This is a genomic window from Shewanella sp. N2AIL, from assembly GCF_022690845.1.
Lineage (GTDB): Bacteria > Pseudomonadota > Gammaproteobacteria > Enterobacterales > Shewanellaceae > Shewanella > Shewanella baltica.
Genome location: NZ_JALBYT010000036.1, coordinates 1 through 53,247, shown reverse-complemented (window position 1 = coordinate 53,247; position 53,247 = coordinate 1). Strand labels below are relative to the sequence as shown.

Sequence of the window (53,247 nt, the reverse complement as noted above, 5' to 3'; positions counted from 1 at the left end):
CGAGTACCAGTTGGGAGAGGCGCCACCTCAAGTCACAGGACTCACAGTGGACCAGCAGATCATTCTCGACGTGTTAGGCGAACGGTATCGGCAAATTTATTCCTAAATCAGGTGCGGAAAGTCGGATAACGATTATAAATTCCGTGAGTGGAATTTACGTGTTCATTTAATTACAGACTTTTTATCTGGTATGACTGATGATTTTGTTATGAAAATGTATAGGACTTTATCAGGTATGACACTGTGACTTATCTAATCCCAAGAGATCATCCATATTGGCATCTTAGGGATGTTGTGAACTTTTTTAGACATGATATACATACTTTGCAATTTAGTTATTATAATTACATCCCTCAATCAGTAATTGATGATAGATATACTTTTCGTGTCAGTATTGAATGCTTTTTAGAACCGGATTTTATAGCGAAACTTTTTTATGATACACCCATAAATAAGGAGTTGGCATTTCATTCAAATATTATAACCACATCTGGAGAGGTTATGCATATACCCATGGTTGATATGTCTACAGGTTCTGCTGCACAGTTAAATAAATTAAAGTCATTCCTTGATGACAGTATTTTTCAACGATTCAAGTGGTATAAGAGCGGACGTTCATACCATGGTTACTGTGGCATATTAATAAATGAAAGAGAATGGCTGATATTGATGGGAAGATTATTGCTAGCCAATCAAATCGGTTTTCCTCCAACTGTTGATCCTCGATGGGTTGGCCATCGATTAATCGCTGGATATGCCACCTTACGCTGGACAAAAAATACTCCTCATTATATTGGATATCCTAGGGAAATTTAGTTAATTTAAATCGCTTTAATAAATATATTGCCAAATTAATCCATTTTAAAATTATCGTCTTTAGAGTTAATGGATACGCAGAAATTAGCGGAATTAAGTGCTGGTATGGAAGTGACCGTTGGCGGCATGGATTCCGCCGTCGAGCCTATAGGGATATATTTACGGCGAGTCACTGAAGTAGCAGTGCTTAATGTTTGGATACATTAATCGAACAGAAAGATGGGACAGGCATAACTCTTTTGGGATTAACAGCCGACGCTGAGATCACAGTAGTTCACCTTCCCCTTGGAGTTGCCGCAGGGCATTTGCTTTCGTTGCGTGATCGAGGCATGGTCGTTCACCTGCATCCATGCACTTCACGACATTCAGGCATCCTGCCTATCAGATGCAGAGATAGCGTCAGTCGAATCAGGGACGAGCGTCTGACGCGATAGCATAAGGACGCTTAATGCCCAAGGGGCTTTCAACTCCGTTAGGGGCGTCTTGGCTGCTTGTGAAAACAATAGCAAGGAGGATAGGACGAGCAGTCCTCCTTGGTCGGGTGTGGGGTGAAGCCCCACGACTTTAATTCGAAATAGCGCCAGCTAACCTAATGCACTAGTTGTACTTTATATTCATGGCGATCAGCGGTTCGCGGGAGGCTTTTTCGGCGCGTAGGCGGGCGAGGTATTTTTCCCATAGATCCACTTGGTGGGTGGCGAGATCGTAGAGTACTTTCCACGAGAATAGGCCTGTGTCGTGGCCGTCATCGAAGACGATTTTCACTGCGTAGTTGCCGACGGGTTCAATGGCGCTGATGTTGACGTTTTTCTTGTGGGTGACCAGCTTTGGATTACCGTGACCATGCACTTCGGCTGAGGGCGAGTAGACTCTGAGCATCTCGCAGCTGAGCTGATATTGCTCACCATTGTCGAAACTGACTTCTAGAATGCGTGATTTACGTTTCAGTTTAAGGTCGGTGACATTCGGCGTTGTTGTGGTCATAGGTTGGCTACCAAGAAAATGCTAAGGATAGGATAACGACTCATTAAAATAACACCTGACTAATGTAACCGCTGGCGGCCAAGGATACAAAGGGTAAGCTAGGGTCGCCTAGCGTTTGGAGCCGACTTTTCGGTTGAGTCACATTTTTGCATTTGAGTCGCCGTTCACCGCCAAGTCGTTTGGGCTTGGCGGTGAACGGGTTTTCACTAGAGGATAAAGCGGCTGAGATCTTCGTCTTGGACTAAGTTATCTAAGTGGGCGCTGACATAGTCGGCGTCGATAACAAAGGCGGAGCCCGATTTTTCCGATGCCTCGTAGGAGATATCTTCCATCAGCTTTTCCATCACAGTGTGTAAACGACGGGCGCCGATGTTTTCGGTGCGCTCGTTCACTTGCCATGCGGCTTTTGCAATGCTGTCGATACCCGATTCGCTGAATTCAACTTTCACGCCTTCTGTGTTCATCAGCGCGATATATTGCTCGGTAAGCGAGGCGTGTGGCTCGGTCAGAATGCGTTTAAAATCATTGGCTGACAGCGCATCTAACTCAACACGAATCGGCAAACGACCCTGTAGCTCAGGAATTAAATCCGATGGTTTCGACATCTGGAATGCGCCCGAAGCGATAAACAGAATGTGGTCGGTTTTAACCATGCCGTGTTTTGTGGTGACTGTGCAGCCTTCGATCAGCGGCAGTAAGTCACGTTGCACGCCTTCACGGGAAACGTCTGGGCCTGAGGTTTCGCCACGCTTACAGATTTTGTCGATTTCGTCGAGGAACACTATGCCGTGTTGCTCAACCATTTCAATGGCTTGCTCTTTTAAATCTTCTTGATTGACCAGTTTGGCGGCTTCTTCTTCGATCAACAGCTTAAAGGCTTCTTTGAGCTTCATCTTGCGACGTTTTGCCGGTGCTTGGCCCATGTTTTTAAACAGGCTTTGCAGCTGATTGGTCATTTCTTCCATGCCAGGAGGCGACATAATTTCGACGCCGACCTGTGGTTGTGCCACATCGATATCGATTTCTTTATCGTCTAATTGGCCTTCGCGCAGCTTCTTGCGGAACACTTGGCGGGTGTTTGAGCTGGAATCGGTTTCTGTGCTTTCCCAGTCGTTTTTCGGTTTAGGCAACAGCGCATCGAGAATGCGCTCTTCGGCATTTTCTTCGGCGCGTTGGCGGCACTTACCCATTTGCTGTTCACGGGTCAGCTTGATGGCGATATCGGTCAAATCGCGAATGATTTGCTCGACTTCTTTACCGACATAACCCACTTCTGTGTATTTAGTGGCTTCGACCTTGATAAAAGGCGCGTTGGCTAGCTTGGCTAAACGGCGAGCAATTTCAGTTTTACCTACGCCGGTTGGGCCAATCATCAGGATGTTTTTTGGGGTGACTTCTTGACGGAAATCCACATCCAGTTGCATCCGACGCCAGCGATTACGCAGGGCGACAGCAACAGAACGTTTGGCCTTTTGTTGGCCAATAATGTGTGCATCCAGCTCGTGGACAATCTCACGGGGGGTCATTTCAGACATAATATTCCTCACGGGCTGTTTAGTAATTGAGTTCTTCAATCGTCTTGAATTGATTGGTGAATACGCAGATATCTGCGGCAATGGTCAGGGATTTTTCAGCGATGTCTAGGGCCGACAGCTCGGTATTTTGCAATAGCGCAAGGGCTGCCGCTTGGGCATAGTTGCCGCCAGAACCTATGGCGACTAAGTCGTGTTCTGGCTGAACGACATCACCGTTACCTGTGATGATCAGCGAGGTTTCGGCATCGGCCACGACGAGTAGGGCTTCGAGTTTGCGCAGCATACGGTCGGTACGCCAATCTTTGGCGAGTTCAACGGCCGAGCGCAATAAATGGCCTTGGTGCATTTCGAGTTTGGCCTCAAAACGCTCGAATAGGGTGAAAGCATCGGCGGTGCCGCCTGCAAAACCTGCCAGTACCTTGTTGTGATATAAGCGACGCACTTTTTTGGCGTTACCTTTCATCACGGTATTACCTAGGGAGACTTGGCCATCGCCGGCGATGACAACTTGATTATTACGGCGTACTGATACGATAGTGGTCACAATGAATCCTCTTCTCTGGCCCGCAATGACAAATCATGCGGTGGATGATGGACTAGATATGGGGATAGATGACAATAATTCAAGTTATAGCGAGAAAAGCCAAAGGAGTTTGCGAACTTTCGCGCTCCTTTAGCAATAAAAATAAGCGCTTATTGGGAAAGTGTGGATCGACCTACAATAGTGCGGCCATCGAAGGGATAGTATTTAAGATCCCAGTTTTCACTGCCGAAGCTGCGATCGTCCGAGACATAATTGAAAATGCAGTAAGCATTGGGATCGGTAATGTCGACGGCACCATACCAGTAAACAATGTCGACATTGGGAACTGTGCGCCAAGAGTATTGATCGGCAATGACAAATTCATTATTAGCCAAAAGACCTTGCCATAACTGACCACAATAATCGCCCTGCAATTTAGCACTGGCATCAGCGGTTGCAGTCTCTATTCCCAGTGGAAATCCTGTGGTGGTCGAGTCGAGTTTTCCGTCACCATAACAGGCGAGATCTTGGGTATAACCAGAGTGACCGCCCGCAAGCCAGCAACTGTGATAAAGCTTAACACCAGAGGCAAAGGCCGCAAATGCGGTTTTGGCTCTGGCATCGTGAGCATCTTGGCCTAGGTTTAAAAACCGTGGTGCTGCGACGACGGCCAAGATCCCAAGGATGATAATGACCACAACCAGCTCAATTAATGTAAAACCCTTCGATGACTGCAAACGACTCATATTGCTCACCTATTTGTTAGAGGACAATATTCTAACGGAACTTTGATTTGCAATCAGTAAGCCATTGATAATATTTAGTTGTTTAACATTGCTGTTACATGGTTATGCAGAAAAATGGCAAGCCATCACTTCATCTTTCAATGCCATCTGCCGAATGTAAACGACTTATAAAGCGGTTTCGTCTATGACGCGGTAGCGGGTTTGTACATAGCCATTGTCGTATTGCTGTGTGTGGATGGGCATTAATTGTATGGCTTGGGGGACGTCACTAAAGAGGGGAATGCCTTTACCCAGTAAAGTGGGGATACGAGTGAGCGTGAGCTCCTGAATTAGCCCCGCCGCTAAAAAACCTTGGATCGTTTGTCCACCATCGATATAGAGATGCTTAAAGCCACGGGTTTTGAGTTGTTCGCTAATGCTTGCTGCATCGCCATTAAGCACTTGTACGTGCTCACTTAACGCCGACGGCACAGTTACACCGCTGCGGCTTAATACAAACACTGGGATATTTACATAAGGCCAATCACAATCGAAGGAGAGGACTTTTTCAAAGCTTTTACGTCCCATCACTATCGCATCGACAGTGTCGATAAAAGCATGGTAACCAAAATCTTCATCGGGATTAGTACTAGGATGCTGGTTTAAAAAGTCGATATCCCCATCGGGAGTGGCGATATAGCCGTCGAGGGTCGCGGCAATAAAAACGGAGGCTTTCATTCATCTTCCTTAATGCTATTTTCGAGCGTGTTTTTCTAATGATTCTTTTAGTGCCTGTTGCTGAGCGAAGCAGTCTTGTTTTGCTTTGTCCGACATATCGTTACACGTTTGACCTTTATCTGGGCCTTCTAATATGGCGGCTGCAACATAAACAGCGGCGTCGGCTGCATTGCATTCTTGTTTGCTGTAGGGGGAATTTGTATCACATTTTGAATTAAGCGGCCCAACGCAGCCACTCATGCAGCTTAAGGCTAAGGTGCTAAAGCTGAGTAATATTAAAGGTTTGAACATTCGCTCTTCCATGATTCTTATTATTTGAGACGGTTGGAAAGTATATAACTGCTTTGCAGACGGAGCTAGAACTGGATCGTTCCATTTCCACTTTGGTTGTTATCTCGGAGTAAGGCATTCGCGGATGGAAGCAAAAAAATCCCCGAGGGCATAGTTACCCTCGGGTGGAGGTTCAAAAAGCAGTGGATTTCTTGAGCGCCTGCGGGGCACAAAGGAAGGAACCTATGGCGTGATTGTGCGGGCTGATACGATATTTAACAAAGCCAAATGCACAAACTGCGACAGCTTGTCGCAGGTAGGATGAAAACTGTGTAGTTACGGTATCTTGAATGGTCTGGGTAAAAAGGGTTTAACGGTTAAATCCTTATGCGTGGCGAGAAGGCGTCGCGATTGTTTAGCGACTATGGGTCGCTGACTTATAAGACGGAATTCAGATTGCCTAAGTGCTGCACTAACTCTGCCATATTATTCACTTCGAGTTTCTTCATGATTTTTGCGCGGTGTACTTCAATCGTGCGCAGGGATAAAAACATCGCCTCCGAGATTTGCTTATTGGTCATGCCTTGGATCACATGGGCTAACACTTGCTGTTCGCGCTCGGTCAGTTGGTCAAACTTATGTTGCAGACTTTGCTGCTCGAAGGTCGCCTGACTTTCACGCTGTGCCTTTTCAATCGCTTGTACTAATGCCTTGCCGGACACAGGTTTTTGAAAAAAGTCGCAGGCTCCCTTACGAAAGGCGCTCAGCGCCATAGGTAAGTCGCCGTGGCCAGTGAGAAAGATGACGCCAAGCGGACTGTGGGTTTCGAGCAGTTTTTGCTGCACTTCTTGGCCGGTGATCTCCGGCATTCGGCTATCTAAAATCACGCAGCCTGCCTGCGATAATACACAGTGCGTAAGGAAGTCGCGGCCGCTGTTGAAGGTTTGCACTTGGTAGCCAAATTGTCCGAGCATAAAACCCAGCGAATCCAGAATCGCTTCATCGTCATCAACTAAATATAGTGGCAATTTTGTAGACATGGATTTCCTTGTGGGCATGTGTGGATCGCTATATCAGCTTAAGCCGCGTCTGTGTCAGGCTCAATTTTAAGCCTAGGTCTTGGGAGGTTCATCACTAAATTAGCCGATTATCTTAGGGCAGAAACCAGAGTTTGGCGGCATTTCACAGCTTGATTTTTATCTGCGAGTTAAAGTCGTTTAATAGCATACAAGACAGGGTAATAGCTGTGATGACGACGGGCTCTTGGTGTAAAGCGGTAGTGATGGGATTATGCCTAAGTGTCATTGGGCTCAATCAGTCCTATGCCGATGACGTGCCGCAGGTGAATCACTTTAAAGTCGGAGTGTTGGCCAACCACGGCGTATTACAAGCCAAGCAGCGTTGGCAACCTATGATGGATTATCTGACTGAACAAGTGCCCAATAGCCATTTTGAAGTGGTGCCCGTCGACTTTAATGGCATGCGTAGCCAGTTACTCGGCCATGATTTGCAGTTTATCGTCACCAACCCCGGGCAATATCTACATCTAAGCAATAACTTCCCGCTGTCTTGGCTCGCGACGATGAAAAGCCGCAAGCATCAGGGCAGTACTTTTACCATAGGCGCGACTATTATTGTCCGCGCCGATAGCCCTATCCGCACCCTGCAGGATTTGCGCGGGCGCAATGTGGTCGCCAGTGATCCGCAGGCATTAGGCGGGTATCAGGCGGCCATGGGGTTGCTTCATAAAATGGGCTTTTTACCCGAACAGTTTTTTGGGCAAGTGCGCTTCCTTGGTTTTCCATTGGAGCCGCTTGTTTATCAAGTCCGTGACGGCAGCGCCGATGCTGCCATCGCGCCTTTTTGCACCTTAGAGGAAATGATCGCAACTGGCCTAGTTAATCAGGCCGATTATCGCGTGATCCATCCGACTAAACCGGCAGGATATGATTGTGAGGTGAGCACTCAGTTATACCCCAATTGGTCATTCGCAGCTGCGGATACGGTTGCTCCTAAGCTGACGATGGCGATCACCCGCGCCTTATTTGATTTACCCGCCGACCATGTCGCTGCCATTACCGCCGATACCTTGGGCTGGACTGCACCCGTGAGTCAGTTGAAAGTGATTGAGTTATTTAAGGAGTTGCAACTGCAAGGTGCATCGCCGCCACTCTATCAAACCGTATATAAATGGATGGCAAAAAATAAAGAGTGGGGCGGCGCACTGTTGTTAATTTTCATTATTTCCACCATTTATCACCTGTGGCTTGAATATAAGTTTCGCCAGAAAAGTGAGTTTTTAGTCAGCACTGAGCGCCAATTAAAGGACAAGGCATTGCAGCTTGAGCGGCTGCAAAGTGCGGCAATTCTGGGGGAAATTGGCGCAGGTCTTGCGCACGAACTCAATCAACCCATAGCGGCGATTACCCAATACAGCGAAGGCGCCATGCTGCAACTGGAAAGGCTTGGGCAAGATAATCCCGAACTCTATGATGTACTGGGTAAAATTAATGCGCAGTCGATTCGCGCGGGTGCGGTTGTGCACCGTATTCGCGGTTTACTCAAACGGCGTCAGGCCAAGACAGAGCCGTTAGATATCGTACTGGTGGTGAAGGAGGCGCTAGCTTTACTGCGGCGTGAGTTAGATCGGGCTAATGTGCAAGTGAATGTGCGAGTGCAGGGTGAGCCTTTTGAACTGGTGGGCGATAGCGTTGGCTTAAGTCAAATGTGGGTCAATCTCGTGAAAAATAGCTTAGATGCGTTAGAGACCTGCGGCGATAACCGCGCGCGACAATTATGGATCGATATCTATTTTCAACCGCATGAAATCAAAGTATTAGTGATTGATAATGGCGAAGGGTTACAGGGGCAGGCTAGTGAGTTAATGGCATCATTCGCCTCAACCAAAGATGCGGGATTAGGGCTTGGCTTAGCCATCTGTAAGGATGTAGTCAGTCGCCACCATGGCAGCATTCAAATCGAAAACTGCCAGCAATCCACGCAAGCTTTACTACCGTGGCAACAGGGCTGTGTGGTGACAGTCGTACTTCCCAAGGGATAAATTACCATTAGGGCAGTGGATAGTTTTGGGAAAACTGGCTGAGCTTTTCTACTAAAAACTCTATGGTGCGACGTATCTTATGGCTGGGATAATCGGTTTGTAGGTATACCAATTGCAGTGGGATCGGTGGGGCTATTTTATCGGCTAGCACTAAGTGGAGTCTGCCTTCGGTGACATCTTGCGCCACATCGAGCCAACTCTTATAGGCAATTCCACGGCCTTCGATTGCCCAATCGCGGATCACTGCGCCATCGTTACAGAAACGTTGGCCCCTGACTTCGATTTCAATAGGCGCGCCGTTATGACTTAACTTCCATTTCTGCCATGGTTCACCGCCGCGATTTAAGATCAGTACTGCGTGTTGGCTAAGTTCATTTAGCGTGCTTGGTGTGCCGTGTTGTGCCAGATAAGCGGGTGAGGCGACCAGTACCCTTGGGGTCATGGCGAGCTGACGCCTTTTAAGGTTTGAGTCGTCAAGTTGACCATAGCGCAAAGCCAAATGGATATTTTGGTCGATTAAGTCTGTCATATGATCGCCAAAATACAGCTGCACTGTCAGTTCTGGGGCGCTGTCCATCAATTCATCGAGCCAAGCACGGATCTGGCTGCGACCAATATCCGAAGGTAACGCGAGACGCACTTCGCCCTTAAGTTCACCCCTGTGTTCGGCTAAATTGGCGCTGGCGGTTTCGAGAATCGCCAGTGCGGGTTTCGCAGAATCGAGAAAAATCCGCCCTTCTTCTGTGAGCTGTAAGCGCCGCGTTGAGCGAGCAAATAGCTGACATCCTAGTTTTTTCTCTAATCTTTGCAGCGCGGCACTTGCCGCTGCCGGAGTCATGCCGATTTCTTTACTGGCTGCCGAGAGACTCTCTAAGGCAGCGATACGCAGCGCTAATTGCAGATCGTTTAAATGATACATATCAAATTATTTTTGAAAATGATTTTAATAATAGCCTGATTATCAATATAGATTAACTAATGCACAATTGCACCACTGATGTTTCATCTTAATTTCTGGTTCGGAGTGTGTATGAGTTTATTCATGTCTTACAAATTAGCGTCACTGGCGCTAAACAATCGTATTGTGATGGCCCCAATGACTCGGGCGCGTACCATGCAGCCAGGCAATATTCCTAATGACTTGATGGCGCAATATTATGCCCAGCGCGCCTCGGCGGGGTTAATCATTACAGAAGCGACACAAATCTCCGATGACAGCCAAGGCTATTCATTTACGCCGGGTGTCTATACCTTTGAGCAAATTGAGGGTTGGAAAAAAGTCACAGCGGCAGTGCATCAGTCTGGCGGTAAAATCTTCAATCAAATCTGGCATGTTGGCCGGGTATCGCACCCGATTTTTCAGCAGGGTAATGCCCCGATTGCGCCATCGGCCATTGCGCCCGTTGGCACAAAAGTATGGATTGTGGATGAAGCCCATCCTGAAGGACAAATGGTGGATTGCCCAGAACCTAGGGCTATGGTGCAAGCGGATATCGACCGTGTTGTGGCCGATTTTGCACAGGCGGGAGTGAATGCGGTTGCGGCGGGTTTTGATGGCATCGAAATTCACGGCGGCAATGGTTATCTGATTGACCAGTTTTTACGCACTAATTCAAACCACAGAACCGATGCCTACGGCGGTTCTCAGGAAAATCGCATTCGTTTTTTACTCGAAATTGTCCAAGCCGTGAGTGCGAAAATTGGTGCCAATAAAGTCGGGGTTCGCCTCGCCCCTTACGTGACGTTTAAAGATATGGCGTGTCCTGAAATTGTAGACACTATTCTGTTAGCGGCTAAGCATTTATCGGCATTGGGCGTGGCATATTTACATCTTTCAGAGGCGGATTGGGATGATGCGCCCAAGGTGCCAGAATCCTTTAGAGTCGAGCTGCGCAGAGTCTTTAAGGACAGCATTATTGTTGCGGGTCGCTATGATGTGGCGCGTGCCAATGAAGTGATTGATAACGGTTATGCGGACTTAGTTGCCTTCGGTCGACCTTTTATTGCGAATCCTGATTTGCCTTACCGTTTAATGCATCAATTGCCTTTATCTGCATTCGACAAAGGGCCCTTGTTTGGCGGCAGTGCGGCGGGTTATACCGATTATCCTACACACAACGAAGCATTGAGAGCCGTCATCCGTTCGGATGACGATGAGGTGGCATAATGGATAGGGTTAACCGTTTATCTGTGCAGCGATATCCCGCATGGCTCAGTCTAAGCTTATGGTTTTCAGGCGTTATTGGTATCGTAATTATGGGTTTTAGCTTAGCAAGTCTGAGCATGGATGCGTTAGCCGCTCAAGGGGCAACAACACAGGATAGTGCTAAAGTGCGAGCGGCGTTAGTGCCAAAAGTGGCGGCAATGGAAACAATTTCTGATGAATCACCGCAGGTACAAGCTATCGCCCGCGCCGCTTTGTTATATGCCAGTTTTTGGCACACGGGCGATGCAAGTTTTGCCCACGGCGCATTGGCGACTGGGTTTATCGACCGTACTCTGCCCGCTGGCCGCGCACAGGGAATCACGGGGCCACTCGAAGCCTCAAAGGCATTTAGGGCAGCGGTCCCCGATCTCTCTGTTTCAGTTGAGCATTTGCTAATAGTTGGCGATCGTGCAGTGGTGCGGCTGCGTTTTAATGGCCGTTTTACTGGTGTCTTTGGTGAGCAACAAGGCCAGGGGCAGAAAATCGATTTTCGTGCTGTTGACATGTATAGAGTACGGGATGGTTTCATCACAGATAACTGGCACCTCGAAGATTATCAAACGCTATTTTCTCAATTAGCTGCAGGGACTCAATCATGAATCAACGTCGACGATTTTTAATGGCAGGTGGCGCCATCGCTGCTGGGTTCGGCCTAAGCCAAACGGCGCTTGCTATTGGTTTACCCTCATTCGATACCTTAGAAAATGACTCCAAAAGTTCAGGTGGCAGTGGTATGAACAAAATATTTTGGCCAAGTGGTGAGCAGTTAGTGATTTCAATCTCAATGCAGTTTGAAGCAGGTGCTCAAGATAAAAATGCCGAAGGGCCGTTTCCGCCGATGGAAAAGGGCTATCCAGATACCATCACCCCGACTTGGTACGACTACGGTATGAACGAAGGCATTCCAAGGCTGCTGCGTCTGTGGCGTAAGCACAATATCAAGGTGACTTCTCACATGGTTGGGCGCGCCGCTGAGCTACATCCTCAACTTGCCAAACAAGTTGCAGATGAGGGGCATGAGATTTCGGGCCACGGACAAACATGGACGCCACAATACAGCATGTCGCCAGCAGAGGAACGCGCCTCCTATGTGGCGAGTATTGAGACGCTGCAAAGGATCACAGGTCAGCGCCCCTTAGGTTTTAATGCCTTTTGGATGCGCCACAGCACTCAAACCCTCAATATTTTGCAGGACTTAGGTTTTATTTATCACATCGATGACCTATCGCGGGACGAGCCTTCAATTATCCCTGTAGGAAATAAGCCCTTTGCAGTTGTGCCTTACACTTTACGTAACAATGATATCGGCCGTTTTGGTGGCAATACTGCTATGACTGCCGCGGCCTTTTTGCAGGAACTAAAGGATGAGTTCGATATGCTCTATCAAGAAGGTTCGACGCAGCGACGGATGATGTCGATCAGTGTGCATGACCGTATTGGTGGCGCTCCTGGATTGGTGACCGCTTTAGATAAGTTTATTCAGTACGCTAAAGGTCACACTAACGTAGGCTTTATGCGTAAAGATGCCATTGCTAAATGGGCGCTGGCGCAAAAGGACACACCGACCAATCCTGCAAGAACCTTTTAGCCTGCTATAACTCTTGCTCTCGTTGATGGCAGTTGGAAGAGGTTTGAATGGTTAACAAAAAGCGCGTTGTTTAACGCGCTGTTTGATTTTGGGAACCTTATTACTGCGGGTCGGAAGCGATTAACGCGTGGCGAACATGGCCCAAGTGCGGCGACCTTGCTCCAGAATGATCCCCACGGCAAGTCCCGCAGCGGCGTTGATGGCAAGGCAAGTGACGGCTGTGGATAAAATCACAAAGATACAGAAGGGCTTGCCATCGATTAAGCGTTTCGACCACGCCAGTTGCAGCCCAGCAGTGGTCAGTAAACTGCCGAGGATTGCCATAGGAATAAGGCTTAGTAGCCAAGCGATATGACTGCCCCAGCACAGCGCGATCACTAAACAGGTACTACCAAAAATTAACGGCGCCAGATAAGTGCGGGCGCCAAAATGGTATTGCACCGCAAGCCCACCCGCACCGTGGCACATGGCCGAGGCGCCAAAGGGCGCGAGCAGTAAGTTGGCAAGACCTGAGCTAATAGCGAAGTTTTTGGGTGTGAGTTTGGCGGCATCTTCAGGGAATTTCTCCTGCGCCATTACAGAAGTGGCAATGACCGCATTGGTTAAGGTTAATGCCAGTTGTGGCAAAACCAACAAAAGGGCGGCAGAGGTCCACTCAACAGATGTCGGCCAAGTCAATTGAAACGGCGCTGTCATGGTTTGGATATCAAGATTAGTGGCTAAATCCGTTTGAGTACTTGCCTGCCAAATCATCCCAGCCGCTATGACTAAGGGCATGGCAAGGTAGCGCAGCGGCAAAAATTTACTGATAAAAAGCAATACAAAAGCCCCGACGCCAATTAACCAAAACTCACTCATCATCTTAGTGCCCATCCACATCAGTTGCAGACCGATAGCGAGTTGAATGCCCACACTTACAGCTTGGGATAACTGTTTGGCCAGCCAAGTGATGGCGCCGCTAAAGGCCAGAATTAACAGGATAATGCCCATCAACATGGCGCTTGCCTGCAACATACCTGGCGTCAAGCCTTGGGCGATTATCAGTGCGGCGATGACTTTCATCGGTTGTACGGGAATAGGGCGACGGTAAAACAGCGCGCTTAAGATAGCGAATAGCCCAAAGCCTAGGAAAATTCCTTGGGGTGAAAATTGATTGAGGGCAATTAGCCCCAACACCAAAGGCAAAAAAGTGCCTAAGTCGGCAAAGGCACCACTGGTTTCACCGAGTAAACGGTTGAATGAAAGATGGGATACTGTTTGGGATATTTTGCCCGAGGTCATACTGATTGCCGTAATTGAACACGCTATGACTACGCAAAATAAATGCCATAAAAATCAGATGATTTGGCGGATAGACAGAGTCAAACTACCGTGAAGCGTCACCCAGTGAGACAAACTGGGGCAAGGCTGAGAAATGGATGAGTCTAAATGTCTGCGTTTGTGCCAGAGTGGCAACATCATAAAAAAGAGATCTTAGTGAAGCACTAAGATCTCAATGGGTATTGCAGGGAATGGCTTAATTAAGGCTGTTTATGTTTTGGTCCTTGTTTATTCTTCATTGGGTCACCTTGATAACCTAGGGCTTGCCAATCGAGTCTTGAGCCTTTGTTATGGCAGTCGTTGCAATTTAAGGCCTGTGCTTTAGGTGACACCATATGGTTGATACGCCACCACATTTCTGTTTCAGCAAAGCCATATTCGCCACTGTATTTCAGGCCTTTTTCTACCATAGTCGGGTTGGCTTCCATTCCGAGCTTGGCAGCTAAGCTCCAATCGAAATCGCTCCAGTAACCGCCTTTGCCATAGACTTTAGCGGTCACAAAGATATTGAGTTTTTTGTCGTAAATTTGCTTACCTGTGTGAACTTTAAAAGGATAAATTTTCGCTTTTGCATCATTGATATCGCCTATGGGGTAGGTGAGTTTTGTGATGGCATTCGGGTCCATTTTGTCGCCAGTCATGTACGCATTGGCTGTACCGTTATACCAAGCGTATTGGGGTTTAACCATTTTCTCCCAGACAAAATTGCCTTTTTTCTTCTGGTAGGTGTGTTTGCCGTATTGGTCAACGGCTTCTGGTTTATCCTCGCCTGCGGTTGACCAATCCCAACGCATTTTGGTGGGTTCATTCTTAGCAAAGTAAGGGATATGGCAGGTTTGACAGGCAACCGTTGCCGTATGAGTGTTGAGCTTCTTATTGCTGTGCGGTGCGCTGTCATGGCAGTTTTCACAACCAATATGGTCTATACCACCGGGAGATACGCCCATCGCATTGCCCGATATCTGATGTTTTTCAGTGGTGTGGCAGTTCTGACATTGAAAGTCATTACCGTCGCTATCCATGTGTACATCGGTTGCTTTGTCTGGGTAAGACATGGAAGAGTCAAGATCGCCATGTTTCACCGCATCGCCACCACCGCCATAGAAGTGGCAACTGCCGCAGTTGTCGCGAACTGGCTTACCGACATTTTGGGCGATTTTAGCTAAGTCGAGTTTTGCCATTGGCTCGCCCGCGCCTGCAGGATCTTTTACATAAGTTCCAGTCGTATCGTGGCAGACAAGGCAATCAACTTTAGTTTTATCTTTAAAATCAAAGTCATTATCTTTCCAACCGTAGCCTGCGTGGCAGCTAGTACAGCGAGGTTCGTTACCTGAAATTGAGGTGCAGAAGTTATTGATACTGTTCTTTTTGCCCCTAAGTACGGTTCTGTCGGGCAGTTTTTGTTCTAACTCCCAAGTCCAGTGGGAGGTTTTCATAACGTCTGTGGCTTGGTCTTCATGGCACACTAAACATTGTGCCGTGACTTGCGTACCCGTCGCAAAGGGGCCCTCGAGCACCTCTTTATGGGGATTAGCGGCATAGGTATTTAATGTCATACCCGCCAAGGCAATGAGTAAGAGTCTTTTCATTTTGTACTCCCGCCCTCGGCTTGACCGAGGGCTAATGGCTGTTATCTATGACGGATTAGAAGTTAATTGTGAGTGAGGCGTTCACGTCGAAGGCGGTATCAACCACAGGCAACATGGAATAAGCCGTACCGGCTAACACATCATCAATTTTTTGCGGAGCACCCACAGGTGTGCCGCTACCTGTGTATTCATAGTCGTAGTAAAGCCCGGCCAGTTTGATAAACATTTTTGGATTGATATCAAAGATGTAATAGGCTTCGGCCACATGACCACGGGTGGCAAGTTTGCTACCGATAGGGTCGTCTTGGGCTTGGGTGAAGGGTGTCCAATATTTAGAACCATAGTTATATTCCAGACCAAACTTACCGTAGGGTGCAGGAATTTGTACGCCGACATAGATGCCGTAACCGTCTTTGGTATCACTATCGTCACTGGTTTTAGGCACCATAATGATCTCAGTACCAGTGCTATTTAACTCAGCCTCGAAGATAGCATCGGATAACATGCCACCAAACATACCTGCGTTGCCATTGGGCTCGGCGCGAGTCCAGCCGAGTGAGGCAAACCATTTAATATCGTTTGCTTCTTCCCGTGCAAAGCCAATCCCGCCTAAGTACATGTCACCAATCACACCGCTGGGTTGTACTCGGGTAACAAAGTTAAAGTTGTCGAACTTTTGCATATCTTGGTACATGGTCGGAGCAAAAATTCCCGCTAATTGGGTTGGAAAGGCCATAGTGCCTTTAAAGCCGTCATTCACGTTTTTCGCGCCAAACAGGGTGAATTGCAGGAAGTTAGTTCCATCGTTGATGGCATCGATATTAAAACCGCCGAGGTGAGTATCTTTAGTGACTATGTCACCGAACATTTCGCCATTGCCCCATTGTGATTCAAAGCCTTGGCCGTAACAGAAGCGGACGACTTGGCCTTCTATCCCGGTGATTTCCCCTAGGTTATAACCTAAGGTCGCGCCATCGAAGTTGAAGTTAACTAAATGGCCTGAAGGCGTGCCGCCGCGTAGCTCGTTTTCACGGTAGTGGCTTGGTGGGCCATAGGTTGAAGGGCGACGGCCAATGGAGAGATAAAACTCGGAGCCGTTGATTTTTTTCCAGTCAAAATAGGCGCGTTCGACCCGCAACCAGTCGCCACTAGTATTGCCGCTGCTGGTACCATCCATAGTGAAAGATCGCCAAGAGTCAAACACTTGCACTCCTGTGGAGTCGCCCCAGTTTTTGAACATACTGAGACGGCCAGCAAAGCTGACGTTATCCCATACTTTTGCCTTAAGGTTGAGGCGCAGTCGAGTGGTGTAGTAGATGTCGTTATCTATGTCCTGCACGCTTTTGGGGGCGAGCACATAGGGCATCACGCCCTGCAACATGCCATTTTGGAAGGCGGCGGCAAGGTCTGGATTGGCTTGCATCATTTTGCCAAGTGGCGAATTTAGATCGTTGGGCATGCCGAAGGCGCCTGACATAGCTTTGGCGCCAAAGTCGTTGAAGTTCACCTTCATCGCTGGGCTCCAGACCACATCTTGGTAATGCAATGAATGGGCTTTAGTGCGGAAATCACCTGTAATTTCAAGACGATCTAATGATGTGTGCCGCTCTGTTTTATCTACGCGATTATTAAGGTCATCCAATTGCTCGGTAATATCGGCAAGCTGTTGTTTAAGTTCGGTAATTTTTTGCGTTTCATTTTGCACATCGTTCGGTGCAGCAAGGGCTTGGCCCGACATAAACAAGGCATTAGCAACGAGTATGGAAATAAGGGTACGCATAAGGTTTCTCCCTGAGTTTTTCTGTTGGCGCTATCTCGCTAAAAAGCATTTCGCCAAATTTACCCAATAGGAGTCCCTGAGGTGTTTCCCCATTTTTTCTCGCATTGGGTTTTAAATTTTTAAGTCAATGATTTAGGTCGCAGTTGCAGGGCTGCTTTCTAGCATTGCCTTAGGTCGTTAAATGGGCAGAGATCAGCCGCAGGTTTGTGGTTGGTCTGAGTCAGCGGCGTGGTCATACAAAAATTGCTGTATGTCCTTGAGGTCTTGTTCTGTGAAGCCGTTGAATACCTCTGGTTTGAGTTTGTGCTTATCTTTATCAAAGAAGCGATCCCATTGGCTCATGGTCTTGGTCATAGGGGTAAGTTCACCGCCTTCGCCACCTTGGCTATGGCAGGCTTTACATTCTTTTTTGTATAAATGTTTACCTTTCTTTGGGTTACCACCGTCTGCTGCGTAGGCATTGATACCTAAGCTGCCTATTACGGCCATTGCTATTGCTATCTTGGTTAATGTTTTCATCATCTCATTCCTTACTTTTGTGGCCATTTGTATGACTTTGTTGGCGAAGTGTTTTTATTGATTCCGCCTTGTGAACAAATTTATCAAAAACCACAGTGAGTAAATTTGAGGTGCATCACTTCCATTAAAAAAATCTAATTGATAAAAACTTCATTGATAAAAATCTAATTGACTGTATTTGTCGCGGTTTACGCCATTTTTATTTCAGTAAAACCAATAGGTTGATTTTTTAGCTAAATTAGCCATGACGATTTTACCTGTCGTGTTTGGTACTTAACACGCCAAAAGCGACTGTGATTTAGCTAACACTTTGTAAAATATGCATTAACTAAAGTAGCTATTTTAAAATTAGCGAGATGGGGAGGGATGTGGCACTAAGCTATAAATGCTAGAGCATGATCTGACATTTTTTGTTTTTTGGCTTGGGTTGATGAGTGTTTCTGAGCCGTATTCGCCTAAACAGTCTAGGCGAATACGGACTCGGGACGGATTAAGGTTGTTGGCGTGTTGGCGCTAAAACGATTTCGCGTACGCACACATTTTGCGGTTGTTGCCATGCAAACAGTGCGGCAGCGGCGACGTTTTCAGGCGCGATAACGCCGCCCATTTCTTCTTTCCAGTCATGGTAACCGGCTTTAATGTCATCGCTGGTGGTATGACTTAGCAACTCAGTTTCTACTGCGCCTGGGGCGATAGTGATAAGGCGTACGTCATCCATGGCGACTTCTTCACGAATGTTTTCTGTTAAGGCGTGCACGGCAAATTTAGTGGCGCAGTAAGCGGCGTGGTTTGGAAAGGTTTTACGCCCCGCCACTGAGCTGACATTAATGATAGTGCCAGTTTTGCGAGCTTTCATGTCGGCTAATACCGCATGAATGCCATTAAGCACGCCCATCACATTGATATTGAGCATGCGGCTCCATTCGTTAGGATCTTGCACATCGATCTGACCCAGCAACATCACACCCGCGTTATTGATAAGACAGCCGACAGGGCCAAATTGTGCTTCTGCTTGAGTTATGGCGGTTTTAATGGCTGCAGTGTCGGTGACATCGACGCTGATAGAGAGGCTGTTAGGTAATTCAAGTGCTTGCATTGCTTCAACCCGGCGTGCCAGTAATAACAGTGGGTGGCCTGCGGCGCTAAAACTTTTGGCCATAGCGGCGCCAATACCCGATGAAGCGCCCGTGATGACAACCAGTGATTTAGTAACTTGATTCATTAGTATTTCCTATTAATTGAAGCCAATCTGAGCCGTAAACAAACTGTTGTTCGGCGTCTTTAAGTTGGCAATCAGTATAGGCTGGGGATTTTTAGCCGAAAAATACTTATTCCAGCTGGATATGATAGTCTCAGCCTATGACACTATTATCGAGCTTTGTACTTAATTTGCCGTTGTCGGAGAAGATAAAATGGTTGATTTACGTTTACTGCGTTTCTTTATCGCAATTTTTGAAGAGAACAATATCACCGCAGCGGCTAACCGTTGCTTTGTGAGCCAGCCTTCACTGTCAGCTGGCTTAAAGCAATTGGAAGAAGAGTTAGGCGGCCAGCTATTTGAGCGTAGTAAGAAAGGCGTTAAACCCTTAGATAGCGCCCATTATTTGTATCCTTTGGCGGTTAAATTAGTCGAGGAGGCGAGTAAATTGCCGGGTCTGTTTATGGCGAAGGCGAGCCGACAAAAGCTACGTTTGGCTGTGATGCCAGATCTCAGTCAGCGGCGTTTGGCGGGATTTTTACAGCAGGTGAATCAAGCCATTGAGAAGCTAGATCTGGAGCTGGTGGATTATCAAAGCCCCGCAGATTGTCGTTTAACTATCGACAGTTTACGCCATGAAGATGAAGTGTTTTTCCCGCTGTGGGAAGAAGATTATGTGCTGTGCGTCCCCAAGGAGCATGCCCTCGCTCAAGTAGATAGCCTACGCCCCGAGCAGTTAAATGGTTTTGACTTTATCGAGTGTCCACCCTGTGAAGCTCATCAGCAGACGATAGGTTTACTGGCGTGCAGCAATATGTCGCTCAATTTAGTCGCTAAGGCCGAATCTAAGTCTCTCGTGATGTCGCTGGTGTTGGCTGGATTTGGGGTGAGTTTTTTGCCTGATGGTTTAATTGAGGATGAGCCTAGGCTCAAGCAAGTAAAATTTGATGGTCCGAGAATGTTTCGTCGTATTGGTCTGTGTTACCCGTCCCATCAGACGATTGCGCCAACGCTGGCAGCCTTGTTACGGCATTTAGCCGCACGCGCGCATTAATTCCAAGTTAGTCTTGGGTTATCAGTATTCAGATCAGTGAGTCGCTAAGGGCGATTCAGTGAGATTAAGCGGAGGCTCGACGCCATAGGACTCAAATAGCCGAGTGATTTCACCTGAGGTGCGCATGTCGTTGACTATCTGGTGAACTTGCTTGGCATATTGATGCAGCGGCGACATGAGCGGAATGCTGAAGTAACGGCCGTTCTTGCTGATGTCGACGTATTCCATTTGCTTAAGCTGGGGATCGTTAGCAAAGAATTGCATTTCATGTTGTTCGGAGGTGATGGCTAAATCGATACGTCCAGCCTTCAACATATTGATTAACTGACCGTTATTATTAACAAAAGACACTTTTAGTTGGTTTTGATTGTCATTAAACTGCGGACAGTAAAAAGCGCCTCTGAGTGCGCCAATGATATAAGGCTTTAATTCATCGAAATTTTTGACCTCAAGCTGTCGATTCGCAAGGGCAAAGTAATAGACGTAGCGCTTGTCGTAGCCCAGTAGCATAGGGTTCAGAAAATCGTTGCGCTCGGGTGTCATCGAATGGACGGGAATGAGGTCGACTTGTCCCGTTTCGGCGACTTTTATCGTGCGTGCCCAAGGCACATTACTCCAATTTACCTTGTGACCTAGACGGGTGATAACTTGATTGATCACCGCAGCACCTGGGCCTTTGCATTCACCATTTTCGAAATAAATAACTGGATGCCTATCGCGGCAGTGTGCTTGCCAGACAATAGCAGAGGTTTCTGCTCTCGCTTGGGGCAGAAATAAGCATGAAATGACGATTATCAGTATCAGCCTCATTCATCTTGCCTATTAAAATGGTCAGTTTTAATTATCGGGCTGGACAGTTAATCCGACTAGGTTTTATGTCTAGTCATTTAGCCGTACAGGTTTAGTGAATACAATGATTGTAGTGCTTATATATCTATTGTGCTTTTTAAGGATTTATAAATGCACTCTATTTTGCCACTAAAAGGTTTGGCTTATTTAATTTGGCCAAACCTTTTTGGGACTCATTCGCTGCTGGTAAACTTACCTTTCTGACTCAAGATAGGGCGCTAATTGGGTTTCAATGACCTCAATTTGAGTTTCGGCGTAGGCAAGTTCGGATTCTGTTAAGCATGATTTTGCGGTGTTTTGATGGAGTCGTTGAGCGCTATTCATCCCGTATTTACCAAAATGACGTAGCAATAAACTAGACCAAATAAACACTTGTACTGGCTTGTTTAATCGCTCCGCGCTGTAAATATTGACCAGTTCCCGCATAGCAATTTCATTACCTAGCTCTGCCGATTTGATGAACCAAGTTTCTGCTGCCTGTAGAGCCTCTTGAGTGGGTTTTTCACCACTTAAAAATGATTCAGCCTTATAGGAATAAAAATATTGTTGTTGCTCAGCGGGGATTGGATACTGATGCAAGAAACTGTCACGCAGCCGCTCGGCCTCTCTTATCTCTAAGGTGCCTAGTTGCTGACTGAATCTGGCTAATTCTTTTAGATGATCGGCTCTATTGCTCATGGCCGCGAGCTGGTAATGCATTAACGCTTTAATCGGTTGGCGACTCACGCCTAAACCTTGCTCATAAATCTTGCCTAGGCCTAGCAGTGCGTCTTCATTCCACTTAAGTGCGAATTCTTCAAAGTCAATTTTAGCCTGTTGGTAATCACTTTCATTTTGTGGCGCTTTCAGTAAAAGATGAGCAAATTCAATCTTAGCGAAGTCATTACCTCTAGCGACAGATTGGCTTAACCAATGGCGCGCCTTGTTATAGTCGACAGCAAAATCTTCACCGTAGAGGAAACGTTTACCAAGATAATACTGGCGGAAATCATCGTCTGCGGCGCGCTCGCTAAGTAATGCCTCTGCGCGAGCTAAATCTTTAGGTCCACCTTGGCCTGCGGCAAGCATATACCCTAGATCATCTTTTGCTAATTCATCACCAGCGGCGGCAGATTTTTCAAAGTATTCCCGTGCTTTGGAATAGTCCGAAGTAACGCGTTCATCATGCCAGTAGAGTGTGGCTAAATGGTAATAGGCTCTTTGGTCTTCTTGTGCGGCGGCTTTTTCGAACCAGTAAATTGCTTGGCTAGCATCGGGATCGAGAAAGGGCTGGCTTAGATACAAGTAAGCAAGCTCATATTGAAACTCGGCTTGCCCCGCTTCGGCATTAGGTTTGAGTTGCTCTACTTGTGCGATTAACTCATCGAGTGTTTGCGATCCAGAAGAGAGCAAATTAGGTAAGGTGAGCATGGGTAAATATTGAGGCTCTATTTCGGCGGCTTTTTTATACCAATCGTTAGATGCCTTGGGATCGGCGGGGATTTGTGGGAATCGACCCGAATATAATTCGGCAAGAGTGATAGCCGCAACGGCCAGCCCTTTATCCACTGCTTGATGAATAAAATCTAAGCCAGCTTCCACTTGATTTTTATTAATCAGTGCGATGCCATGATGGAGTAGCGCATTGGGCTCTCCTGCGGCAAGCGCTTCGGCTTGAGCTTGTTTTTTTTGATATTTAGCGAAGAAAATAAACAGTACAACAAAAGCAATAATTATGAGTATCAACAACATAGTAATCCATCACTATCGATATTTGGGAGCATAGTAAACGTAAATTCGTACAAGAATGCAAGTTTACAATGTGGGCTAGGTTGACCGACTACGCCGGTCAACCCCATGATCATTAGCGTTATTTATCTTGCAGATGGATCTCTCTGATGGGGCAGGCAATCTCGATTCCCGCCTGCTTAAGGGCGTTGTAGAGTGCTAAGTTCACCTTATATTTATGCTGAAAATAGCTTTGCGTGGGCACCCAATAGCGCACTCCCATTTCAATCCCGATAGCATTAAAACCATTGATGCCGATATTGGGCATGGTCTCTTGATAGACATAGGGGTTGTTGCTCAATAACTCAGTGATCACACTAATGGCCCGTTCGGGATCTGTGTTGTAACTGAGATTAAACTGGGTTTCGACTAGTTTATTGCTAAAGGAATTATGCAGGATCTCACCGACGATATGCTTATTGGGAATGCTGATTTGTTCGCCTTCCTCATTGGTGAGAATGGTCATGCCTAAGTGAATACGTTTAACGACGCCGCTTTCCCCTTTGATTTCGATAGTGTTTCCCACCACGAAAGGACGGGTGACGATAATGGTCACGCCGGCGGCATAGTTGGCTAACATGCCTTGCAAGGCTAAGCCAGCACCTAAGGAGGCTGCACCAATGGCTGCCACCATAGGGGTGACGCTGATGCCAATTTTGCCGAGGGCGATGATCCCGACCATGATGATGATCAGAATGCGGATAAGGTTACTGACAAAATTGCTTAAGGTAATGTCGATATTGTGTTTTTCGAACTGCTTCGCGACTAAACGTGATGCCTTACTGGCGACCCACAACCCCAGTAAAAAGATCAGCAAAGCGCCGACCAATTGGAAGCTATAGGTGACTAAAAACTCTGTGATCAGCTGATAAACGCCTTGTAGTTGCTGCAATTCCTGATCGAGTCCAGGTGTTATCATTATGATATCCTTGTAATAAACTTAACTGTGCGATTATAGCGCAGAAATCCCATCAAATACTTATTCGCCATGCATGTGTGAAGCGTATCATGTAATCGCGGTTGGTTTAATGAGTCGATAGGGGGAGTCAGGTATGCTGTCCGCCTATCCAATAATGGAGTCGAGTGTTTATGAAAACGCTGTTGTTATGTCTGTCTTGTCTATTAACCCCCATGTGGGCGTATGCTGCGAGTTATGTTGCTGGCGATGCGATTAATCCTATTTCACTTCTCGATCAAAATGATCAAACGATAAGTGTGACAGATGAAACTCAAGTTTTACTCTTTAGCCGCAGCATGAAAGGCGGCGATGTGATTAAAGAAGCACTCACTCCTCTGAGTACGACTCAAATGCCTGCTGGGTTAGTTTATGTCGCGGATATCAGTGGCATGCCTTCTTTAATCGCTAAGTTTGTTGCTGTGCCACAAATGCAAGATTTACCCTTTGCGATTGGGTTAGATAGGGAAGGTGAGATCAGTCGTTTATTACCCGATACCAAAGATATGGCCACTATGATATTGCTCAATCAGCGTAATATTTTAGATATCGCCTATTTTGATTCCAGTGAAGCCTTGGGCCAAGCACTCGCAAAATTGAATCAGCCGCAGTAACGATTCAATTTACTTGAACCATTTTAAGGCATCACATTAGCTCGTTTTCGTGGCGTGCTCGCCCCCTCAACTTATCGCTTTGGGATGGAAATGTTGGCTTGAGCCAGTCAATCCATCTCCTTTGCGATAACGTCGTAAAAAATTCACTTTTTATTCTGATAATGCACACAAATTTACCTTATACCAATCACATTAAATATCTAATCAGTTCAGAGCCTCACAGGCATCTCAATCCAAGGCGCATTGACGCAGAAATGGTTATTCCCTTTTAAGTCAATGCAACACCGGAGTGGGATGCCTGTGAGACTCCCGAGGGGCGGGTTTCAACGCGCTTTATACTGCGTTCAAGGCTTTCGACAGAGCACCACTATGCCTTCAAGCCTTCGCCTTGTCTAAAGCGCGTTGAACTCCCGCTGAATGAACAGATATTTAATACGATTGGTATTAGGGTTTGTATGCATAATCATTTGTTTTATAGAGGCTTTTTTTGGTGGTTTAGCCCCTTAAAACATTGTGGAATAAAAAGTTATAAATTCAGCATAAAAATTCGTTGCGTAAAGTGAGAAAATATCGTTTACTGCGCACGTTTTTAAGACATTACACTCACTTTTATCTACCTGACCCAAAGGAGACTCTGGCCCAATGAGCCAATTTCAATCTATTGATGTTGCTGACTATTATGACATGGACACATTCAAGCGTATTGAAGCGTTTGCCAAAGACAAAGCAACCCCGTTCGTAGTGATTGATACCAGTATCATAGCGAAACAATACGATGACATGGTTAATAGTTTTCCTTACGCCAACGTTTATTATGCAGTTAAGGCAAACCCCGCGGCCGAGATCTTATCTTTACTTAAAGATAAAGGGTCAAACTTTGATATTGCCTCGATTTATGAGCTAGATATGGTCATGAATGTCGGCGTGACAACCGACCGAGTCAGCTACGGCAATACCATTAAAAAGCGTCAAGATGTACGCGCATTTTATGAGCGCGGCGTGCGTATGTATGCATCCGACTCAGAAGCCGATCTGCGAATGATCGCCGAAGAAGCTCCGGGATCGCGTATTTACGTGCGCATTTTGACCGAAGGTACAGACACGGCTGATTGGCCATTATCGCGTAAATTCGGCTGCCAAAACGAAATGGCCTATGAGCTATTAGTATTGGCGCAGGAATTGGGCTTAGAACCTTTTGGTATTTCGTTCCACGTCGGTTCACAGCAACGTGATATCGGTGCTTGGGATTCTGCCATAGGTAAAGTGAAAAGCATTTTCGACCGTCTGCGTGATGAGCACAATATCACCCTGAAGATGATCAATATGGGCGGCGGTTTCCCTGCTAACTATATTGATAAAACAAATCAATTGGGTGTGTATGCCGAGCAGATCACTCACTTCCTGAAGGAAGATTTCGGTGACGATTTACCGCAAATTATTCTGGAGCCGGGCCGTTCGTTGATTTCTAACGCGGGGATTTTAGTGTCTGAAGTGGTACTGATCAGCAAAAAATCCTACACAGCGTTAGAGCGTTGGGTATTTACCGATGTGGGTAAATTCTCAGGCTTGATTGAAACGATGGACGAGGCGATTAAGTTCCCGATTTATACTGATCGTCAAGGCGAGCTGGATAAATGCGTGATTGCCGGCCCAACCTGCGACAGTGCCGATATCATGTATGAGCACTACAGCTATGGTTTACCGAATGACTTAGCCATTGGTGATCGCATGTATTGGTTAACCGCTGGCGCTTATACGACGACGTATTCGGCAGTGTGTTTTAACGGTTTCCCACCGCTGAAAGATTACTATCTGTAAGCTATTGTGGTGACATGAATAAGGGCGCTTAGGCGCCCTTGTTGTTCGCTAAAGAAGTTTGGGATTACTCGTGGGATTTGAGGATCTGATAAATCTCTTCTTTTAGGTGTAACTTTCTGCTTTTGAGTTCTTTCACTGTCGGATTGAAATCACTGGCGACACGTTTTTCCAGTTGTTTGATTTCCTCGTCTAACTGATTATGCTCGTTAAACTTACGTTGAAAATGAGCATCTTGGGTTTTCAGGGTGGAAATTAATTCTCTGTACTCTGGAAACATCGGCATTCTCCTTGTCGTCATCTACTACACTTCTGGTTTCGCCTTAACCCTAACCTTTCACTCTACAGTGAAATGTGACTTAGATCACTCTTCGCCCTGCTTCAGATTAATACTAAATGATGATTTATTTTAATCATTTATAAATCATTGGATTAGATGATTTCGGCCGCTGTCTATGGCATGTGATTAGGATCTGGTTCACACTTTGTTAGGCAGAAATCAGACTGACATTCGCAGCGCGGGCAAATTTGCTATCTTGTGATCAGATGTGAGAGCAATTGGTAATTTCATTACGACGAAACAATTACTTCTTGCCGATAATTCTGTGATCAAGTTAACCTTCACCGCTTCGATACTAGGTTAAAGTCGATTTTATAAGAATTTAATTATCAAAAATGAAAGGGGTTTTCACAATGGCTGATGTATTTCATTTAGGTTTGACCAAAGCAATGCTCGATGGTGCAACTTTGGCAATCGTTCCTGGTGATCCAGAGCGCGTAAAACGTATTGCTGAACTAATGGACAATGCGACGTTTCTTGCTAGCCACCGCGAGTATACAAGCTATTTAGCTTATGCCGATGGCAAGCCAGTAGTCGTGTGTTCAACCGGTATCGGTGGTCCATCGACTTCTATCGCAGTAGAAGAACTTGCACAGTTAGGTGTGAATACCTTCCTGCGCGTTGGCACTACAGGTGCAATTCAACCCCATGTGAATGTGGGCGATGTGATTGTGACTCAAGCTTCAGTGCGTTTAGATGGCGCGAGCTTACACTTTGCACCTATGGAGTTCCCTGCGGTTGCAAACTTTGAATGTACCACTGCTATGGTTGCAGCGTGTCGCGATGCAGGCGTAGAGCCACACATTGGCGTAACGGCTTCTTCTGATACTTTCTACCCAGGCCAAGAGCGTTATGACACTGTCACTGGCCGTGTAACGCGTCGTTTCGCGGGTTCTATGAAAGAATGGCAAGATATGGGCGTACTGAACTATGAGATGGAATCTTCCACCTTATTCACTATGTGTGCCACTCAAGGCTGGCGTGCAGCCTGTGTTGCTGGTGTGATTGTAAACCGCACCCAACAAGAAATTCCTGATGAAGCCACAATGAAGAAAACCGAAGTAAGTGCGGTTTCTATCGTGGTTGCTGCAGCGAAAAAACTGTTAGCCTAATTTTTATTACGCTAAGCGACACTCCCCTGCAAAGTGAGTGACCAAACTAAAAAAGGTGCCAATGGCACCTTTTTTGTTACTTCAAAATTGTGTCGATACTGATTAGAAGTGGTACTGGGCAATCACAGAGTAAGTGTCTTGATCGACGCCTTTCACACCGTATTTATTGGTCCACAAATCGTATTCGATACCCACCAATAATTTATTGGCTTGATGATCACCGAACAAACTCTTACCAAGATCGTATTTCAGCTGTGGGTTGAAGTGGAAGTTCTCCTCGTAGCCATTATCATCAGTGGCAAATACCCAGTCGATAAAGCCATCGAGCACTATGTTGGCTGAGCCAACGGGAATATCGATGCGAAATACTGGGGTGAACTGCCAGCCGTCACTGTTGTTACCTGTGCTCATGCCATTGCGGCGATAGGTATTAAAGTTCAGGTAAGTGAAATAAGGCACGGCGACATCAACGCCTAAACCGTAAAGCAGGCTGTGAACTGGGCCTTCACCTTCTTCATAGGTCAGCGCCAGAGACAAATCTGTCACTGGGCCAAAGGCGATTTTCTCGCCGAGGATTTTGCTGGCACTGAAGCGTGGCGAAATCTCACCATAGGTAGTGCTTTCCATGCCTGTATCGTTGCCTTTGAAATAGATAAAGTCTTGGAAGGCAAACCAATCACCGTATTTCCAGCCGCCCGCCGTTTCTAAGGTGATAGTGGCTTGTTTGTCCGATGGTGCTAAATCGTAGTCTTCGCCATAGAGGGCTGTTGCACTGAAATCCCACCATTGTACTAAGTCACCCGCAAATGCTTGAGGAGAAAGCATGAGTGCTAGGCATAGGCATGTTTTTTTCATTGTTATTTCCTGTTGTATAGGTCGAAGTTAATTCGTGTCTTACTCAATCTGCTCTCTGACCTATGGCATGGTTTGATGGGTAAGTTCAAACCTAGCGTGGATGTACGTCAAAGGACTGGCACAAAAGTGGGGGCAATATATGCAAAAATTTACATTTATTCAAAGTTTTTATCGAATGTTGTTGTCAAAATCACATAATCATTATGGTTAAAATCAATTTTTAGCCAATTGATTTTAAATGGATTTTATTCTTATTGTATGAGTGTTTCCTTTGAGGTTAGCTATATTTTTGAATTGATTATGCTTAATTTTAAAACAACCTAAGGGCATTGCCGTGTGGATGTGGGAGAATGAGGCTTAATACATAGGCGATTGATTGCGCGTTTAGCTTCGTAAATTTTGACATATTATGTCGCTTATCCGAAAAGCTGCTGTTATAGTTGCTGCAAGGACACTCTCATTTCAGGGGGAAATATGGAGTTTTCAAATCCGATTTTAGTGTGGGCTGTGGTGGGGCTAGTATTCATGCTCGCCGAAATAGTGGTTCCCGGTGGCATCATAGTGTTGCTGGGGGCGGCTTGTTTAGTCGTGGCTGGCGCGTTAGGCATAGGACTAGTCGAAGGCGTAGTGCAGAGCATGACCCTATGGTTTATCTCGGCCATTGTGCTGTTATTGACCTTCAGACAAGTGACTCAAAGGCTCGTTGGTGGTGATTCCCATGTGGATAACACGGATGAAGCAATCGATCTATACAATCAAATTGTTCGCGTAAAGCAGACCATAGGTCCTGGGCAAACACCCGGGCGGGTGGAATTTCAAGGTAGTGAATGGCCAGCGCTTGGCGATGGCACCACTATCGCTGCGGGGACCGAAGTCAGAATTATTTGTCGTGAAAATATCGCTCTAGTCGTTGAGCCTATCTCAATAGAAGCTTCCAAAAACTAAAGGATGGAATCTATGTTTGTATTTACCTTAGTCATTTTATTTATCTTTTTTATTCTCTATAAGTTGATGCTTATCGTGCCGATGCGTGAAGTGCATGTCATTGAGCGTCTTGGCAAATTCCGTGCAGTATTAAGCCCTGGATTTCATTTTTTGATCCCTTTCTTCGACCGCGTCTCCTACCGTCACGATACCCGTGAGCAAGTATTAGATGTGCCGCCACAGAGTTGTATCTCTAAAGATAACACTCAACTGGAAGTGGACGGTTTAGTCTACCTAAAAGTCATGGACGGCAAACTGGCGAGTTATGGTATTGAAAACTACCGTAAAGCGGCGGTGAATTTAGCCCAAACTACAATGCGTTCTGAAATCGGTAAGCTGAGTTTGAGTGAGACATTCTCCGAGCGTGATAGCTTGAATGAATCCATAGTGCGGGAAATCGATAAGGCGTCTGAGCCTTGGGGGATCAAAGTATTGCGCTATGAAATTCGCAATATCACTCCTTCGCGCCATGTGATCCACACCCTTGAGAAGCAGATGGAGGCCGAGCGTCGCAAACGCGCTGAAATCACGTTGGCCAATGCGGAAAAAGCGGCGATGATCAATATGTCTGAGGGTGAGCGCCAAGAGGCGATTAACCTGTCAGAGGGTCAAAAGCAGAAACGGATTAATGAAGCCAAAGGTACCGGGCAAGAGATTGCTATTATCGCTAAAGCGAAATCCGAAGGCATGGCAATGATCTCGCAGGCGTTAGCGGTTAATGGCGGTACAGATGCGATGAATATGTTACTGAAAGAGCAGTTTATCGCTCAGGTTGGCAAGATCCTCAATGACGCACAAGTCTCTGTGGTCCCCGCTGAAATGGCGAAACTCGAAGGTTTCTTCGAAGGCATGGAGCAAGTCACTCAGACAGTGAGTGGCCAGAATAATAGTGGCAAAGGAGCGCGATAATGAATATTCCACTAGATACAGATTTGATTGTGATGGCAATTTGGGGACTGATCTTTGCCATTTTCGTGATTAAGCTTTTCCAATCGATTCGACTCGTTCCCACTAAGTCGGCTTATATTGTGGAGCGTTTAGGTAAGTACCACAGCACCTTAGATGCGGGTTTCCATACCTTGATCCCCTTTGTGGATAAAGTCGCTTTCATTCATGATTTGAAAGAAGAGACCATCGATGTACCGCCGCAGGAGTGTTTTTCGAGCGACGAAGTTAACGTTGAAGTGGACGGGGTGATTTATATCTCGGTGACCGACCCAGTCAAAGCCAGTTACGGTATTACTGATTATCGCTACGCGGCTATCCAGTTGGCGCAAACCACCACACGCTCTGTCATTGGGACGCTAGACCTTGACCGCACGTTCGAAGAGCGTGATGTGATTTCTGCCAAGGTCGTGCAGGTATTAGATCAAGCCGGTGCTATGTGGGGAATACGCGTGCATCGTTATGAGATTAAAAATATCACCCCACCTGAAACCGTTAAAAATGCCATGGAAATGCAAGTGAATGCTGAGCGTGAGCGCCGCGCATTATTGGCTAAGAGTGAAGGCGACAAGCAGAGCAAGATTAACCGTTCAGAAGGTGTTAAAGCTGAGACAGTCAACCGTTCTGAAGGTGAGATGCAGCGCCGGATTAACGAAGCTGAAGGTAAGGCTGAGGAAATTTTAACTATTTCCCGTGCGACGGCTGAATCGATCGAACGTCTTGCCACAGTTATTGCCGCGCCGGGTGGCCACAATGCCCTGCGGATGCAACTTGGTGAACAGTACTTTAAACAGCTCGATGGCTTAAGCCAGAAGAATAGCCGAGTGGTATTGCCGGGTAATATGGTGGATTTCGATTACTGGATGAATAGCATAGGCTTAACGGAAGAAAAACCGAGCTAAGGCTGTGGTTAAAAGAAGTTATTAAGCTGGATTATTAAGGTCAAATACTCAGGTATTTGGCCTTATTTTTTGGCTGTAATTGGGTGATGTGTGTGACGGTTTGTGTGGTGGATAGTGTAGAGGAGAGGGGGAGATCATACAGCTTCTGTTGAATGAACCGCCAGAAGCTGCAGTTGGGCATAGATAAATTTTTCATTGAATGGAAGGCTAATAAGCTAGGCGTTCATGAATTTGGGAATGGGCGTGGGTTTCAATGAGTTTCGCAATTTGGTTTTGCTCTAATTGCTGAAGCGCTGAAATTTCGTCATAAATCTTGTCTTGAACATCCAGCGGCATGCGAACATGCTCCATAAACATTCTAATTCCTAGCATGTCACCACTTTTGAAAAGTTGGCTGAATTCGGTGGCTTCTATCTCTATTAATGCATTCATAATACTTCACCCTAAGGTTGGATTTGACACAGATACAACAGTCTTGCTGTTACTTAAGAGATACGCCTAAGTTTGATCTAGGTCAATTAAACTGCATATTAATCTTTATTAATAAAGGATTTTGTTGTTTATAAATAATCAGTTATAGATTTAACAAAACAGTACTTTAAAAAATAGGGCTGTTTAAAACTGGGGATGTCGAGGTGAGCTTGGGCAAATAGTGAGTGATGTTATGTGGCAAGCTAAAACGAGATCACATTAAGCCTAGCGGATAAAAAAATAGCGACGAGCGATAAACGCTGGCCGCTATTTTTTGTGACTAGGCTTATTAAAATAAGCCTAGAAAGGGTGAAGCCTTATTTAGGGATTGCCAGAATCTGACAACCATTAATCCCTGCATTTTGCAGCGTATGACGCTTACGTTCTGCATCACGCTTACGTTCGTAAGGGCCTAAAGCGACTTTGTACCACATACCTGTCGTACCTTCGACCTGTCTTACTTGCGCCTCTAACCCTTGGAAAGCGATCACGGCTTTCATCTCGTTCGCCTGTGATTCTTGGCGGAAAGAAGCGCACTGCAACTGATATTGCATCGGTGTTCGGCTCGCAACCACATCGGGAATATCGACCTCAACATGCTTGTTTTCAAGCTCACTGAGATAGGTCCATTCTTCCTTCGGTTGAGGCGGCAGAGCGTTAGGGTCCTTCTTCGGCGGAGCAACAGGCTCTGCTGTCTCCTCTGTCGCGACAGGAATAACGACGGCTTTACGCTCGGGTTCTTTCACCTTAGGGGTGAGCACCACATTTTCTTGCGGCTTAACTCGAGTTTCGGTTTTCTTGGCCGGAGTTGGCCTCGGCTGCTCTTCTTGCTGAGCATTATCTTTAATGCTCCATAGAAAATAGACGAAACAACCCACAGCGAGTATGACAAAGCCTATCAGCGTCAGCGGCAGCTTCTTACGCGGCGCCGATTTTGATTGTGAAGGCTTTGCTCGGGTTGGGCGAGTCGCGCGGACTGGGCGCGGTTTAGCGCCCGACTGCGGCCTTCTATTGGCATAATCGCGATTACTCATGGCTTACATCCGCTCTAAGGTTTCGATACCGAGTAGATTTAGGCCTTTTTGTAACGTACGAGCCGTCAGTTGTGCGAGTAATAAGCGGCTGTTCTTTTGCGCGTCGTTATCAGCAGCAAGCACGGGGCAGGCTTCGTAGAAACTTGAGAAAGCACCCGCTAATTCATACAGGTAAGCACACAGTACGTGCGGTTGACCTTTATCGACAACGCGACTGAGGATCTCACCGAACTGCGCTAACTTGTTACCGAGGTCTTTCTCTTTTTCATGCTCAAGCACGATTTTCGCTTGGCTCAGATCCAGATCGGTTACACGCTTGAAGATGCCCGCAACACGAGTGTATGCGTACAGTAGGTAAGGCGCTGTATTGCCTTCGAAGCTGAGCATTTGCTCGAAGCTAAAGATGTAATCGCTGGTACGGTTTTTCGATAAGTCAGCGTATTTAACGGCGCTGATCCCAACGACGCGGGCGATTTCAGTCAGCGTGACTTCATCCATATCTGGATTTTTGCTGCGAACGAGTTCAAGTGCGCGCACGTTGGCTTCTTCTAACAGGTCGACTAACTTAACGACGCCGCCGCTACGTGTTTTGAATGGACGGCCATCTTCGCCGTTCATCGTGCCAAAACCTAAGTGTTCCAATGACATATCTTCACGGACAAACTTAGCCAGTTTGGCTAGGCTAAAGACTTGTTGGAAATGCAGTGCCTGACGTAGGTCAACAAAATACAGGACGCGATCGGCTTTTAACACGTTCGAGCGGTAGCGCATTGCCGCCAGATCTGAGGTGGCATACAAGTAGCCGCCATCTGCTTTTTGGATGATAACAGGCAGTGGCTCACCTTCTTTGTTGCGGAAGGCTTCTTGGAACACCACTTTGGCACCGTTGCTTTCGGTTAATAAGCCTTGGGCATCTAAATCTTTAACCACTTGCTCGAGATCGGCGTTATAGGCACTTTCACCGTGCACGTCGGCGCGGGTCAGGCTCACACCTAAACGGGCGTAGACTTCATGGCAGTGGCTCAACGAAATGTCGTTAAATTCGCGCCACAGTTTGTTGCAGTATTCGTCGCCAGATTGCAGTTCAACCACTAATTGACGAGCGCGGGTGGCGAATTCTGCTGATTCGTCGAAACGCAGTTTAGCAGCGCGGTAAAAGTTTTCTAAATCAGACAGTTCAAGTTGCGCTTTCTCACCGTTTTTGGCGCGTAGCTCTTCCATATAGGCCAGCAACATACCAAATTGTGTACCCCAGTCGCCCACATGGTTTTGACGGATAACTTTGTGGCCTAAAAATTCCAGCGCACGCACCACACTGTCACCAATGATGGTTGAACGTAGGTGACCTACGTGCATTTCTTTGGCGAGGTTTGGCGAAGAATAATCAACAACAACGGTTTGCGGTGTCGGTAACTTGATACCTAAATGCTCATCGTTGACGGCATTTTGCAGTTGATCAGCTAAGGCGCTGTCGTTGATAAAAAAGTTGATAAAGCCAGGACCTGCAATTTCAACCTTAGCCACAAAAGCCGAAGCCGGTAAGGTGTCGATGATCAGTTGGGCTAATTCGCGTGGATTCTTGCCCGCGACCTTAGTCAGCATCATGGCTAAGTTGGTTGCCAAGTCGCCATGACTCTTATCCTTGGTTCGATCTACCTGAATGCGCGCTTCAAAGTCAGCAGGCACAATACCTTGTTGTTTAAAGGATTCTAGAGTTTGTTCAAGTAATGATTGGATATGTGATTTCATGGGTTCTAATCGGCACTAACTTTAAGAGTGAATACAGGGAATAACCGCATATTTTAGCCGTTTGTGGTTAACAATTGCTATCTTCCCGATGATTTTTTATCAAATGGCACTTAAATACTTGTCAAATACTCGACTCAGAGGAGATCCTGCGGATCTCTGTCTAAGCTCCATCGGCACCGCTTGGCTTCGATAAGCTGCTCTACAAGCGGATGAATACGTTCAAACTCTTGCTGCAGACGGTTGCGGTTTTTAGCTTGGAATAGCAGTTGGCGACGGAACTTGCCGGCTTTTTTATCTAAGGGCGCTGGCATAGGACCAATCACCTCAAATTCTTTATCTTGCGGCAAAAGCGCGGCGAAGGCGTTGAGAAAGTTATCGGCATCACTGGCTAAATGAGCTTCGGCGCGCACCAACACCATGTGCCATGCTGGCGGCAGCAGTGCTTGTTGACGCTCTTTTAATTGGCTGCGGGCAAACTCGCCATAACCGCGATGCAGCAAATCCCGCAAAATAGGATTGTCGCTCTGGTGAGTTTGCAATAATACCGTGCCGGGTTTACTGGCACGGCCCGCACGACCGGCGACTTGGGTATAGAGTTGCCCAAAACGCTCGGGCGCACGGAAGTCGGCACTAAATAAAGCGCCATCGACATCGAGTAGCCCAACAAGCGTCACATCAGGAAAGTGATGACCTTTGGCCAGCATTTGCGTGCCGACGAGGATTTTATATTCGCCCTTATGAATTGCATTTAAGTGGGTTTCTAATGAGCCTTTTAGGCGGGTGGTATCGCGGTCGATGCGCACTACTGGATGTTTCGGAAACTCCTGTTGCAGCGCTTCGGCGAGCTGTTCTGTGCCTATGCCTTGGCCCATCAACATAGTGCTACCGCATTTGTGGCATTGCTTAGGGATGGCATATTGATTGCCACAATGGTGGCAGCAAATTTCACCAAGGGATTGATGCACTGTGAAAAACGCGTCGCAGCGGTCGCACTCGTGTAAGTGCCCACACTCGTGACAAAGCAGGGCTGGTGCGAAGCCGCGGCGATTGAGAAACAGTAACACTTGGTTGCCTGCGTCTAAATGCAGACGGATTTCGTTCAGCAGCGGCACCGACATGCCTGCTTTTAACGGCATATTTTTAATGTCGATAATGCCTTGACGCACTTTTTTAGCAACGCCCGCGCGCTCACCCAATTGCAAATGATGGTAACGGCCACTTAAAGCATTTTGTAGACTTTCGAGTGAGGGGGTTGCCGTACCTAATATCACCGGAATCGATTCCAGATGGCCACGCATGACTGCCAAGTCGCGGGCATGATAACCAACTCCCTCCTGTTGCTTGAAGCTGCTGTCGTGCTCTTCATCGAGTATGATAATGCCGGGATAGGCCATAGGCGTGAACAAGGCCGAGCGGGTGCCGATAATGATTGCAGCCTGACCGCAGCGGGCTTGGCGCCAAGCTTCGAGTCTTTGATTGTCGGTTAACCCTGAGTGCAATATGGCGACATTGACTTTAAAACGGCGCTTAAAGCGATTGATTGTCTGGGGTGTTAAACCGATTTCAGGCACCAAAATTAACGCTTGCTTGCCTTGCTTAAGAATTTCTTCCAGCACCGCCAAATAGACTTCCGTTTTACCCGAACCGGTAATGCCTTCTAATAAAGTACAGTGATACCCTTGTTGCAGATTTAACGTGGCAACGGCGACGGCTTGTTCTTTATTGAGTTTATGTGGCGTTTCGTCCATTTCGAGTGTGGTGCGCCAGTCGAGGTTAAGCTCGGCAATTTTTTCATGGCGTGCCACCCAGCCTTTATCTTCTAGGGCTTTCAGTGCCGCTTTACTGATATCTAAGCTGATCACTTCTTCTTGGGTTAAACTGGCGGGTTTGAGTAACTCGAGTAATTTTTTCTGTGCGGGTGCTCGCTTAACCGCTTCTGGCGCAATATTTTGGCCTATTTCAGTTAATTGCCAGAATTGGATCTTTTGCGGCGCGGCATCGAGCCCTTTGCGAAGGGCCACTGGTAAGGCTTGGGTTAGCATCTGCCCTTGGCTGCAAAAATAGTATCTCGCGGCCCAAAGCGTTAATTTATAAAGTGATTCAGGCAACAAAGGTTTATCGTCGATAAACTCAAGCACAGACTTAATCTGCTTAGGCGCTAAGCTACATGTATCTGTGATACCTGTGACTAATCCGATTAATTGTTGACGACCGAAGGGGACTTTAACGCGCACGCCTATCTGCGGTGTACTAGGATAAGTTTCGGGTACGCGGTAGCTAAAGGTTTGCCGCATAGGCACAGGTAACGCAACTTCGACAAACAATGACATATGCTGGCAAGTCTTAGGCAAGAATGTGGTTTAGTGTACTCAGCGCGGCTGGCTAGGGCTAGCCCTAATGATGGTTTACCAAGGATAGTTGAGAGTAAATAAATGGCTAATAGAGTGAAATCATTAGGTCTACTCGCGTTAGTGTGTAGCGCATCTAGCATGGCACAAGTCTCCCATGTGAGCGTTAACAGCCGCATGTTTGAGTTAGGCGGTTATCCAAAACTCAGGGTGAATGTGATTGCGGACAATCAAGACATGTCGCGCTTAGAGTTTGTGGTGCAGCAAGCTGGCGGCGAAGAAAAGTTAATGGTTGAGGAGCTTAATCGCTTTTTAGTTTTGCTCACGGGTGTTGAAGATGTAAAAGATGACAAGGCTAAACTCTTAGTGAGGGAGTATCGACTCGACCGATGGTATGAGGTCAAAAGTATCAATCTATTTGGCGAGGCTAAGCCAACATTGGCCACGCTAACCGCAAAAGCAGCATCGGGCAGTAAAAATACGACGACAGCGCTGGTGCAAAAGCGTACGGATAAAGTGAATGTTCAGCCTGTAAAAGTGGCCGCAGAATCCACATCAGTGGTGGGTGATAAGGCCGCAACGGCGGTTATTGCGGCTGCAAATATTCATGTAGATGCTCATGTAAATACTAAGCCCACAGTGCCAGCGGCTGAAGTTGTGACTGGCTTTAAATTTCCTGAAGCAGCGGATGAGCAAAATACCCAGGTTGCCGAGGTAAAGGCTGCCGCCAAAAACTCTGAACCTGTTGCCGTTAAAGCAACGTCTGCTGAAGCTGTGATGTCTGAGCCTGTTGCTGTTAAAACAACGCCTGCTGAAACTGTAGTACCTGAGACTGTTATGTCTGAAGTCGTAGCTACAGAAACTGCGAAGACAACAAATAGCGAACTCCAAGTGAATACTGCTGAAACGTCCCCAACAGCTTCGCAGACACCTGAACATTGTCAGTTAACTTATCTTGCTGGTGAGACCTTGTGGCGTATCGCCAATCGCTATGCCAACGATTGGGACGTGAGTGTTTATGGCGCTATGCTGGCGATCTACGAGGCGAATCCAGCGGCTTTCTCAAAAAATAAAATCAACGCACTCAAGAGTAATGCGGCTCTGTCCTGTCCTTCAAAAATGATTTTGGCACAGCATGCTAACGCCAAAGAGGCGCTGGCGATGTTTGAAGCTAAAGAGGCGGGAAAATGAAGCGGCGAACTAAAGTCAAAATAGACGCAGAATAACCGTCAAACGCTCAGATAATCTACTTGTATCCCTTGTGGGTATGCTGTACCATTCTGCGCCCTAAACATATTGTTATTAACATGCATGTGGTGTCCGACTACGGGTTGGAAGAGCGACATGGCCTTACACTTTTGAGGTAACCCCAATGAAACCAGGTATCCACCCAAAATACGCTATCATCACTGCAAACTGTACTTGTGGTAACGTTATCAAAGTAAACTCTACTGCTGGTAAAGATCTGCATTTAGACGTATGTGGTGCATGTCACCCATTCTACACTGGTACACAAAAAGTTGTTGATACAGGCGGTCGTATCGACAAATTCAACAAGCGCTTCGCAGTGCTTGCAAAGAAATAATTGCGATTGCAATATTTCTAGAAAAGGCGCCTATGGCGCCTTTTTGCTTTCTATCATTTGCCGAACCGCTTTATTTACGCCTATCTTAATACTTATGTTAAATCCCCCATCTGGTACGACTTCACTCAATTAATCGTCAACTGATTGAGTATTGCGAGTTCAAGTATGTAATTCGACTTATTTATAGCAATTAACTATAAGATAAATATGCTAGCCGTTATATATTGTAATTTAACCAACATTTTTGAGATTAACTCGCTACAACTCGCGCTATAACTACAAAATATATGTTTGTTTCCTACAAAATATATTAAGAAATACAGCTTTATTATAGGAGATAAGTTTATAAAACTAAGCTTAGAGGTGATATTTGCAGGCTAAAGTGAAATTTCTGAATCTCTTATTTAAAAATCCCCCTTATTGGCGTATCTTACCCCGACCAGCCAGACTGTTAACATCACCCTTTGGTGAGACTAGATGTGTGTTGGTAGGCCTTACTCTCATAAATTATAAATGTCGCATTTCAGGATTTTAAAATGTCAGATATTCGTCAACAAGCACTCGATTATCATGAATTTCCAATACCAGGCAAAACCGCAGTTTGCCTTACCAAACCTGCCGAAACGAGTCACGATCTCGCCCTAGCTTATAGCCCTGGTGTGGCTGAGCCTGTGCGTGAAATCGCGGCTAATCCTGACAATGCGTATCGTTATACCAATAAAGGTAATACGGTTGCCGTGATTACTAATGGTACGGCGATCTTAGGTTTAGGCAATTTAGGCCCCTTGGCTTCTAAACCTGTGATGGAAGGCAAAGCATTATTATTCAAGCATTTTGCAAATATCGATTCGACAGATATTGAGATCACCCACAATACGCCTGAAGAATTCATCAATACAGTTGCAGCGATTGCTGACACTTTTGGTGGTATCAATCTTGAAGATATTAAAGCGCCCGAATGCTTTGTTATCGAACGTGAATTGATTGCCCGTTGTAAAGTGCCGGTATTCCATGACGATCAGCACGGCACCGCAATTGTGACTGCGGCGGGTATGATTAATGCGCTGGAAATTCAAGGCAAGTTGATCAGCGATGCAACGTTTGTGTGTATGGGCGCCGGTGCTGCTGCCATTGCTTGTATGACTATGCTGGTCAAATGTGGTGCGAATCGCGCTAACATTTATATGCTAGACACTAAAGGTGTTATTCATTCTGGCCGTACGGATCTTAATGAATATAAAGCGCTATTTGCGAATGATACCGATAAACGCACGCTTCTTGATGTTATTAAAGGCGCAGACGTGTTTTTAGGCCTATCAGGTCCTGACGTGATTGGTGCAGAAGAAGTTGCGCTGATGGCTGATAAGCCGGTGATTTTTGCTTGTTCTAACCCAGATCCTGAAATCAAACCGGCACTGGCTCACGCAACGCGTAGCGATTTGATCATGGGTACCGGTCGCAGCGATTATCCAAACCAAGTGAATAACGTATTGTGTTTCCCGTTTATTTTCCGTGGTGCCTTGGATGTACGTGCGTCATGCATTAATGATGAGATGAAAATCGCCGCGGTTCATGCCATTGCTGCACTGGCAAAAGAGCCTGTGCCTGCGAGTGTATTAAAGGCTTATCCTAATGTGACTTCACTGAGTTTTGGCCCTGAATACGTGCTGCCAAAACCTATGGACCCACGTTTATTGCCTAATGTTGCCCGTGCGGTTGCACAGGCGGCTATCGACTCTGGTGTCGCTGCTATCCCTACTTTACCTAAATACGCCGACTAGGCTAAAAGTGGTAAAAACATCGAAAAGAGGCTAATTAGCCTCTTTTTTGTTTTTAAGTGGACATTAAAGTCACAGCGTCTTGGTTGCCTTTTAGGTTATGCTACTGAATAATCAACGGACAACTTTGTTGTACTCCTGTTAAAATCACACAAATAATTATAATAATCCTGCAGGATAGCGGATAGATGAAATTCACCCGAATGTTAACTACAAAATTAACCAGCTTTTGGTTAATGTCATTAGCCGCTATTGCCTTCGTATTTTTGCTGAGCGCTATGATGAGTTTCGTGCAGCTGACCTATAAATTTCAGCAGCAGAAAGTCGCCGAACTCGAAACTATGTTAGTGGACCAATATCAACACCAACCCGATTGGGATTTGGAAGCTTGGCTGCCGCCCATGCTGCTCGCCTACAATGCTGTTGATTTTCGGCTGACCTTGAAAGATGAAGTGATCTTTGCCTATGAAGGCAATCTCACTACGCAAAATGCCATGGTGTATGACCATGTGTTAGATCCAAAATCTGGTCTGCGTATGCAGCTGACCTTGACCCAACCCTTCGAGCATTACACTTTTAGTTGGTATGAAATCCTCATCCTGTTGGTCGGTGTGTTAGCTGTGGCTGCCTTAGTGCGTTTTGGCTATTTATGGTTTTCCCAGCAATTGGATGGCATTGAAGAATTAGCCTTACGCAGTCGATTGATCTTGCAAGGTAAGCACGAGCAAGCACTCGCGACTCCCGGAAATGGCAAGCCAAGGCTGATTAACCGTGCTTTGACCAAGTTGTTAGAAGAATTACAAGACGCACAAAAAGAGCGCGGTCGTTTTGACAAGTTCATTCGTTCTAATACCTTTCTCGATGCGGAAACGCGCATTGGTAATCGACTTTTCTTAAATAACCGTCTCGACGCCCTTAGTCATAATCAGGCGATGCTCGCCCATGGGGTGATTTATTTATTAGAGATGGATGATCTGGATTTACTGCAGCAATCCCAAGGTGAAGCGGTAACCAAAGAGTTATTAAACTCAACCGTCAACGCGATAAGCCAATTACTGCAAACCCAAGCCAACAGTATTTTTGCCCGTCGTTCCCACAATCAACTTGCCATAGTCGTGCCGCAAATCTCGTTAATTGAAGCCGACCAATTCGCCAGTAAGTTGCTTAAGATATGTTTGAGCCAGCCGTTACCTGAAGTCGAGAATAGCGATAACTTTTTCCACCTCGGATGCGCTTATTTTACCGCGGGCGACAATGCGGCGCAGTTAATTGAAGAAGCCGATATGGCTTTGAGGGCGGCACAATTACAGGGCAATAGTAATTGGTTTATGTACGACAAAGGCGCGATTGATGAAGAGTTTGCTAAAGGCTCAGTGCGTTGGCGCAGCTTTTTAGAAAACGCGTTAGTGCAAAGGCGATTCTTCCCCTTTAGCCAGCCGATAATCGACTCTGATGGTAATGAGCACCATAAAGAGATATTTACTCGGGCGCGGGATAATCAAGGAGCGCTAATTCGTGCCACACTGTTTATTCCAATGGCGAATAAATGTGGTTTAATGCCGCAAGTCGAACGGCAAATTATTGAGCGGGTATTGTTGTTACTGTCGAATGAATTAGCGGGCGGCGTATCGAATGCTCAAACAAATAAAAAATCAGCGCCACAGATATACAGTATTAATTTGAGTTTGGATTCGCTAATGAGTCGAGCTTTTACCCAATGGCTAAAAACGACGCTGTTAGAATATCGCCATCTGACCACGCGACTGATTTTCGAAGTGTCGGAAGATATTGTTATTCAATATCAAGAAAAGTTGCAGCCTAAATTAGATATGATCCGTAAAATGGGCTCGAGATTATGCGTCGATCATGTGGGCCAGCAGGTCGTTGGCACTTACTATATTCGTGAATGTCATTTTGATTTAATTAAGCTACATAGATCGATTGTGCGGCATATTCATTTACGCCCAGAAAACCAATTATTCATCCGTAGCTTGATTGGCGGTTTGTATCGAACGGAAGTGCAAGTTTGTGCCGAAGGGGTTGAAGTCTTCGAAGAATGGCAGACACTGCAAATCCTTGGCGTTGGCGCAGCGCAGGGAATGTATTTCAGTGAACCCATAGAGGCTAAGTAAGGCAAGTGTGGTATTTGGGTGACTAATGTCGTCTTAGAGACAAATAGATCCTATTATTCACGTATTTATCTATAAAATACGAGTATTTGCAGCTAAACTATTCAGTGCCAAAATAATGACGTTTGCCGTTTAAATTAGGTATACAGCAGCTCATAGGGCAAGGAATACTGGAGAGTGGAGTAACAGGAAGTTTAAGCATTAGAGACTACTCACGCTTTTAAATTCAGTTGGTTACAGGCATCTTTATGGAAAAAAGTCTTATAGGTCGACTCGCCTTTTGGCAGAAAAGAACGGATCCGACTAGCCTTGGCGTCTATGTTTGTGCCGATAAATTATGGGTTTACGCACCTGCTCAAGGAGATAGTGCTGAGCAGTGGTTACCGTTTGAGCTTAAAGATGAACACTGGTCATCGGCGTTTGCTGCTGTGGCTAAATCCTTCCCTAATGCCCAGTTACAACTGATTTTGGCTTCAGGGCTTTATCAATTACTGCTGACCGATAAACCCAATGTCGATACTGTCGAATTATCCCAAGCCTTGCTGTGGTCAATTAAAGACATGGTTACGCTACCTGTGCCGCAAATCCATTTAGACTATTTCGAGTCACCCATTCCCAGTAATAAAATCAATGTGGTAGTGGTCGATAAAGCTAAACTCGTGAGTATGGTACAGGTCATTCATGAACAAAATTTACAACTTATCGGTATCAGTATCGAAGAGTTAGCCATGACCAACTTATTTGGTGATGACAACCAAGCTCGTCTGGTGGTCAGCCATATTCCAGAGCAAGAGTTGTTATTGACTGTGGTTAAGCAAGGTCAGCTGTATATGCAGCGGCGTGTGCGCGGATTTGCTCAGCTGGATAAGACCCAAGCCGATGAGTTAACTTATGGCATGGCAGACAATTTAAGTTTAGAAATTCAGCGCTCTATGGATTACTTTGAAAGCCAGTTAAGGCAAGCTCCAGTATCTTCTATTGAACTTCTCGCTGATGGTGCCGTGGATACTTTAGCTAAGCTAGTGTCGGCAAACTTTAATCAAGCTGTGAATGTTATCGATAAAAGCTGTGTTGGCGCGCGAATGGCGGGATTAGCCTTCGCAGAATTTTCCAGAGGTGCTGAGTGATTAAATACCGAGTCAATCTCTACACTCCTTCCTTACTTCCGCCGAAGCAAAGATTAACCTTTGCACGTTTGGGGGCTTATGCTGCGGGATTTTTGGTCCTATTCGCGGCTTTAGGCGGTTATAGCTACTGGCAAGTCAGTGAGCTGCAACAGGCTCAGCAATTGGCTGCCCAGCAAAAGCTGCAATTCGATACCCAAAAACAGGCATTAGAAGCACAAATTGCCGCGCGTAAACCCGATGCCGATCTCGTTGCGCGAGTCGATTTAGCGGCACAACAGTTAGAGCTGAAGCAGTTACTCATGGGTGAATTGAGCCTTAGGGCCTCTCTAACCAGCCGAGGTTTTGCGCCTGTACTTAAAGATTTAGCGGTCGTGTCGGACGCTAGCGTGTGGCTTAGTCATATCGTCATTAATGAGCAAGATTTTATGTTCGAAGGTTTTGCCGACCATCCCCAAAGCATTCCGCAGTGGATTGGCAAACTTAAGACTACGCAGACTTTAAAGGGGCAAGCTTTCTCGTCGATGAGCATGGATCGCGGTGAAGATAAACCTTTGGCCTTTACCTTGAAGAGCGATAACAAGGAGGAGGCCGCGCAATGAAGCAAAAGTTAGCCCAACTAGGACAACAGTTTGATGCGTTAAGTCGCCGAGAGCGAGTGCTGATCTCAGTCGCCATTCTGGCCGTGGTCGGTATGCTGAGTTATCTACCCTTAGAGTCCCTGTGGAAAACCCATGTGGCCTTGTCACAACAGCTAAAAGCCTTAGAGCAAGAAAACGCGATTTCGGCCCAGCAGGTTGACTTGTATCAGCAACGTTTAGCGTTAGATCCCAATCAAGATTACCAACAGCGTTTAGTCTTGTTAGAGCAACAGAATCAAGCCTTAGATGCCCAGCTTAATGAGCAGATGGTGGATATGGTGCCGGCAGACTATATGCCAGAGCTGCTGGGTAATTTACTGGGACAAGTGCAAGGGATTAAATTAATTAAGTTTATGTCGATTGCGCCTATTCCCCTGTTAGCTGTGGGTGACGAGAAGAAACTCAATCTGTATAGCCATGGTATTCGTATGAGCTTAGAGGGCGATTATTTCTCTGTGCTGCGCTTTGTGGAAGCCGTAGAGGCCATGCCAGATAAACTTTATTGGAAGCGTCTCGACTATAAAGTTGCAGAATATCCCCAAGCGACAGTAGAGATTGAACTTTATACCTTGAGTATTAATAAGGACTTTATCAGTGTCTCTAAATAAGTCTTATATTATCAATGTGTTGTTATTACTCAGCAGCCCTATGGTGTCTGCTGAATCACTGCGTGACCCTACCTTGCCCGGTAAAGGTTTTGCTGTGGTGGGTCATGCGAGTCAAGTGCAGGATCAGGCAATGGTACTTAACAGCATAGTGAGTTCAGGCAACACGGCTTATGCTGTGATAAATAACAAAATATTGTCTGTTGGCGACAGCATTGAGGGGCAGAGTATCGTCAAGATCACCCCTACTTATGTGTCGCTGTCCGATGGACGGAAATTGACATTGTTTCAAGCAATAACAGAGAGATAGGGAATACACCTCAGATGAAAGCGATTAAATACTTTACACCTCTGCTCTCACTTTGCCTTGTGGCGTGTCAGACCACAAATAGGCCACAGCCGGAGGCGAGTAAGGCGGCACTAGCGGCCTCAATGGCGACGGCGACGGCATCAACGACGCCACCGCCTGCGACTATGCCGGATGCGGTTCAGCGAGAATTGAATTCGGGCGCTTTACTGTCAGGCTTAACCCCTGCGCTGGAAACTGAGCGTCGTTTCGATGTCTCTGCCCATGATGTGGATGCCAAAGTATTTTTTCCAAGCTTAGTCCAAGGTACGCCGCTGAGTGTTGCCGTGCATCCTGATGTGCAAGGTACGATTTCGTTATCCCTTAAAGGTGTAACCTTAAGCGAAGCGATTCAAGTGGTTGAAGATATCTACGGTTACGAAGTGAGCCGTGAAGGGCGTATTCTAAGAGTGTTCCCCGCTGGAATGCGTACTGAGACTTTCCCGCTGAATTATCTTTATATGGAGCGCGACGGCTTATCAGTGACCTCTGTGAGTTCTGGACGGATTTCTGATAGCAATAATTCCAATAGTAATTCGAACAATAACAACTCAAATAACAGTGGTTCGAGTAATAATAATTCCAACAGCAGCAACGGCAACAACTCCAGCAGCAATGGCAGCAGCGATAGCAGTAACGGTACATTTATCCGCTCGCGCACTAAGACTGATTTTTGGGGCGAGCTGAAAGAAACGCTGACAGCGATTATTGGTGACACTGGTAATGGGCGGCAAGTGGTGGTCACGCCGCAGGCGGGTTTAGTGACCATTCGTGCTTTCCCAAGTGAATTACGCCAAGTTCGCACTTTCTTAAATTCCGCCGAGAGTCATCTGCAGCGCCAAGTAATCTTGGAGGCTAAGATCATCGAAGTCACATTATCTGATGGCTATCAGCAAGGTATCCAATGGGAGAATGTACTGGGTCATGTCGGCAATACGAATGTGAATTTTGGGACTTCGAAAGGCCCTGGTTTAAGCGATAAAATCACCTCGGCGATTGGTGGTGTGACCTCGCTGAGTATTAAAGGCTCCGACTTTACGACCATGATCAATCTATTAGATACCCAAGGCGATGTGGATGTATTGTCTAGCCCAAGGGTGACTGCATCGAATAATCAAAAAGCGGTGATTAAAGTCGGTACCGATGAGTATTTTGTCACTGACGTTTCATCGACCACAGTAGCGGGCGCAACGCCTGTGACCACTCCACAAGTCGAGCTTACGCCGTTTTTCTCAGGTATTGCCTTAGATGTCACGCCGCAAATTGATAGTGACGGCAATGTGTTATTGCACGTGCATCCATCCGTTATCGATGTGAAAGAGCAGACTAAAGATATCAAAGTGAGTGATGCTTCGTTGGAGCTACCTTTAGCGCAGAGTGAAATTCGCGAGTCTGATACCGTTATCCGCGCCGCTTCCGGTGACGTAGTCATCATAGGTGGCTTGATGAAGAGCGAAAATACCGAAGTCGTCTCGCAAGTGCCTTTGTTGGGTGATATTCCTTTCCTCGGGGAATTGTTTAAAAACCGCAGCAAGCAAAAGAAGAAAACTGAGCTGATTATTCTGTTAAAACCTACGGTAGTTGGCGTCGATACCTGGAAAACTGAGCTACAACGTTCTAAGACCTTATTAGATCGTTGGTATCCGGAGACAAAGTAAGCTTCTATGTATCAGAAGCATTTTGGCTTAAACCAAGCCCCATTTTCATTGACACCCAATACCGGATTTTTTTTCGGCCTATCGCCACACGTAGAAGCCTTGCAAGTGTTGCAAACTGCGCTACAAACGGGTGAAGGTTTTATCAAGGTGACAGGGGAGGTGGGGACAGGTAAAACTCTGATTTGCCGCAAGCTTATCAATGAATTACCGACTAAGTTCCATTGTGCCTATCTGCCCAATCCTTACCTCACGCCTGCAGAGTTACGCTGGGCGGTGGCGAGTGAGTTAGGCCTTAAATACGCCAGCAATATCGACCAGCAGCAGCTCACTGGGCTTATCCAGCAGCAGCTTTTAGCGTTGAGCGCCCATGGTCACGCCATCGTATTAGTGCTCGATGAAGCGCAGGCATTGCCGGACGACAGTTTAGAGGCGCTGCGGTTATTCACTAATCTCGAAACCGAGACGCGTAAGTTATTGCAGGTGGTGTTATTTGGGCAACCCGAACTTGATGAAAGACTTAAACGCCAAGAATTCAGGCAATTAAGACAACGTATTACTTTTAGCTACAACCTTCGCCCACTGACATGGGATGAAACCGATGCTTATATTCGTCACAGATTAGCCATAGCAGGGCGTGCGGGCGAACCACTCTTTACATCACGGGAAACACGTCAGATTGCCTATGCGTCCCGAGGGATCCCCAGATTGATCAATATTCTTGCCCACAAAGCCTTGTTACTGAGTTTCGGCGAGGGTGCTACGCGTGTGCAAACCTCCCACGTTAAAGCGGCGATTCAAGACACTGAAGATGCGAGCGTGCGCCGATTATTGTCGTGGAAATGGCTGCCTTTTTTCACTCTGATAACTGTGGTGTTCGGTTTGGGATTACAACACGTTTTGAGGAGTGTTGTATGAGCGTGATCAACAAGATGTTGCAGGATCTCGACAAACGTCAGCAGGGGCATGAACTCAGCAATGTGGCTCAGCCGCAGGTGCAATATTTAGCTCGCAGGCGTTCATCATCTCACTGGCTGCTACTCTGTGGTGTGTCACTGCTACTCGGTGGCGGCGCGGTTTATGGCTGGCAATTCTTCATGGCAAAACCTGCAGAAGCGACAGCTTCAGCTCAAGTGTATGAACAACATACATTAACCGCCAAAACTGAGCCTGTGCGGATGGAGAGTCTTGTCTCAAACGAAGCTTCACCTAACGTCGATGCCGCTGCTGAACCATTGAAGCTTGCGACTGCGCAGAAGATTGCGGCGGCGATGACAGCGAATAGTGAAGAGTTTGAACCAAGTGCCACCGAAGGGGCATCGAGTCAGGCACCAGAATTAGGAACCGCAAAAGAAGCTGAGCATGAGCAACAAGCTCAGTCTCAGTCGCAACCCCAACAAAAACCACAAGCAGACGTGAGCCTTGCACTCGCAGATGACAAGGTCGATACGGTAAGCGAGCCAAGCCACTCGCAGCCAAGCCATTCACAGCCAAGTAGTGCGACATCGAGTGTGCGTAGCGCCGAGGTCACTGTAGCCGCGCCCTCTGCATTAATGATGTCGGAGCGGGCCAGTGTTGCCGCCGATAATGAAGGTCACGCGAGCAATGGGCTTAACGTACAAGAAGTTAAAGCAGATGCAGGCACTCATCAACTCGCGCCCAAAGAACAAGGGCAAATGGCGATTACTGAGGTTAAGTTAACGCCAAAGCAGCTGGCAAAGAAGCGGTTCACGTTAGCGAGCGAGGCCGAAAGGGATGGCAAGCTCAAAGAGGCCATTAGTTATTATGAGCAAACCTTGGCGCTTGAACCCAGCATGCACGAAGCGCGCAAGCAATTGGCTGCACTGCATTATGGCCAAGGTCAATTAGCCAAAGCCAGTGAAGTGTTACAGCAAGGTATGCTGTTATTCCCGCAGCAATTAGACTTCGCCTTATTGCTCGCTCGGGTTCAGCAAGCCGCTGGTCAGGCTGATCTCGCATTAGCGACGTTAGCCAACATACCTGATACGCATCCGCTGGCGAGACAAAAGTGGATGGCACAATCGGATTTGGCACAAAAGCTAGGGCAGTTTTCAGTGTCGGAACAAGCCTACAGGCAGTTATTACAACAAGAACCTCAACAGGCTAAATGGTGGATGGGACTGGCTTATGCGCTTGATTCGCAGCAGCAATTTCTCCAAGCACGCCAAGCCTATCGGACTGCGTTAGGCCACAGAGGCTTATCGGCGCAGGCGAGTGCCTTTATCGAACAACGTTTGACTCAGCTAGGAGATAGCCAATGAAACCCAGATTAAAAATGCGTTTGGGCGATCTGTTAGTTCAAGAAGCCATTATTACCGAAGCGCAGTTGCAACAGGCGTTAGGCGAGCAGCGCAATACGGGCAAAAAACTGGGCCGTACCCTCATTGATTTGCAATCGATTACTGAGCATCAGTTGCTGCAGTTCTTGTCGCAACAATTGAATGTGCCTTTGCTTGATATCAGTAAAATGCCGATCCCAGCGGAAGTTGTGCATCTTATTCCTGAGGTGCAAGCCCGACGTTTCCGCGCTTTAGCGGTTGAAGACAGGGGCGATAGCATACTGGTAGCTATGAGTGATCCTGCCGATTTGCAAGCGCTCGATCACCTCGAAATGCTTATCGCACCTAAGCGTTTGAAGTTAGCGGTAGCGCCCGAGCAGCAACTGCTGCAAGCGTTTGATAACTTATATCGCCGTACAGATCAAATAGCTCAGATCGCCGGTAAGCTCGAAGAAGAATACGCCGCCGATGAGATGTTCGATTTAGCCAGTCTGACTTCTGGCGACAGTGACAATGAAACCACAGTGGTTAAGCTGCTGCAGTCGATTTTTGAGGATGCGGTGCAAATGCGCGCCTCGGATATCCATATCGAACCCGGTGATAAAGCCCTACGTATTCGCCAGCGTATCGATGGCCAGTTACACGAAACGATTCTGAATGAAGTTAATATTGCCGCGGCTTTAGTGTTGCGACTTAAGTTGATGGCGGGTCTCGATATTTCTGAAAAACGTTTGCCGCAGGATGGCCGTTTTCATATGGAAATTAAAGGTCACCATATCGATGTGCGTATGTCGACCATGCCGATTTACCACGGTGAATCTGTGGTAATGCGTTTACTCGACCAATCGGCGGGGTTATTGACCCTAAACGAAACCGGTATGCCGCCTGCTATTTTGGCGCGTATTCGTAAACAGATTAAACGTCCCCACGGCATGCTACTGGTCACAGGTCCAACGGGTAGCGGTAAAACCACCACCTTGTACGGTATTTTGAGCGAGCTCAATACCGCCGACCGTAAGATCATTACGGTGGAAGATCCGGTCGAGTATCAATTGCCGCGGATCAACCAAGTTCAAGTTAACCATAAGATTGGCTTAGACTTTTCCAACGTATTGCGCACCACCTTGCGTCAAGATCCCGATATTATCATGGTCGGGGAAATGCGTGACCAAGAAACCGTTGAGATTGGTTTAAGGGGCGCATTAACGGGTCACTTTGTATTATCAACCTTGCACACTAACGATGCGGTTACCAGTGCACTGCGTTTGCTCGATATGGGCGCCGCCAGTTATTTGGTCGCTAGTGCCTTGAGGGTGATTATTGCCCAGCGTTTAGTGCGCCGCGTTTGCCATAACTGTGGCGTTGAGTATCAGCCGACACCGCAGGAAAACGCCTGGCTGAGTAGTGTGAGTCATAAAGACTTTAGCCATGCGAACTTTAGAATCGGTACCGGCTGTCAGAGTTGTAACGGCAGCGGTTATCGTGGCCGTATTGGTATTTTTGAAATCCTCGAGTTGGATGAGAAGATGATCGATGCGATGCGTACCGGTAATCCGCAGGATTTTGCCAGAGCCGCGTTGCAGAGCCCTAACTTCACCCCGCTCGCCGAGTCAGCGTTGCAATATCTGAGCGAAGGCATGACGACCATTGAAGAGGTGGCTAAGCTGGTAGAGGATGTGAGTGAATCACAAATACCTTTGTCGAAGGATATTATTAGTCAACAAGGCGTTGAGGCGTAATTATGCCGATTTATCAATACCGTGGACGCAGTGGTCAAGGTCAATCCGTTACGGGGCAGTTGGATGCCGCGTCGGAAAGTGCTGCCGCTGACATGCTATTGGCGCGGGGGATTATTCCCCTCGAAGTCAAAGTCGCTAAAGTGGTTAAGTCATTCTCACTGACTAAGTTATTTGGTGGAAAAGTCGCGTTAGAAGAATTACAGATTTTTACTCGGCAAATGTACTCCTTGACCCGTTCTGGCATCCCGATTTTGCGGGCGATTGCGGGCTTGTCTGAAACGGCGCATTCCCAGCGGATGAAAGATGCGCTCAATGATATTTCTGAGCAGCTCACCGCAGGACGGCCCTTGTCATCATCCATGAATCAACATCCCGATGTATTTGATTCCTTGTTTGTTTCTATGGTGCACGTGGGAGAAAACACCGGTAAGTTAGAAGATGCCTTTATTCAGCTTTCGGGTTATATCGAGCGTGAGCAGGAAACGCGGCGACGAATTAAATCGGCCATGCGTTATCCCATGTTTGTATTGATTTCGATTGCACTCGCTATGGTGATCCTCAATATCATGGTGATCCCTAAGTTCGCCGAGATGTTTTCCCGCTTTGGTGCCGACTTACCTTGGGCGACAAAAGTGTTGATAGGTACATCGAATCTGTTTGTGAATTATTGGGCGCTGATGTTGGTGGCGCTGATTGGCACTATCATCGGCATCCGTTATTGGCACCATACGGAAAAGGGCGAAAAACAGTGGGATAAGTGGAAGTTACACATCCCCGCCGTAGGTTCGATTATCGAGCGCTCAACGTTAGCCCGTTATTGTCGCAGTTTCTCTATGATGCTGAGCGCTGGTGTGCCGATGACGCAGGCCTTAAGTTTAGTGGCTGATGCGGTAGATAATGCCTACATGCACGACAAAATAGTCGGTATGCGCCGTGGGATTGAGTCTGGCGACTCTATGTTGAGGGTATCGAATCAGAGTAAGTTATTTACGCCGTTGGTGCTGCAAATGGTGGCCGTGGGTGAAGAAACAGGGCAAATCGATCAATTACTCAATGATGCGGCAGACTTCTATGAGGGCGAAGTAGACTATGATTTAAAGAACCTCACCGCTAAATTGGAGCCTATTTTGATCGGTTTTGTGGCCGTGATTGTTCTCGTGTTGGCCTTAGGGATATACCTGCCCATGTGGGATATGCTCAATGTGGTCAAGGGCGGTAAATAATCGATATGGAAAATGTTTATCTCCTCTCTTATGTGTGGGGCTGAGGTTAAATGCAGACTCAGCAAAAGGCAGAAAGCGATCTATTACGCCTCTATGGGCGTATGATAACCATAGGGTTAGTGTTGGTTATCATGGCGGTGATTGGTGCTAAGTACTTTTTTACCCTACCGCAAATCGCTGCCCGTGGATTAGAAGTCGATCATGCGCGTTTTTTAAATGTGCTGGTGATGGTGCGCTCCCAATGGCTATCTTTGGGCAAGCCGCCGCAGATGCAGTTGAATTGGGAGGTGTTTGACAACATATCCAAAGACACTGAGTTTAGTGTCATCGATATCAATAGTTTAGGATGGCCACAACCTAAACAGTTAAACGGCCAAGGTTGCCAAGATTTGTGGCAGCAACTTATGGGTGCCGAAGTGGATAACGCAGGGCTGGTTGCTGATTATTTAGTTAAGGATAACAGCTGCCACTATCGGTCGCACAATGGCGATAGTTTAGGCTATCAACTGAACTCTGGCAGGGTCATTTTTTTGACTGCACCCTAAAATATTGTTAACTCAAAGGCTTTTTAAAATTGATTTAGCTGTTAGAATAAAATTTCTTAAGTATGGGGCATATATATGAAAACTAAGCAAACAGGTTTCTCATTAATAGAGCTTGTGATTGTGATTGTGATTTTAGGGCTACTCGCCGCAACCGCGATCCCACGATTCTTAAATGTCACCGATGATGCTGAAGACGCCAGTGTTGACGGCGTGGCCGGTGGTTTATCGACTGCCGTTAGCTTTGTGCGTTCGCAGTGGGAAGTCGATGGGCGCCAAAATAGCAGTGTGATCTTAGATGGTACGTCAGTTTCGCTCGATCCTCGTTTTGGTTATCCAACGGGAACTTCAGTAACTAGTGCCACAGCTATGACAAATGTCAGTTGCCAACAAGTATTTAATACCGTGTTGCAGAGCGCTCCACGAAACGTATTATTTAACCAAGATGCACGTAATCAACGTTATACTGCCCGTGTCATTAACGCTGCAGGTGGCAGTGCTAATTCAATTACTGGCGCAGTCGTTGCTGGTTTAGATTTATGTGTTTACCACCAAGTGGCTTCGCTGGTGCTAAATCAAACGAATGGTGTGCCCACTCCAGCACCGGATTTAACCACGACGGGAGCTAAGGGGATTGTTTATAACCCTGGCACGGGTAGAGTGTTAAGCTTTACCCAAACGCCATTTGTACCTTAGTGTTATAATTTTTGATGTTATGTTTTAAATAACATAGCGTTAAAGCAGATAGTTTTAAAAAAAATCAGTTTAAAATAACGCAGTTTTACAGTAGTTTGATTCGAAAGTAGTCTAGGGCTTGTTGATCTTTCGTGATGGATTATTAGACAGCATGATGGGCTGGTATAATTACTTTCGCCAAAAACTAACCATGACAACCCATCATGCCAAGAACAATGTTAACAGACGAGTACTGGTC

50 protein-coding genes are annotated in these 53,247 nt (G+C 46.6%); 28 read left to right on the top strand and 22 right to left on the bottom strand.

Translation table 11 applies throughout. The features are described 5' to 3' along the window. Positions 1–294 precede the first annotated feature (294 nt). A complete protein-coding gene (locus tag MO387_RS17800; RefSeq protein WP_159074994.1) occupies positions 295–816 on the top strand; it encodes a hypothetical protein in 522 nt (173 codons plus the stop codon). A gap of 69 nt (positions 817–885) precedes the next feature. Continuing rightward, positions 886–1,023, top strand: coding sequence for a hypothetical protein (locus MO387_RS17795; RefSeq protein ID WP_159074995.1), 138 nt, complete (start codon positions 886–888; stop codon positions 1,021–1,023). A gap of 390 nt (positions 1,024–1,413) precedes the next feature. Here MO387_RS17795 and MO387_RS17790 read toward each other — a convergent pair whose 3' ends face one another. The 7 genes from MO387_RS17790 to MO387_RS17760 form a co-directional block, all read right to left on the bottom strand. Next, positions 1,414–1,800, bottom strand: a complete 387-nt coding sequence (locus MO387_RS17790) for a DUF971 domain-containing protein (protein ID WP_006087085.1) — start codon at positions 1,798–1,800, stop codon at positions 1,414–1,416. 206 nt (positions 1,801–2,006) lie between these two features. Continuing rightward, positions 2,007–3,335 (bottom strand): ATP-dependent protease ATPase subunit HslU, encoded by a 1,329-nt coding sequence (gene hslU, locus MO387_RS17785; protein ID WP_242326437.1) that lies wholly within the window; start codon positions 3,333–3,335, stop codon positions 2,007–2,009. 19 nt (positions 3,336–3,354) lie between these two features. Continuing rightward, entirely contained in the window at positions 3,355–3,879 is a 525-nt protein-coding gene (gene hslV / locus MO387_RS17780) for an ATP-dependent protease subunit HslV (protein WP_107946416.1), read from the bottom strand. Positions 3,880–4,028: 149 nt separating this feature from the next. Further along, entirely contained in the window at positions 4,029–4,604 is a 576-nt protein-coding gene (locus MO387_RS17775; protein ID WP_107946417.1) for a prepilin-type N-terminal cleavage/methylation domain-containing protein, read from the bottom strand. Positions 4,605–4,769: 165 nt separating this feature from the next. Further along, on the bottom strand, positions 4,770–5,321 hold the full coding sequence (locus MO387_RS17770) for a dihydrofolate reductase family protein (protein WP_107946418.1): 552 nt from the start codon (positions 5,319–5,321) through the stop codon (positions 4,770–4,772). A 15-nt stretch (positions 5,322–5,336) separates the two neighbouring features. Next, entirely contained in the window at positions 5,337–5,612 is a 276-nt protein-coding gene (locus tag MO387_RS17765; RefSeq protein WP_071938735.1) for a hypothetical protein, read from the bottom strand. 416 nt (positions 5,613–6,028) lie between these two features. Then, positions 6,029–6,631, bottom strand: a complete 603-nt coding sequence (locus tag MO387_RS17760) for a response regulator (RefSeq protein WP_107946419.1) — start codon at positions 6,629–6,631, stop codon at positions 6,029–6,031. Positions 6,632–6,840: 209 nt separating this feature from the next. Here MO387_RS17760 and MO387_RS17755 point away from each other — a divergent pair, with 209 nt between their 5' ends. Further along, on the top strand, positions 6,841–8,652 hold the full coding sequence (locus tag MO387_RS17755) for a PhnD/SsuA/transferrin family substrate-binding protein (RefSeq protein WP_107946420.1): 1,812 nt from the start codon (positions 6,841–6,843) through the stop codon (positions 8,650–8,652). A 7-nt stretch (positions 8,653–8,659) separates the two neighbouring features. Here the strand turns inward: MO387_RS17755 and MO387_RS17750 are convergent, their stop codons facing one another. Next, positions 8,660–9,571 carry a LysR family transcriptional regulator gene (locus MO387_RS17750; RefSeq protein WP_107946421.1) on the bottom strand — a complete coding sequence of 304 codons (912 nt, stop codon included), beginning with the start codon at positions 9,569–9,571 and terminating at the stop codon, positions 8,660–8,662. Positions 9,572–9,682: 111 nt separating this feature from the next. On the opposite strand from MO387_RS17750, the gene MO387_RS17745 reads away from it, so the two are divergent. From MO387_RS17745 to MO387_RS17735, 3 genes are read left to right on the top strand one after another with little or no spacing between them, the layout of a single operon-like run. After that, the gene (locus MO387_RS17745; protein ID WP_107946422.1) at positions 9,683–10,819 is read left to right on the top strand and encodes an alkene reductase; all 1,137 of its coding nucleotides are present in this window, start codon (positions 9,683–9,685) and stop codon (positions 10,817–10,819) included. Further along, on the top strand, positions 10,819–11,457 hold the full coding sequence (locus MO387_RS17740; RefSeq protein WP_107946423.1) for an ester cyclase: 639 nt from the start codon (positions 10,819–10,821) through the stop codon (positions 11,455–11,457). The genes MO387_RS17745 and MO387_RS17740 overlap by 1 nt, the downstream gene beginning before the upstream one ends. After that, entirely contained in the window at positions 11,454–12,446 is a 993-nt protein-coding gene (locus tag MO387_RS17735) for a polysaccharide deacetylase family protein (RefSeq protein ID WP_107946424.1), read from the top strand. Before MO387_RS17740 ends, MO387_RS17735 begins: the two co-directional genes overlap by 4 nt. A 120-nt stretch (positions 12,447–12,566) precedes the next feature. Here MO387_RS17735 and MO387_RS17730 read toward each other — a convergent pair whose 3' ends face one another. The 5 genes from MO387_RS17730 to MO387_RS17710 all read right to left on the bottom strand — a co-directional run bounded on the left by MO387_RS17730 (position 12,567) and on the right by MO387_RS17710 (position 18,876). Further along, entirely contained in the window at positions 12,567–13,727 is a 1,161-nt protein-coding gene (locus MO387_RS17730; protein ID WP_107946425.1) for a putative sulfate/molybdate transporter, read from the bottom strand. Between the two features lie 239 nt (positions 13,728–13,966). Further along, complete coding sequence (locus MO387_RS17725) at positions 13,967–15,355, bottom strand: tetrathionate reductase family octaheme c-type cytochrome (RefSeq protein WP_107946426.1); 1,389 nt, start codon at positions 15,353–15,355, stop codon at positions 13,967–13,969. 55 nt (positions 15,356–15,410) lie between these two features. Beyond that, positions 15,411–17,135 (bottom strand): DUF3373 domain-containing protein, encoded by a 1,725-nt coding sequence (locus tag MO387_RS17720; protein WP_107946427.1) that lies wholly within the window; start codon positions 17,133–17,135, stop codon positions 15,411–15,413. 192 nt (positions 17,136–17,327) lie between these two features. Further along, on the bottom strand, positions 17,328–17,657 hold the full coding sequence (locus MO387_RS17715; RefSeq protein ID WP_006087070.1) for a c-type cytochrome: 330 nt from the start codon (positions 17,655–17,657) through the stop codon (positions 17,328–17,330). Between the two features lie 487 nt (positions 17,658–18,144). Continuing rightward, on the bottom strand, positions 18,145–18,876 hold the full coding sequence (locus MO387_RS17710; protein WP_107946428.1) for an SDR family oxidoreductase: 732 nt from the start codon (positions 18,874–18,876) through the stop codon (positions 18,145–18,147). 190 nt (positions 18,877–19,066) lie between these two features. Here MO387_RS17710 and MO387_RS17705 point away from each other — a divergent pair, with 190 nt between their 5' ends. Then, entirely contained in the window at positions 19,067–19,906 is an 840-nt protein-coding gene (locus tag MO387_RS17705; protein WP_107946429.1) for a LysR family transcriptional regulator, read from the top strand. A 33-nt stretch (positions 19,907–19,939) separates the two neighbouring features. On the opposite strand, the gene MO387_RS17700 is transcribed toward MO387_RS17705, so the two are convergent. From MO387_RS17700 to MO387_RS17690, 3 genes are all read right to left on the bottom strand, one after another. After that, positions 19,940–20,716: a transporter substrate-binding domain-containing protein gene (locus tag MO387_RS17700; RefSeq protein ID WP_107946430.1), complete on the bottom strand. Its 777-nt coding sequence runs from the start codon at positions 20,714–20,716 to the stop codon at positions 19,940–19,942. A 231-nt stretch (positions 20,717–20,947) separates the two neighbouring features. Further along, entirely contained in the window at positions 20,948–22,486 is a 1,539-nt protein-coding gene (locus tag MO387_RS17695; RefSeq protein ID WP_107946431.1) for a tetratricopeptide repeat protein, read from the bottom strand. 118 nt (positions 22,487–22,604) lie between these two features. Then, the gene (locus MO387_RS17690; protein ID WP_006087065.1) at positions 22,605–23,441 is read right to left on the bottom strand and encodes a mechanosensitive ion channel family protein; all 837 of its coding nucleotides are present in this window, start codon (positions 23,439–23,441) and stop codon (positions 22,605–22,607) included. 170 nt (positions 23,442–23,611) lie between these two features. On the opposite strand from MO387_RS17690, the gene MO387_RS17685 reads away from it, so the two are divergent. Continuing rightward, positions 23,612–24,091: a hypothetical protein gene (locus tag MO387_RS17685; protein ID WP_107946432.1), complete on the top strand. Its 480-nt coding sequence runs from the start codon at positions 23,612–23,614 to the stop codon at positions 24,089–24,091. Between the two features lie 642 nt (positions 24,092–24,733). After that, on the top strand, positions 24,734–25,909 hold the full coding sequence (locus MO387_RS17680) for a type III PLP-dependent enzyme (protein WP_006083289.1): 1,176 nt from the start codon (positions 24,734–24,736) through the stop codon (positions 25,907–25,909). A 64-nt stretch (positions 25,910–25,973) separates the two neighbouring features. On the opposite strand, the gene MO387_RS17675 is transcribed toward MO387_RS17680, so the two are convergent. Beyond that, entirely contained in the window at positions 25,974–26,186 is a 213-nt protein-coding gene (locus MO387_RS17675) for a YdcH family protein (RefSeq protein ID WP_006083288.1), read from the bottom strand. A gap of 413 nt (positions 26,187–26,599) precedes the next feature. Here MO387_RS17675 and udp point away from each other — a divergent pair, with 413 nt between their 5' ends. Next, a complete protein-coding gene (gene udp, locus MO387_RS17670) occupies positions 26,600–27,358 on the top strand; it encodes a uridine phosphorylase (protein ID WP_006083287.1) in 759 nt (252 codons plus the stop codon). A 102-nt stretch (positions 27,359–27,460) separates the two neighbouring features. Here the strand turns inward: udp and MO387_RS17665 are convergent, their stop codons facing one another. Further along, the gene (locus MO387_RS17665) at positions 27,461–28,213 is read right to left on the bottom strand and encodes an outer membrane protein OmpK (RefSeq protein ID WP_063883325.1); all 753 of its coding nucleotides are present in this window, start codon (positions 28,211–28,213) and stop codon (positions 27,461–27,463) included. A gap of 474 nt (positions 28,214–28,687) precedes the next feature. Here MO387_RS17665 and MO387_RS17660 point away from each other — a divergent pair, with 474 nt between their 5' ends. From MO387_RS17660 to MO387_RS17650, 3 genes are read left to right on the top strand one after another with little or no spacing between them, the layout of a single operon-like run. Further along, a complete protein-coding gene (locus MO387_RS17660) occupies positions 28,688–29,158 on the top strand; it encodes an NfeD family protein (protein ID WP_107946433.1) in 471 nt (156 codons plus the stop codon). Between the two features lie 12 nt (positions 29,159–29,170). Continuing rightward, on the top strand, positions 29,171–30,106 hold the full coding sequence (locus tag MO387_RS17655) for a slipin family protein (protein ID WP_006083284.1): 936 nt from the start codon (positions 29,171–29,173) through the stop codon (positions 30,104–30,106). After that, positions 30,106–31,044 carry a stomatin-like protein gene (locus tag MO387_RS17650; RefSeq protein WP_006087061.1) on the top strand — a complete coding sequence of 313 codons (939 nt, stop codon included), beginning with the start codon at positions 30,106–30,108 and terminating at the stop codon, positions 31,042–31,044. Before MO387_RS17655 ends, MO387_RS17650 begins: the two co-directional genes overlap by 1 nt. 207 nt (positions 31,045–31,251) lie before the next feature. On the opposite strand, the gene MO387_RS17645 is transcribed toward MO387_RS17650, so the two are convergent. The 4 genes from MO387_RS17645 to priA form a co-directional block, all read right to left on the bottom strand. Continuing rightward, positions 31,252–31,476, bottom strand: a complete 225-nt coding sequence (locus MO387_RS17645) for a hypothetical protein (protein WP_006083282.1) — start codon at positions 31,474–31,476, stop codon at positions 31,252–31,254. A 356-nt stretch (positions 31,477–31,832) separates the two neighbouring features. Then, complete coding sequence (locus MO387_RS17640; protein ID WP_012586653.1) at positions 31,833–32,549, bottom strand: SPOR domain-containing protein; 717 nt, start codon at positions 32,547–32,549, stop codon at positions 31,833–31,835. Positions 32,550–32,552: 3 nt separating this feature from the next. Next, the gene (gene argS, locus MO387_RS17635) at positions 32,553–34,298 is read right to left on the bottom strand and encodes an arginine--tRNA ligase (protein ID WP_063883329.1); all 1,746 of its coding nucleotides are present in this window, start codon (positions 34,296–34,298) and stop codon (positions 32,553–32,555) included. A gap of 134 nt (positions 34,299–34,432) precedes the next feature. Then, a complete protein-coding gene (gene priA / locus MO387_RS17630) occupies positions 34,433–36,628 on the bottom strand; it encodes a primosomal protein N' (protein ID WP_107946434.1) in 2,196 nt (731 codons plus the stop codon). Between the two features lie 102 nt (positions 36,629–36,730). Here priA and MO387_RS17625 point away from each other — a divergent pair, with 102 nt between their 5' ends. The 15 genes from MO387_RS17625 (at position 36,731) to MO387_RS17555 (ending at position 53,009) form a co-directional block, all read left to right on the top strand. Further along, positions 36,731–37,837 carry a FimV/HubP family polar landmark protein gene (locus MO387_RS17625; RefSeq protein WP_107946435.1) on the top strand — a complete coding sequence of 369 codons (1,107 nt, stop codon included), beginning with the start codon at positions 36,731–36,733 and terminating at the stop codon, positions 37,835–37,837. A gap of 181 nt (positions 37,838–38,018) precedes the next feature. After that, positions 38,019–38,231, top strand: coding sequence for a 50S ribosomal protein L31 (gene rpmE, locus MO387_RS17620; RefSeq protein ID WP_006083277.1), 213 nt, complete (start codon positions 38,019–38,021; stop codon positions 38,229–38,231). A gap of 536 nt (positions 38,232–38,767) precedes the next feature. Further along, positions 38,768–40,012, top strand: coding sequence for a malic enzyme-like NAD(P)-binding protein (locus MO387_RS17615; RefSeq protein ID WP_006083276.1), 1,245 nt, complete (start codon positions 38,768–38,770; stop codon positions 40,010–40,012). A gap of 185 nt (positions 40,013–40,197) precedes the next feature. After that, entirely contained in the window at positions 40,198–42,141 is a 1,944-nt protein-coding gene (csrD, locus tag MO387_RS17610; protein ID WP_107946436.1) for an RNase E specificity factor CsrD, read from the top strand. A gap of 245 nt (positions 42,142–42,386) precedes the next feature. Beyond that, the gene (locus MO387_RS17605) at positions 42,387–43,265 is read left to right on the top strand and encodes an MSHA biogenesis protein MshI (RefSeq protein WP_107946437.1); all 879 of its coding nucleotides are present in this window, start codon (positions 42,387–42,389) and stop codon (positions 43,263–43,265) included. Further along, the gene (locus MO387_RS17600) at positions 43,262–43,864 is read left to right on the top strand and encodes a hypothetical protein (RefSeq protein WP_006083273.1); all 603 of its coding nucleotides are present in this window, start codon (positions 43,262–43,264) and stop codon (positions 43,862–43,864) included. Before MO387_RS17605 ends, MO387_RS17600 begins: the two co-directional genes overlap by 4 nt. After that, complete coding sequence (locus tag MO387_RS17595) at positions 43,861–44,511, top strand: MSHA biogenesis protein MshJ (protein ID WP_071938719.1); 651 nt, start codon at positions 43,861–43,863, stop codon at positions 44,509–44,511. The genes MO387_RS17600 and MO387_RS17595 overlap by 4 nt, the downstream gene beginning before the upstream one ends. Then, positions 44,498–44,818, top strand: a complete 321-nt coding sequence (locus MO387_RS17590) for an MSHA biogenesis protein MshK (protein WP_107946438.1) — start codon at positions 44,498–44,500, stop codon at positions 44,816–44,818. Before MO387_RS17595 ends, MO387_RS17590 begins: the two co-directional genes overlap by 14 nt. 14 nt (positions 44,819–44,832) lie before the next feature. Next, positions 44,833–46,512: a pilus (MSHA type) biogenesis protein MshL gene (mshL, locus tag MO387_RS17585; RefSeq protein WP_006083270.1), complete on the top strand. Its 1,680-nt coding sequence runs from the start codon at positions 44,833–44,835 to the stop codon at positions 46,510–46,512. A 6-nt stretch (positions 46,513–46,518) separates the two neighbouring features. After that, complete coding sequence (locus tag MO387_RS17580) at positions 46,519–47,427, top strand: AAA family ATPase (RefSeq protein ID WP_011847945.1); 909 nt, start codon at positions 46,519–46,521, stop codon at positions 47,425–47,427. Beyond that, a complete protein-coding gene (locus MO387_RS17575) occupies positions 47,424–48,791 on the top strand; it encodes a tetratricopeptide repeat protein (protein WP_242326436.1) in 1,368 nt (455 codons plus the stop codon). Before MO387_RS17580 ends, MO387_RS17575 begins: the two co-directional genes overlap by 4 nt. Continuing rightward, positions 48,788–50,548 (top strand): type II/IV secretion system protein, encoded by a 1,761-nt coding sequence (locus MO387_RS17570; protein ID WP_242326435.1) that lies wholly within the window; start codon positions 48,788–48,790, stop codon positions 50,546–50,548. Before MO387_RS17575 ends, MO387_RS17570 begins: the two co-directional genes overlap by 4 nt. Positions 50,549–50,550: 2 nt before the next feature. Further along, positions 50,551–51,771, top strand: a complete 1,221-nt coding sequence (locus MO387_RS17565; RefSeq protein ID WP_107402729.1) for a type II secretion system F family protein — start codon at positions 50,551–50,553, stop codon at positions 51,769–51,771. Between the two features lie 50 nt (positions 51,772–51,821). Further along, positions 51,822–52,316 carry an MSHA biogenesis protein MshF gene (locus MO387_RS17560; RefSeq protein WP_242326434.1) on the top strand — a complete coding sequence of 165 codons (495 nt, stop codon included), beginning with the start codon at positions 51,822–51,824 and terminating at the stop codon, positions 52,314–52,316. A gap of 75 nt (positions 52,317–52,391) precedes the next feature. Continuing rightward, on the top strand, positions 52,392–53,009 hold the full coding sequence (locus MO387_RS17555; protein WP_242326433.1) for a prepilin-type N-terminal cleavage/methylation domain-containing protein: 618 nt from the start codon (positions 52,392–52,394) through the stop codon (positions 53,007–53,009). Positions 53,010–53,247 lie beyond the last annotated feature (238 nt).

What these genes read in the sequence shown, in the direction of transcription:
- MO387_RS17795 (WP_159074995.1), top strand. Translation starts at nt 886, where the DNA reads ATGGATACGCAGAAATTAGCGGAATTAAGTGCTGGTATGGAAGTGACC.
- MO387_RS17790 (WP_006087085.1), bottom strand. Translation starts at nt 1,800, where the DNA reads ATGACCACAACAACGCCGAATGTCACCGACCTTAAACTGAAACGTAAA.
- hslU (WP_242326437.1), bottom strand. Translation starts at nt 3,335, where the DNA reads ATGTCTGAAATGACCCCCCGTGAGATTGTCCACGAGCTGGATGCACAC.
- MO387_RS17775 (WP_107946417.1), bottom strand. Translation starts at nt 4,604, where the DNA reads ATGAGTCGTTTGCAGTCATCGAAGGGTTTTACATTAATTGAGCTGGTT.
- MO387_RS17770 (WP_107946418.1), bottom strand. Translation starts at nt 5,321, where the DNA reads ATGAAAGCCTCCGTTTTTATTGCCGCGACCCTCGACGGCTATATCGCC.
- MO387_RS17765 (WP_071938735.1), bottom strand. Translation starts at nt 5,612, where the DNA reads ATGTTCAAACCTTTAATATTACTCAGCTTTAGCACCTTAGCCTTAAGC.
- MO387_RS17760 (WP_107946419.1), bottom strand. Translation starts at nt 6,631, where the DNA reads ATGTCTACAAAATTGCCACTATATTTAGTTGATGACGATGAAGCGATT.
- MO387_RS17755 (WP_107946420.1), top strand. Translation starts at nt 6,841, where the DNA reads ATGACGACGGGCTCTTGGTGTAAAGCGGTAGTGATGGGATTATGCCTA.
- MO387_RS17750 (WP_107946421.1), bottom strand. Translation starts at nt 9,571, where the DNA reads ATGTATCATTTAAACGATCTGCAATTAGCGCTGCGTATCGCTGCCTTA.
- MO387_RS17745 (WP_107946422.1), top strand. Translation starts at nt 9,683, where the DNA reads ATGAGTTTATTCATGTCTTACAAATTAGCGTCACTGGCGCTAAACAAT.
- MO387_RS17740 (WP_107946423.1), top strand. Translation starts at nt 10,819, where the DNA reads ATGGATAGGGTTAACCGTTTATCTGTGCAGCGATATCCCGCATGGCTC.
- MO387_RS17735 (WP_107946424.1), top strand. Translation starts at nt 11,454, where the DNA reads ATGAATCAACGTCGACGATTTTTAATGGCAGGTGGCGCCATCGCTGCT.
- MO387_RS17730 (WP_107946425.1), bottom strand. Translation starts at nt 13,727, where the DNA reads ATGACCTCGGGCAAAATATCCCAAACAGTATCCCATCTTTCATTCAAC.
- MO387_RS17725 (WP_107946426.1), bottom strand. Translation starts at nt 15,355, where the DNA reads ATGAAAAGACTCTTACTCATTGCCTTGGCGGGTATGACATTAAATACC.
- MO387_RS17720 (WP_107946427.1), bottom strand. Translation starts at nt 17,135, where the DNA reads ATGCGTACCCTTATTTCCATACTCGTTGCTAATGCCTTGTTTATGTCG.
- MO387_RS17715 (WP_006087070.1), bottom strand. Translation starts at nt 17,657, where the DNA reads ATGATGAAAACATTAACCAAGATAGCAATAGCAATGGCCGTAATAGGC.
- MO387_RS17710 (WP_107946428.1), bottom strand. Translation starts at nt 18,876, where the DNA reads ATGAATCAAGTTACTAAATCACTGGTTGTCATCACGGGCGCTTCATCG.
- MO387_RS17705 (WP_107946429.1), top strand. Translation starts at nt 19,067, where the DNA reads ATGGTTGATTTACGTTTACTGCGTTTCTTTATCGCAATTTTTGAAGAG.
- MO387_RS17700 (WP_107946430.1), bottom strand. Translation starts at nt 20,716, where the DNA reads ATGAGGCTGATACTGATAATCGTCATTTCATGCTTATTTCTGCCCCAA.
- MO387_RS17695 (WP_107946431.1), bottom strand. Translation starts at nt 22,486, where the DNA reads ATGTTGTTGATACTCATAATTATTGCTTTTGTTGTACTGTTTATTTTC.
- MO387_RS17690 (WP_006087065.1), bottom strand. Translation starts at nt 23,441, where the DNA reads ATGATAACACCTGGACTCGATCAGGAATTGCAGCAACTACAAGGCGTT.
- MO387_RS17685 (WP_107946432.1), top strand. Translation starts at nt 23,612, where the DNA reads ATGAAAACGCTGTTGTTATGTCTGTCTTGTCTATTAACCCCCATGTGG.
- MO387_RS17680 (WP_006083289.1), top strand. Translation starts at nt 24,734, where the DNA reads ATGAGCCAATTTCAATCTATTGATGTTGCTGACTATTATGACATGGAC.
- MO387_RS17675 (WP_006083288.1), bottom strand. Translation starts at nt 26,186, where the DNA reads ATGTTTCCAGAGTACAGAGAATTAATTTCCACCCTGAAAACCCAAGAT.
- udp (WP_006083287.1), top strand. Translation starts at nt 26,600, where the DNA reads ATGGCTGATGTATTTCATTTAGGTTTGACCAAAGCAATGCTCGATGGT.
- MO387_RS17665 (WP_063883325.1), bottom strand. Translation starts at nt 28,213, where the DNA reads ATGAAAAAAACATGCCTATGCCTAGCACTCATGCTTTCTCCTCAAGCA.
- MO387_RS17660 (WP_107946433.1), top strand. Translation starts at nt 28,688, where the DNA reads ATGGAGTTTTCAAATCCGATTTTAGTGTGGGCTGTGGTGGGGCTAGTA.
- MO387_RS17655 (WP_006083284.1), top strand. Translation starts at nt 29,171, where the DNA reads ATGTTTGTATTTACCTTAGTCATTTTATTTATCTTTTTTATTCTCTAT.
- MO387_RS17650 (WP_006087061.1), top strand. Translation starts at nt 30,106, where the DNA reads ATGAATATTCCACTAGATACAGATTTGATTGTGATGGCAATTTGGGGA.
- MO387_RS17645 (WP_006083282.1), bottom strand. Translation starts at nt 31,476, where the DNA reads ATGAATGCATTAATAGAGATAGAAGCCACCGAATTCAGCCAACTTTTC.
- MO387_RS17640 (WP_012586653.1), bottom strand. Translation starts at nt 32,549, where the DNA reads ATGAGTAATCGCGATTATGCCAATAGAAGGCCGCAGTCGGGCGCTAAA.
- argS (WP_063883329.1), bottom strand. Translation starts at nt 34,298, where the DNA reads ATGAAATCACATATCCAATCATTACTTGAACAAACTCTAGAATCCTTT.
- priA (WP_107946434.1), bottom strand. Translation starts at nt 36,628, where the DNA reads ATGTCATTGTTTGTCGAAGTTGCGTTACCTGTGCCTATGCGGCAAACC.
- MO387_RS17625 (WP_107946435.1), top strand. Translation starts at nt 36,731, where the DNA reads ATGGCTAATAGAGTGAAATCATTAGGTCTACTCGCGTTAGTGTGTAGC.
- rpmE (WP_006083277.1), top strand. Translation starts at nt 38,019, where the DNA reads ATGAAACCAGGTATCCACCCAAAATACGCTATCATCACTGCAAACTGT.
- MO387_RS17615 (WP_006083276.1), top strand. Translation starts at nt 38,768, where the DNA reads ATGTCAGATATTCGTCAACAAGCACTCGATTATCATGAATTTCCAATA.
- csrD (WP_107946436.1), top strand. Translation starts at nt 40,198, where the DNA reads ATGAAATTCACCCGAATGTTAACTACAAAATTAACCAGCTTTTGGTTA.
- MO387_RS17605 (WP_107946437.1), top strand. Translation starts at nt 42,387, where the DNA reads ATGGAAAAAAGTCTTATAGGTCGACTCGCCTTTTGGCAGAAAAGAACG.
- MO387_RS17595 (WP_071938719.1), top strand. Translation starts at nt 43,861, where the DNA reads ATGAAGCAAAAGTTAGCCCAACTAGGACAACAGTTTGATGCGTTAAGT.
- mshL (WP_006083270.1), top strand. Translation starts at nt 44,833, where the DNA reads ATGAAAGCGATTAAATACTTTACACCTCTGCTCTCACTTTGCCTTGTG.
- MO387_RS17580 (WP_011847945.1), top strand. Translation starts at nt 46,519, where the DNA reads ATGTATCAGAAGCATTTTGGCTTAAACCAAGCCCCATTTTCATTGACA.
- MO387_RS17575 (WP_242326436.1), top strand. Translation starts at nt 47,424, where the DNA reads ATGAGCGTGATCAACAAGATGTTGCAGGATCTCGACAAACGTCAGCAG.
- MO387_RS17570 (WP_242326435.1), top strand. Translation starts at nt 48,788, where the DNA reads ATGAAACCCAGATTAAAAATGCGTTTGGGCGATCTGTTAGTTCAAGAA.
- MO387_RS17565 (WP_107402729.1), top strand. Translation starts at nt 50,551, where the DNA reads ATGCCGATTTATCAATACCGTGGACGCAGTGGTCAAGGTCAATCCGTT.
- MO387_RS17560 (WP_242326434.1), top strand. Translation starts at nt 51,822, where the DNA reads ATGCAGACTCAGCAAAAGGCAGAAAGCGATCTATTACGCCTCTATGGG.
- MO387_RS17555 (WP_242326433.1), top strand. Translation starts at nt 52,392, where the DNA reads ATGAAAACTAAGCAAACAGGTTTCTCATTAATAGAGCTTGTGATTGTG.